The sequence below is a fragment of the Streptomyces gelaticus genome, assembly GCF_014649535.1.
Taxonomy (GTDB): domain Bacteria; phylum Actinomycetota; class Actinomycetes; order Streptomycetales; family Streptomycetaceae; genus Streptomyces; species Streptomyces gelaticus.
Window position 1 is genome coordinate 123,381 of record NZ_BMTF01000017.1, and the last position, 46,408, is coordinate 169,788.

Genomic DNA, 46,408 nt, shown 5'->3' on the forward strand with positions numbered 1-46,408 from the left:
TGGTCGCCGGCCGCCGCTCGGCCGAGGGTGTCCTGGAGCTGAAGGACCGTCGCACCGGTGAGCGCGAGGAGCTCACCGTCGACGAGGCGATCGCCCGCCTCACCGCCTGACACACCGGAAAGCCGCAGGCCCCCGCGCACCGCGCGGGGGCCTGCGGCTTTCCGGTGCTCAGAGCCAGCTCGCGAACTCCAGCGACAGCTCGCCCTCCTGGCGGCGGCCGGCCGTCAGCGCCCGGGTCCCCGATTCCACCGCACGGAACAGCGTCCAGCCGTGCAGCCGCTCCCGGTCCACGTCCAGTGAATCGGCGAGCTTCCTGATCCGCCGCCGGGCCGTCACCGGGCCGCCGGGCGAGGCGATCAGGTCCTCGACGCGGTCGCGCACCAGGCGTGCCAGATCGTAGGCGCGCTCACCGACCAGCGGCTCGGGACCGACCGTCAGCCACGGCACCCGCTCGCCGGCCAGCACCTTGCTCTGGCGGAAGTTGCCGTGCAGCAGCAGGAGTTCGGGGGAACGGGCGACCAGCTCCTCGCGCGCCGCGAGTGCCGCGGAGACCAGTGGCTCCAGGCCCGGGTCGGCCGCCGCGCAGGCGCGCATCGGCTCGATGCGGCGTCCGGTCCGCTCGGTGACCGTCTCGAAACCGTGCCCGGCCGGCGGCTCGACCCACAGCCGACGCACCGTTCCCGCCGCTTCGAGCAGCGCCTTCGCCTCCGGCAGCGAGCGCAGCGACACCTCGGGATGCAGCCGCTCCAGCAGCAGTGCGCCGGGTCCGGCGGCGACGAGCCGCACCGCGCCCCAGCCGTTCCAGTGGGCCAGCGCCGCCCGCTCCAGTTCGGGCGCGGCCCCGGGCGATGCGATCTTCAGCGCGGCCGGGGTGCCGTCGGCACACGTCACCAGCAGGACCAGACTGCTGCGGCCGCCCGGGGCGGCGACCCGCTCCACGGCCGGCCCTCCGGCGGCGGACAGTGCTTCCTCGGTCAGTGCGGGAAGCCGCGCCAGCCAGTCGGCGGCGGCCGCGTCCCCGCACGACTCGCCCAGCGCCCGCACCAGACGCTGCGGCGGTTCGAAACCCATACGTGCTTTGTTCCCTTTCAGAGCTTCTTCAGTGCGTCGCGCCGGACCCGGTGGTCACATCGGCCCGTTCTTCGCACCGGACCCGGCGTTCGCGGCCGCCCCCGCCTTCGTGCCGGTGCCGTCGGCGGCCCGCTCGGCGAGCCCGGGAAAGGGTACGCCGCTGCCCCGCCACCGGACCGCGCGGATCGCGGCCTCCCGCAGTGCGTCGGCCGCCTCCCGCCTGAGCGGCCCCTCGGCGGCCCGGACGAGATCGGAGTACACGCCCGCGACCCGGTCCTCCAGTACGGCCGCCAGCCGCAGCGCCGCGGCCGGGTCCGGCACCGCGAACGGCAGAGCGTACGCGGGCTGCGCCGCCACCGGCTCACCGCCCAGCCCGCGCACCGTCCGCACCAGCGCGTCGCGCCGGGCCCGGTGCGCGTGGTAGGCGGCCGTGGCCTCGGCCCGGCGGCCCGCGGCGACCCGGCCGCCGACCACCCCGTACCCGTACACCGCCGCGTGTTCGGCAGCCAGGGCCGCCTGGGCGGCCTTCTGTGTCCCGGCGCTCATGACGAGTTCTCCTTGGCCAGTTCGGTCAGCAGATAGGCGTGGGCCGCGCCCGCCGCCGCGATCGACGCCAGCAGCCGGGCCAGCTCCGGCGGGGCCTCCAGGAGGGCCGCCAGGTGCGCGTCCGCGGCGCGGCGCTCCGCCGCGGCCAGATCCCGCAGGGCGCCCCCGGCATCGGTCGCCCGCGAACGCCCGAGGGCGAGCGACTGCCCGCCCGCCGGGACCAGCGCCTTGGCATGGGCCCGTACGGCGTCCCGCAGCGGCGAGAGCCCGGCGGCGGTCGCGGGATGGGCCCTGATCACGTGCTCGTAGCCGCCGAGCAGCTCCAGGCTGGTCCGCACTGCGGCCGCCCGGATCCGCTTCTCCGCCCGTGCCACGGAGGCCTGCTCGGCCGCGGTCGCCGCCCCGGACCGGCCGGACTCCTTCCCGCTGCCGGGCCCGTCACCGCAGCCGGCCAGCACCGCCCCCAGGGCGATCGCTCCCGTCGCGGTGAAGACACCTCTGCGCGTCGTCCCCATGCGCCGCACCTGTTCTCCTTCGGGCCTGGACCTGACTTGACTGGATCTGTCCTGAAGTGATCACCGCAGGCGAGCGTACCCGCGGCCGCGGAGCCGGCGGACGGCAACACCCCTCGGGACCGGATACCCTTTGACCTGACACGCGACGATCCCCACAACAGCACACGCGGCCGAGGAGTCACCCGGATGAGCACCACCCAGAGCGAGAGGCTGCGCGGGCTGCTCGAACCGCTCGTCAGCGCCGAACAGCTGGACCTCGAAGAGATCGAGGTGTCCCGGGCCGGCCGCCGTCGCGTGCTGCGCATCGTCGTGGACTCCGAAGAGGGCGTCGAGCTGGACGCCTGCGCCGAGCTGAGCCGCGCGATCTCCGAGAAGCTCGACGAGACCGACGCGATGGGCGAGGGCGAGTACGTCCTCGAAGTCAGTTCCCCCGGTGCCGACCGTCCGCTGACGGAGCACCGCCACTACGTACGTGCCACGGGCCGCCTGGCCAAGCTCCGTCTGCACGAGGGCGGCGAGCTGGTGGCCCGCATCCTCGCGGTGGACGAGGAGGGCCTCGACCTCGAAGTGCCGGGCGTCAAGGGCCGCAAGCCCACGTCCCGCCGGGTCGCCTTCGACGAGATCGCCAAGGCACGCGTGGAGATCGAATTCAGCCGCAAGGACAAGAAGGAAGAGGAGGCGTAGCCGTGGACATCGATGTGAAGCTCTTGAAGGGCTTGGCACAGGACAAGGAGATCCCCTTCGACGTGCTCGTCGAGGCGATCGAGTCGGCCCTCCTCATCGCCTACCACCGTACCGACGGAAGCCACCGCCGCGCGCGAGTGAAGATCGACGAGCGCGGCCATGTGACGGTGTGGGCGAAGGAGGACCCGGCCGACCTGGAGGAGGGCCAGGAGCCCAAGGAGTTCGACGACACCCCGTCCGGTTTCGGGCGGATCGCCGCGACCACCGCCAAGCAGGTCATCCTGCAGCGGCTGCGTGACGCCGAGGACGACAAGACGTTCGGTGAGTACGCGGGCCACGAGGGCGATGTCGTGACCGGCGTCGTCCAGCAGGGCAAGGACCCGAAGAACGTCCTGGTCGACATCGGCAAGCTGGAAGCGATCCTGCCGGTGCAGGAGCAGGTGCCGGGCGAGGAGTACACCCACGGCCTGCGGCTGCGTACGTACGTCGTACGGGTCGCCAAGGGTGTGCGTGGCCCGTCCGTGACGCTGTCGCGGACCCACCCCAACCTCGTGAAGAAGCTCTTCGCGCTGGAGGTGCCGGAGATCGCCGACGGTTCCGTCGAGATCTGCGCGATCGCCCGCGAGGCCGGTCACCGCACCAAGATCGCGGTCCGTTCGACCCGCTCCGGGCTGAACGCCAAGGGAGCCTGCATCGGCCCGATGGGCGGCCGGGTGCGCAATGTCATGGCCGAGCTGCACGGCGAGAAGATCGACATCGTGGACTGGTCGGACGACCCGGCCGAGATGGTCGCCAACGCACTGTCGCCCGCCCGGGTGAGTGAGGTCGAGATCGTCGACCTCGGTGCCCGGTCCGCCCGGGTCACCGTGCCGGACTACCAGCTCTCGCTGGCGATCGGCAAAGAGGGGCAGAATGCCCGCCTCGCCGCCCGTCTCACCGGCTGGCGCATCGACATCCGCCCGGACACCGAGACCGACGCCGAGCGCGACGTGGCCGACCGGGAGCGGGCCGAGCGGGCCCGCGAACGGTCCGAGCGCCGCTGACCGGTCTGCGGGAAATACGCCCGCGGGGAATACATCTGGGCGGCATGCCGCTGAGATCACGACAACATCCGTTCGATTTTTGCCCCAAAGGGGTGAGGTCGGTGCGGGGAGGTAGACTTAACCGTGTCTGGCCGGACGCACGCCCGCGCTTGCCCTGAGCGAACCTGTGTGGGATGCCGGGAGCGGGCGGCCAAGAGCGAGCTGCTGCGCATCGTCGCGGACGGGGACGCCTGTGTCCCCGATCCTCGCGGTACGCTGCCCGGCCGGGGTGCCTATGTACACCCCGCCTCCGTCTGTCTGGACCTGGCGGTTCGCCGCCGGGCCTTCCCCCGGGCCTTCAAGGCCAAGGGGCCGTTCGACCCCGCCGCAGTGCAGCGGTTCGTCGAGCGGGTGACACCGTAAGAAATGAACGGCACGGGACCCCGTGCGGTCAGGTACCTCGCGAGTTGGAAGTAGGTCGAGATTGCGATGAGCACTCGATGAGTACGCGATGAGTACGCCCATGAAGTAGCGACGGTCCGGCGGTAACCCGGACCTAAAAGGAGCGAAGTGGCTAAGGTCCGGGTATACGAACTCGCCAAGGAGTTCGGCGTCGAGAGCAAGGTCGTCATGGCCAAGCTCCAAGAACTCGGTGAATTCGTCCGTTCGGCGTCCTCGACGATCGAGGCGCCGGTTGTACGCAAGTTGACTGACGCACTGCAGGGGCCCGGCGGCAACGCCGGCAAGTCCGCTGCAAAGCCTGGCGCGCCCCGCAAGGCGACGCCCGCAAAGCCCGCAGCGCCCTCCCCGGCCGCTGCGGCACGTCCCGCTGCCCCGAAGCCCGGCGCCCCGGCCCCCAAGCCGGCCCCCGCCGCCCCGGCGAGCAGCACCCCCGCAGCGCCTTCCGCGTCGGCTCCCGGCCCGCGTCCGGGCCCGAAGCCCGCGCCCAAGCCCGCTCCGGTGACCCCGGTGCCCGCCGCCGAGTTCTCGGCTCCGGCCCAGCCCGCTGCCCCGCGTCCCACGGGTGCCACGCCCGGTCCGCGCCCCGCCCGTCCGGCCCCGGCCGGCGGTCAGCGTGACGGTGGCCAGCGCGACGGTGGCCGTGGTGGCGAGCGCGGCGACCGCCCCGCCCGCCCCTCGGGCCAGGGTGCCCCGCGCCCCGGCGCGCGTCCGGCCGGTCCTCGTCCGGGCAACAACCCCTTCACCTCCGGTGGCTCGACGGGCATGGCCCGTCCGCAGGCGCCCCGTCCCGGCGGCGCCCCGCGCCCCGGCGGCGGCCAGGACCGTCCGGGCGCCCCGCGTCCGCAGGGCGGCCCCGGTGGCGCTCCGCGACCCCAGGGCCAGGGCGGCGCCCGTCCGACTCCGGGCGGCATGCCCCGTCCGCAGGCTCCCCGTCCGGGCGGTGCCCCCGGTGGTAACCGTCCGAACCCGGGCATGATGCCGCAGCGTCCCGCTGCCGGCCCGCGTCCCGGTGGTGGCCCCGGCGGTGGCCGTGGTCCCGGTGGCGGCGGTCGTCCCGGCGGCGCAGGCCGTCCCGGTGGCGGTGGCTTCGCAGGCCGTCCGGCCGGTCCCGGTGGCGGTGGCGGCGGTTTCGCCGGCCGTCCCGGTGGCGGCGGTGGCGGTGCGGGTCGTCCCGGCGGTGGCGGCGGCTTCGGCGGTCGTCCCGGCTTCGGTGGACGTCCCGGCGGCCCCGGTGGCCGTGGTGGCACACAGGGTGCGTTCGGCCGTCCCGGCGGTCCCGCGCGCCGTGGCCGCAAGTCGAAGCGGCAGAGGCGCCAGGAGTACGAGGCCATGCAGGCCCCGTCGGTGGGCGGCGTCATGCTGCCTCGCGGCAACGGACAGTCCGTCCGGCTGTCGCGCGGTGCCTCCCTCACCGACTTCGCGGAGAAGATCAACGCCAACCCGGCGTCGCTCGTCGCCGTGATGATGAACCTCGGCGAGATGGTCACGGCGACGCAGTCCGTCTCCGACGACACCCTCAAGCTGCTCGCGGACGAGATGAACTACGTCCTCGAGATCGTCAGCCCCGAGGAGGAGGACCGCGAGCTGCTCGAGTCCTTCGACATCGAGTTCGGCGAGGACGAGGGCGGCGAAGAGGCGCTCATCCCGCGTCCGCCGGTCGTGACCGTCATGGGTCACGTCGACCACGGTAAGACCCGACTGCTGGACGCGATCCGCAAGACGAACGTCGTCGCGGGCGAGGCCGGCGGTATCACGCAGCACATCGGTGCGTACCAGGTCTCCTCCGAGGTCAACGGCGAGGACCGGAAGATCACCTTCATCGACACCCCGGGTCACGAGGCGTTCACCGCCATGCGTGCCCGTGGTGCGAAGTCCACCGACATCGCGATCCTCGTGGTGGCGGCGAACGACGGTGTGATGCCCCAGACGATCGAGGCGCTGAACCACGCCAAGGCGGCCGACGTGCCGATCGTGGTCGCGGTCAACAAGATCGACGTCGAGGGCGCCGACCCGACCAAGGTGCGCGGCCAGCTCACCGAGTTCGGTCTGGTGGCCGAGGAGTACGGCGGCGACACGATGTTCGTCGACATCTCCGCCAAGCAGGGTCTGCACATCGACCAGCTGCTGGAGGCCGTGGTCCTGACCGCGGACGCCTCGCTCGACCTGCGGGCCAACCCGGAGCAGGACGCGCAGGGTATTGCGATCGAGTCCCACCTCGACCGCGGTCGCGGTGCCGTTTCGACCGTCCTGGTCCAGCGCGGCACGCTGCGCATCGGCGACACGATGGTGGTCGGCGACGCGTACGGCCGTGTCCGGGCGATGCTCGACGACAACGGCAACAACGTCGAGGAAGCGGGTCCGTCGACCCCCGTCCTCGTGCTGGGTCTCACCAACGTCCCGGGTGCCGGCGACAACTTCCTGGTGGTCGACGAGGACCGTACGGCCCGTCAGATCGCCGAGAAGCGTGCCGCCCGTGAGCGCAACGCCAACTTCGCCCGCAAGGGTGTCCGGTTCTCCCTGGAGAACCTGGACGAGGCGCTCAAGGCCGGTCTGGTCCAGGAGCTCAACCTCATCATCAAGGGCGACGCGTCCGGTTCGGTGGAGGCTCTCGAGTCCTCGCTGCTCCAGCTCGACGTCGGCGACGAGGTCGACATCCGGGTCCTGCACCGCGGTGTGGGTGCGGTCACCGAGTCGGACATCGACCTGGCGACCGGCTCCGACGCCATCGTCATCGGCTTCAACGTCCGCGCTGCCGGGCGTGCCCAGCAGATGGCGGAGCGCGAGGGCGTCGACGTCCGCTACTACTCGGTGATCTACCAGGCCATCGAGGAGATCGAGGCGGCCCTCAAGGGCATGCTCAAGCCGGAGTACGAAGAGGTCGAGCTCGGTACGGCGGAGATCCGCGAGATCTTCCGCTCGTCCAAGCTGGGCAACATCGCCGGTGTGCTGGTCCGCTCCGGCGAGGTCAAGCGCAACACCAAGGCGCGCCTGCTGCGCGATGGCAAGGTCATCGCGGAGAACCTCAACATCTCCGGTCTGCGCCGCTTCAAGGACGACGTCACCGAGATCCGCGAAGGCTTTGAGGGCGGTATCAACCTCGGAAACTTCAACGACATCAAGATCGACGACGTCATCGCGACGTACGAGATGCGCGAGAAGCCGCGAGGCTGATCCACGGGAATTCCGGGGGGAGACCCCCGGATCTCTCCTCAACAGTCGGGGCCGGTCGACGGGTCGTATTTCCGTCGATCGGCCCCGGCCGTTCCGTGTACGGTTCTGGTGTCCCTGCCAAGCACTGGCGGGGCACGACCCCGAACCGGCGGGACATCCGGACATACATGTATGTGGGGACACTGTCCTTCGATCTGCTTCTCGGCGACGTACGGTCGTTGAAGGAGAAACGCTCCGTCGTCCGCCCGATCGTCGCCGAGCTCCAGCGCAAATACGCGGTGAGCGTGGCGGAGGTGGGCGGTCAGGATCTCCATCGCAGGGCCGAGATCGGCCTTGCCGTGGTCTCCGGGGACACCGGACACCTCACAGATGTTCTGGACCGGTGCGAGCGGCTGGTGGCCGCCCGCCCGGAAGTGGAGCTGCTGTCCGTACGACGGCGGGTACACAGCGACGAAGACGATTGAGCAAGGCGAAGAAGGAGACGGACCAGTGGCCGACAACGCGCGGGCGAAAAAGCTGGCGGACCTCATCCAGGAGGTGGTCGCCGAGAAACTGCAGCGCGGTATCAAGGACCCGCGTCTGGGTACGCACGTGACGATCACGGACACCCGGGTCACCGGTGACCTGCGGGAGGCCACGGTCTTCTACACGGTCTACGGCGACGACGAGGAGCGGGCCAGCGCCGCGGCCGGTCTGGAGAGCGCCAAGGGCATCCTGCGCTCGGCGGTCGGAGCGGCTGCGGGGACGAAGTTCACCCCCACGCTGGCCTTCGTGGCGGACGCCCTCCCGGGCAACGCCAAGGCGATCGAGGACCTCCTCGACCGGGCGCGCGCCTCGGACGCGCGGGTGCGCGAGGCGTCCTCGGGCGCCACGTACGCCGGTGGTGCCGACCCGTACCGCAAGGCGGGCGACGAGAACGACGAGGACGCCGCCTCCGAATGACATCGCAGAAAACGCCGGACGGCCTTGTCATCGTCGACAAGCCGTCCGGCTTCACTTCGCACGACGTGGTCGCCAAGATGCGCGGCATCGCCCGTACCCGCCGGGTCGGCCACGCCGGCACGCTGGACCCGATGGCGACGGGCGTTCTCGTGCTCGGTGTCGAGAAGGCCACCAAGCTGCTGGGCCATCTCGCACTGACCGAGAAGGAGTACCTCGGCACGATCCGGCTGGGCCAGAACACCATCACGGACGACGCCGAGGGCGAGATCACCTCGTCCACCGACGCCTCCGGTGTGACACGTGACGGTATCGACGCCGGGGTCGCGGCCCTGACCGGACCGATCATGCAGGTGCCGTCCAAGGTCAGCGCCATCAAGATCGACGGCAAGCGGTCCTACGCGCGGGTGCGCGGCGGCGAGGAGTTCGAGATCCCGGCCCGGCCGGTGACGATCTCGTCCTTCAACGTCTACGACGTCCGCCCCGAGGTCGCCGAGGACGGCACGCCGGTCGTCGACCTGGTCGTCTCGGTGGTCTGCTCCTCGGGCACGTACATCCGGGCGATCGCCCGGGACCTGGGCGCCGGACTCGGCGTCGGCGGGCATCTGACCGCGCTGCGGCGCACCCGGGTCGGGCCCTACGGCCTGGACGTGGCGCGGACGCTCGACCAGCACCAGCAGGAGCTGACCGTGATGCCGGTGGCCGAGGCCGCCGCCGCGGCCTTCCCCCGCTGGGACGTGGACGAGAAGCGCGCCAAGCTGCTGCTGAACGGCGTACGGCTGGACATGCCGGCCTTTCCGCCGGGACCGGTCGGCGTCTTCGGGCCCGACGGCCGGTTCCTGGTCCTCGTCGAGGAGCAGAAGGGCAAGGCCAAGAGCCTCGCCGTCTTCGCCTGACGGGCTCCGAGCACGAACGGGTCCTTCGGGATTCTCATCGTGGAGCGGGCGGGGCAGATCCCGGCGCCCGCTCCACGGTCCCCCACTTGTTCTGTCCATCGGACGCCGTTAATTCACCCCAATGGGGAGGCGCTCGGAGTGAATCAGGGGTGCATTCGGGGGCGCTTTTACTCCGAGTGGTACACGCGCTGATCACCGGACCTAACGTTCGGATCATGGGAAGCGGGGACCGGGCAGCGCTGGTACGTATCTGCGATCCGGCCGGCCGGCCGAGGGGTACCGGATTCGTCGCGGACGACCGGGGCACGGTGCTGACCAGCCATGAGGCCGTGGCCGGCGCCACCCGGTTCGTCCTGCACGGAACGGGCGGCCGTACCCGCACCGTCGAGGCCGACGACATCACCGCGCTGCCCGAGACGGATCTCGCCCTGCTGCACACCGCGGGGCCGGGCGAGCTGGGTGTGGAGCCGGTCCCGATCGCCCTGCGCGACCGGATCGACGCCGGTACGTATGTGACGATCGCCGCGCACGGCTGGCGCGAGGCCCGGGTGCTCGGCACCGCCCCCGTGACGTACACCGCGCACGGCCGCTCCCACCGGATCGGCGTGGCGCTGGAGCTGGCGCTCGGCACGGACGGCAGGGACGCCCTGCGGCTCGGCGGCGCGGCCGTGGGCGGGCCCGTCCTCGATCCGGAGAGCGGCGCGGTCATCGCCGTGCTGGGCAGTGCGCTGCGCGCCGGGCACGCGGGAGCGGGGTTCGCCGTGCCGCTCCGGGCGGCGGCGGGCAGCGAAGGCCCGCTCGGCGCCCTGCTGCGGCGCAACGCCACGAGTGTTCCCGGCTACGGACGCGATCTGAACCTCGCGGGCGCCCTGCACCTCACCGCGACCTCGCTCGGTTCGGCCCACGGTCCGGCCGCCTGCCCCGATCCGGTCGAACGCCCGGACGTCATCGAGGAGTTCACCTCCTTCGCGAGCCCGGACCGCACCGATTCCGCAGCGGACGGCCCCGCCGTCGTCCTCGCTCTCGTCGGAGCGCCGGGCACCGGCCGTACCACCGAACTGGCCGCGCTCACCGCACGCCGGGCGCGCGGCCCGGTTCCCGCGCCCACCCTCTGGCTGCGCGGCGCCGATCTGCTGGCCGACGACACCTCGGTCGCCGACGCCGTGGCCCGCGCACTGCGCCGGGCAGGAAGGATCGTCACCGCCGCCGGCGCCCGGGGCGACATGACGAGCGCCACCCCCGAGCGGGTGGCCCGGCTGGCCGGGGAGTCCGGAAGTCCCCTGCTCGTCCTGCTGGACGGCCCCGAGGAGATGCCTCCCGGGCTGGCCCACGAGCCAGCCGGGTGGATCACCGCCACCGTCGAATGGCTGCGGGGGAACGGGGCGCGGCTGGTCATCGCCTGTGGCCCCGAGTACTGGGAGACGGCCGGTGCGCTCTGCCCGGCCGGCGCGCTGCACCGCCCCGCAGAACCGGCCGGGCGGCTGCCTCCCGCAGTACCCCTGGGTGACTTCACCGCAGGCCAGGCCGGACAGGCCAAGGAGCGGTACGCCCTCCCGCCCGAGGCGCTCGTCCCCGGGCACGACCGGCACCCGCTCACCCTGGGCCTGCTCGCACAGGTGCGCGCCGCGCTGCCGGGGGACGTTGCCGGGCAGCCCGACACCGAGGAGGTCTTCGGCGCCCACCTGGACCTGATGTGCCTGCGCATCGCGGTCCGTATCGCCGCGGCGTCCGGTCCGGCGCCCGGGGGCGGCGCGGTCCGCAGGCTGGCCGCCCGGGTGGCGGGGCAGGTCCACGAGGCGGCACGGCGCTGTCTGGGCCCCGGGCAGGGCGAGCTGGACCGGGCGGCGTTCGAAGAGATCTTCCCCTGGCGCACGGGCTGGGCGTCGGCCGTCCTCACCGAGGGCCTGCTCGTCCCGGCCGGCGCCGGCTACCGCTTCGCGCACGAGGAGCTGGGGGACCGGGTGCAGGGCGCCCACCTGGACGTGGACGCGGCGCTGTACGCGCTGGTCCACCGCTGGCACGCGCAGGCGGGGCCGGGCCGCGGGCCAGGAGCCGTGGCTGCCCAGGGCCGGGTTCCGCAGCCGAGGAGACCGAGTGCGGCGACCGGGACGCGGACCCTTCCCGTACCGCGCCACCGCATCGGCCCGGTGATCCAGGCACTGCTGCTCCTGGGGCGCAGACAGGGGCCGGCCGCCCTCTCCCACCGGCTGGCCGATCTGATCGAGGCGCTGGACCGGCTGTCGACGCGGGCCGGGGCGAATCCGGGACCGTGCCACGACGCTCGCTGGTGGGCGGTCCGGCTGCTCTCGCAGACCCTGCTCCGGGTGCCCGACGCCCGGCCGTACCTCGGAGTGCTGCGGCTCCTGGCCGGCCGGGTCGTGCGCCGGGCGGCCACGGGCGCGCCGGGGGGCCCGGGGGCGTACGCCGCGTTCGGGCCGTGGTTCTGGCGGCGGCTCAGGCTGTCCGAGGCGGACCGGATCGATCTGTTCCGGCGCCTCGTCCCCGCCGACGGCCCGCCCCCCGGCGAACCGCGTGCCGACGCCGACCACTCCGGGGGCACGTGTCCCGACGGCGGCGAGCGGTTCCTGGACGCGGTGGCACGCCGTCTTGCCGAGCGGCCCCGGACCGTACAGCCACTGCTCTGCGGCTGGTTCACCGACGAGCGCCCGCTCCCCGCCGGGGACGGGGACGCGATGCGGCCGACCGTGGCCGCCGCCGCCCAGGCGCTCCTCTACGCCCGCCGGGACCTGGCCGTCGACGAGCTGACCGACGCGCTCGTCTCGACCCCCCACCCCAGGGCCGAGGAGCTGCTCGCCGCGCTCGCCGAGGACGAGCCCTCCGCGCTGTGCCGGGCCGTCCACCGCTGGGCCCACGACGAGGACCGCCGCGACCTCCGCACCGCCGCCGCCTCGTACGCGCTGATCACCTCGGCACACGCCACCCTCGACGCCGACCGCGAGCTGCTGCGCGGATCCGCCCTGGCTCTGCTGGCCCGCCCGGCGGACACCACCCTGCACGGGGCCGCGCTCGCCTTCCTCGTACAGGATCCGAGGACCCGGGACCGGTACCTCCCGCAGGCGCTGCGGGCCTTCGTGGCGGGGGAGTCCGGGCCGTCCGCGGAAGCGCTCGCCGTCGCGCTGCCCACCCACCCGGAGCCGGTGCTCGCCGCGTTCCGGGAGCGGCTCACCCGGCCGGACGACGGGGCGGGTGAGGTGTTGTGCTCACTGGCCGGGATCGACGCCCCCGCCCTCGCCCTGCACACCGCCGGGCTGGTGCGCGCCTACATCGACAGCCACCCGGACGACGCCGTGCACCCGGCCTCGTACATTGACCGGAGACTGGAGCGCGGCCCCGCCGCCCGCGCTCTGCTGCTGCCGCTGGTGACCGGGCTGCTGCGGGACCGTCCCGTCCCGCCGCCGGTACGCGGAGCGCTCGCCGGAGTGCTCGCGGCGCCCGGGAGCCCCGCCTCCGGGCCGCTGCGGGAGCAGCTGCTGGAGGTCCTGCTGGATTTCGAGCAGGAGGCCCATCGGGATCCTGCTGTGCTCGACGCGCTCCTGCGGGCCGCCGCGGCCGGCTCCGGCGGGCGCGCTCCCGCCCGCACCCGCGCCCTGGTCCACCGCACCGGGACCCTGCTGGTCCGGACCCCCGAGGGCGCGGCCCGCTTCGACCGCCGGCTGGTCGAATGCGCCCGTGACGTGCCCGGATTCGCCGTCCTGATCAGCGGGTGGCTGACCGGAGCCCCGCAGGAATGGGCGGCGCTCGTCGGCCCGAGCGCACGGCGGACGGTGGAGGCGCTGGGCAGTGCGAAGGCGATGCCGATGCAGGCCGCGCGGCGTGAGCATGGCAGTCTTAGACCTGCGTAAGAGGTAAACCCACGTACACAGGTTCGGGTGAGGAGCGGTCAGAGTGCAGCGCTGGCGTGGCTTGGAGGACATCCCCCAGGACTGGGGACGCAGCGTCGTCACCATCGGCTCCTATGACGGGGTGCACCGCGGGCACCAGCTGATCATCGGGCGCGCCGTGGAGCGCGCCCGCGAGCTGGGCGTGCCGTCGGTCGTGGTGACCTTCGACCCGCATCCCAGCGAGGTCGTACGGCCCGGCAGCCACCCGCCGCTGCTCGCCCCGCACCACCGGCGCGCCGAGCTGATGGCGGAGCTGGGGGTGGACGCGGTGCTCATCCTGCCGTTCACCAGCGAGTTCTCGAAGCTGGCGCCGGCCGACTTCATCGTGAAGGTGCTCGTCGACAAGCTGCACGCGCAGCTGGTCATCGAGGGGCCGAACTTCCGCTTCGGCCACAAGGCCGCCGGGAACGTGCAGCTGCTCGCCGAATTCGGTGAGACCTACGACTACCGCGTCGAGGTCATCGATCTGTACGTGAGTGGCGAGGCGGGCGGTGGCGAGCCGTTCTCCTCCACCCTCACCCGGCGGCTGGTGGCCGAGGGCGATGTCGCGGGCGCCGCCGAGATCCTGGGCCGCCCGCACCGGGTCGAGGGCATCGTGGTCCGCGGCGCGCAGCGCGGCCGTGAGCTCGGCTTCCCCACGGCAAACGTGGAGACCCTGCCGCACACCGCGATCCCCGCCGACGGCGTCTACGCGGGCTGGCTGAACGTGAGCGGCGAGGCGATGCCCGCCGCGATCTCGGTCGGCACGAACCCGCAGTTCGACGGCACGGAGCGGACGGTGGAGGCGTACGCGATCGACCGCGTCGGCCTCGATCTGTACGGGCTCCATGTCGCGGTGGACTTCCTGGCGTATGTGCGCGGGATGTTGAGGTTCGACTCGATCGACGACCTGCTCGTGGCGATGGCCGCCGATGTGAAGCGGTGCGGCGAACTGATCTCCGCGTACGAGCGCGACTGAACCGGCACGCGTACGTACCGGGCACGGCTGAACCGTCACGCGCAGGAACGGTCCTGGTCCAACCTGCACGCGTACGTACCGGGCGCGGCTGAACCGTCACATGCGGGAACGGGTGCGGCCGAACCCCGCCTCGGATACACCGGGGCCGGAACCGTTTCGACGGTTCCGGCCCCGTGTCGTCGCACCTGCCGCCTGCTAGGCGCGGGCCTTCGCGGCCGCGACCGCCCAGTGGCACGCCACCTGGGTCTGCCCGCCGCCCGCGAGCACCGGCAGATCCTTCGTACGGCAGTCCTCCGCGACGCCCGCCCGTTCCGCCTCGCCCGAGGCCAGCACCTGGCAGCGGGCGTGGAACCGGCAGCCGGACGGCACCCGGGACGGGTCCGGCGGCTCACCGGTCAGGATCACCGGCTCCGCACCGGACTCCGGAAGCACCGACAACAGCGCCTGGGTGTAAGGATGCTGAGGGGCCGTCAGGATCTCCTCCACCTTGCCCGTCTCCACGATCCGGCCGAGGTACATCACCGCGACCCGGTCCGCGATGTTCCACGCCAGCCCGAGGTCGTGCGTGACCACCAGCGCGGACAGACCCAGCTCCTCCCGCAGCCGCAGCAGCAGGGCCAGGATCTCGCCGCGCACCGAGGCGTCCAGCGAGGCCACCGGCTCGTCGGCCACGATCAGCTCGGGCTCCAGGACCAGCGCGCCCGCGATCACGACCCGCTGACGCTGACCGCCGGACAGCTCGTGCGGATACCGCAGGAAGAACCGCTCCGGGGGCCGCAGCCCGGCCCGGGACAGCGCCCCGGCCACCGCCTCCCGCTCGTCCCCGGCGTACCCGTGGATCCGCAGCCCCTCGGCGACGGCGTCGTACACCGTGTGCCTCGGGTTGAGCGAGCCGCTGGGGTCCTGGAGCACCAGCTGGACCCGCTTGCGATAGGTCTTCAGCGCCCGGCTCGCGTAGTCGAGCGGCTCGCCGCCGAAGGTGACCTGCCCGGACGTCGGCGGGACCAGGCCCAGCAGCGAGCGCGCCAGCGTCGTCTTGCCGCAGCCGGACTCGCCGACCAGCGCGACGATCTCGCCGGGCCGGATGTCCAGGTCGACACTGTCCACGGCACGCGCCGGGGCGGCCCCGCGCCGGCCGGGGAAGGTGACCTTCATCCCCTCGGCGCTGAGCAGGGGAGTGGTGGTGCTCATGGTGTGCTCCTTGCTTCCTCGGCGCCCGGCCCGGCCGGGGCCGCGACCGCCCCCGGCTCCACCAGCACACAGGCGGCCCGCCGCTCCGGCCCCGCGTCCCGCAGCTCCTGGTCCTCGGTGGTGCAGGACTCCAGGGCCACCGGGCAGCGCGGGTGGAAGGTGCAGCCGCCGGGCAGCGCCGACGGGTCCGGCGGATCGCCGGGCAGCCCGCGGGGCGCGAACCGGGAGGCCGGGTCGCCGATGCGCGGGAACGCGCCGGACAGGGCCTTGCCGTACGGGTGGTGCGCGTTCTCGTAGACCTCGGACGCCGGGCCCTCCTCGACGACCCGGCCCGCATACATCACCGCGAGCCGGTCGCAGGTGTCCGAGAGCACCGCGAGGTCATGGCTGATCATGATCAGGCCGAGATCCTGCTCGGACACCAGCTGCTCGATCAGCCGCAGGATCTGGGCCTGGATCATCACATCGAGAGCCGTGGTCGGCTCGTCCGCGATGATCAGTCCCGGGTCGCAGGCGAGCGCCATCGCAATCATCACGCGCTGCCGCTGCCCGCCGGAGAGCTCGTGCGGATAGGCAAAGGCGCGGGCGGCGGGCAGCCCCACCTGCTCCAGCAGCTCGCCGGCCTTCTTCGCCGCACCGGCCTGCGTGGCCTTCCTGTGCAGCAGGATCGGTTCGGCGATCTGGTCCCCGATGCGGTGCACCGCGTTGAGCGAGTGCATCGCGCCCTGGAAGACGATCGACGCGCCCGCCCAGCGCACCGCCCGGACCTGGCCCCACTTCATGGCGAGGACGTCCTCGCCGTTCAGCAGGATCTCGCCGGAGACCTTCGTGCCGGCGGGCAGCAGCCGCAGCAGCGCGAGGGCCAGCGTCGACTTCCCGCAGCCGGACTCACCGGCGATGCCGAGCTTCTGCCCCGCGTCGACCGCGAGGTTCACGCCACGGACGGCCTGTGCTCCGCCGGCGTACGTCACCGTGAGGTCCCGTACGTCGAGAAGCGGCGTCTTCCGGATGCTCGTCGTGCTCAACGGGCCACCCCCAGCTTGGGATTGAGGACGGACTCGATGGCGCGTCCGCACAGCGTGAACGCCAGGGCCACCACGGCGATGGCGATGCCGGGCGGTGCCAGGTACCACCAGTGGCCCGCGCTGACCGCGCCCGCCTCGCGGGCGTCCTGGAGCATGCCGCCCCAGGAGGTGGTGGTCGGGTCGCTGAGACCGAGGAAGGCCAGGGTGGCCTCGGTGAGGATCGCGCTGGAGATCACCAGCGTGGTCTGCGCGAGCACCAGCGGCATCACGTTCGGCAGCACATGGCGGACCATGATGTGTCCATGGCCGCCGCCCAGTGCGCGGGCGCGCTCGATGTACGGGCGGGATTCCACGGCGAGCGTCTGGGCCCGGACCAGCCGGGCCGTGGTCGGCCAGGTCGTGACCCCGATCGCGATGATGACCGTCCACATCGAGCGGTCCATCACCGTGGCGAGCGCGATGGCCAGGACCAGGGTCGGCATCACCAGGAACCAGTCGGTGATCCGCATCAGGACCGTCGAGTACCAGCCGTGGAAGTGGCCCGCGACGATGCCGACGACCGTACCGATGGCGACGCACAGGAACGCCGCGAGCAGGCCGACCGTCAGCGACACCCGGGTGCCCCACACCAGCAGTGCCAGCACGCTGCGGCCGAACTGGTCGGTGCCGAGAGGGAATTCACCGCTCGGCGACTCCAGCGCGCCACCGGGGGCGCCGGTGACGCTCTGCGAGTCGGCGCCGACGAGCTGCGGCGCGAACAGGGCGACCAGCGCGATCAGGGCGAGCGCCGCCAGCCCCCACAGTCCGCTCCGGTGTCCGCGGTACTCCCGCCAGAAGCGGGCGATGGACCGGCGCTTGCGCGCGCGGGCCAGGGCGCGCGGATTCTGCGCGGTCTCCGCCTTCGTGGGCGTGGGCATGGATTCGGTCGTCATCGGCCCACCCGGGGATCGAGCAGCGGATAGAGCACATCGGCAAGGGTGTTCGCCAGGATCACCGCGGTGGCGAAGACGAAGAACAGCCCCTGCACGAGCGGGAGATCGGGCACGCTGAGCGCCTGGTAGAAGAGGCCGCCGAGGCCCGGCCAGGAGAACACCGTCTCGACCAGGATCTGTCCGGCGACCACATGCCCGAGGTTCACGAACATCAGCGTGAAGGTCGGCAGCATCGCGTTCGGCACGGCGTGCTTGCGGCGCACGACGTCGTCCCGCAGCCCCTTCGCGCGGGCCGTCGTCAGATAGTCGCTGCCCATCTCGTCGAGCAGCGAGGAGCGCATCACCAGGAGCGTCTGCGCGTACCCGACCGCGACCAGTGTGATCACCGGCAGGACCAGATGGTGCGCCACGTCGAGGACGTAGGCGAACCCGGTCTCGTTGCCCGACTCCAGACCGCCCGTCGGGAACATCCCGGGGATCGGTCCGATGCCCACCGCGAAGACGATGATCAGGAGCAGGCCCAGCCAGAACGACGGCACCGAGTAGAGCGTGAGCGCGAACGCGGTGTTGAAGCGGTCGCTCATGGAGCCGTTGCGCCAGGCGGTCCGGGTGCCGAGCCAGATGCCGAGCGCGGTGTAGAGGACGTACGACGTGCCGGTGAGCAGCAGGGTCGCCGGAAGCGCCTCGGTGATCTTGTCGATGACCGGCGCGTGGAACTGGAAGGAGGTGCCGAAGTCGCCCGTGAGGGCGTCTCCCACGTACGACGTGAACTGCTGCCACATCGGCTGGTCGAGGCCGAACTGATGCCGAAGCGACTGGAGTTGTTCGGCAGAAACGGGGCGGCCGCCCGTCATCTGCTTCACCGGGTCGCTGGGAATGAGCCGGAAGAGGAAGAAGCTGGTGACCAGCACGGCGAAGAGCGAGACCGCCGCTCCCGCGATCTTGGTCGCCACGTATTGGAGGTATGCCTTGGTGTTGCGCGCCCGTGGACCGTGGGCGGCCGACGGGCCGGACTGAGCCGGGCCGTCGGTGTCCGCGTCCGCGATCTGCACGAGCGCCGGAGTGCTGTCAGCTGTCATGGGGAACTCTCGTTACTCGTGCTGCACGTGGAGGGGCCGGCCGGTGAGTTGCGCGTTCACCGGCCGGTCTCTCTCGACCCGTCCGAGTGGTTATTCGCGGTCGTCCGCCGTGTTGCGGCGGCGCATCGCGATGAACAGCCCGCCACCGGCGAGCACCACGACCACCACGATGATGCCGATGACGACGCCGGTCGAGTTCGACCCGCCGGAGCCGTCCGAACTGCCGCCGGACGCAGGAGCGGCGGACCACCAGCTCCAGTACCCGTCCTGGCCGTAGATGTTGCCGGCCGCCTCGGGCATGGTCGTGATCGACTTGATCTGGTCGGTGCGGTACGCCTCGACCGCGTTCGGGTACGCGATGACGTTCATGTACCCGGAGTCGTAGAGCCACGACTGCATCTGGTTGACGATCTCGGCCCGCTTGGCCGGGTCGTACTCGGCGAGCTGCTTCTTGTAGAGCTCGTCGTACTTCTTGTCGCAGATGAAGTTGTCGGTGGAGGCGCTGTCCTTCGCCTTGGCAGGCAGCGCGGCGCAGGTGTGGATGCCGAGGACGAAGTCGGGGTCCGGGTTGACGGACCAGCCGTCGAAGGCGAGGTCGTACTCACCCGCGTACCAGGGCACCGAGACGTCGTCGAGGCAGTCGACCTTCAGGCCGATGCCGAGCTTGCCCCACCACTCCTTGAGGTACTTGCCGATCGCCTTGTCGTTCGGGTCGGTGGCGTGGCACAGGATGCGCAGGTCGAGCGGCTTGCCGTCCTTGCCGACCCGCTGGTCGCCCTTGAGCTCGTAGCCCGCCTCGTCGAGCAGCTCGGCCGCCTTGGCCGGGTCGTACGCCAGACTCTGCTCGGCGGTCGGCTGCCAGTGGTACGCGGAGAAGCGCGGCGGGATGTAGCCCTGGCCCTCGACGGCGTGACCCTGGAAGACCTTGTCGATGATGGTCTTGCGGTCGATGGAGAGGAAGAGGGCCTGGCGCACCTTCTGGTCGAGAAGGGCCTTGTTGCCGTTGCCGAACTTCTTGCCGTCCTTGGTCTGCGCGCCCGGGTTGGTGGCCAGCGCGAAGAAGCGGCGGCCCGGACCCTCGTTGACCTTGACGTTCTTCTCGCCCTTGAGGGAGGCGGCCTGGGCGGGCGTCAGCGCGGGGGAGCCGGCGACGAAGGAGACCTCGCCCTTGCGCAGCGCGGCGACCGCGGCGTCCTGGTCCTTGTACGTCTTGAAGACCAGCTCGTCGAACTTGGGCTTGCCGCGCCAGAAGTCCTTGTTGGCCTTGAGCTTCACATACTGGTCGACCTTGTAGTCGGTCAGGATGAACGGCCCGTTCCCGACGATCGGAAACGTCTTGTCGTTGTTGAACTTGGAGAAGTCACCGACCTTCTCCCAGACGTGCTTGGGCACTATCGGCACATCGAGTGCCGCCATGGTGGCCTGCGGCTGCTTGAGCTCGATGACCAGCTGCGTGGGGCTGGGAGCCGTCACCTTCTTGAAGTTCGCGACGAAGTTGCCGTTGGCCTGCGCGGCGCCCTCGTCGGTCATCATCTTGTTGAACGTCCAGGCCGCGTCCTCGGCGGTGGCCTGCTGCCCGTCCGACCACTTGGAGTCGGACCGGATGGTGTACGTCCAGGTCAACTTGTCCGCGGACGGCTCCCACTTGGTGGCGAGACCGGGGACCGCGTGGTTGTCCTTGGGGTCGTAGTTGGTGAGGAAGTCGTACATGAGCCGGCTGATGCTTGTGCTCATCAGCTTCTGAGCGAGGAACGGGCTCAGGGAGTCGACGCTCTGTGCGACGGCGACGGTCAGCGTCGACTTGCCGCCGTCGGCGGCCTGCGCCTGCTGCGGCGCGGCGCCGAGCGGCACACCGGGAACGATGGACCCGGCGGCCAGCGCCAGTGCGGCGGCACCGGAGGCCAGGAGGACACGCAGACGTGAGCGTGGCTGGGCGGAGCGTGGTGGAACTCTTTCGACCATGGTCAGGGACCTCGCGTCATGACTCGCACGGAGAAGGCGGGTTGATCTCTGGTTCGCCAGCTGGTGAAGCGAAGGTTTATCAGCGGGGGTCGAGCCACGTCAACGGTCATCGAAACGGCGTGTGGTCTGCGGGAATGCGCGAAGGGTCCGCACCGTGGAGACGGTGCGGACCCTCATTGGTTGAGACCTCTGACGCCTTACTGCTGAGGCGCTGACGGCGGCTGCTGCGGCCATCCCGTGGGCGGGACGGGCCCCTGGTGCTCGGGCGGCACCGGCAGGCCGGGCTGACCAGGCGGGGCGGGCTGCTGCTGGGGCGGCTGCGGGCCGGCCGGGCCTGCGGCGGACGGGGTCTGCGGGGGCAACGGCTGCTGCCAGCCGTTCTGCCCGGTCCCGGGACCGGGCTGCGGGGGCTGCTGGCCGCCATAAGGCTGCTGCTGCGGGTACCCCTGCTGCGGGGCGTACTGCTGCTGGCCGGGCATCGGCGGGGCGTACTGCGGCGGCGGGTTGGAGCCGTTGGAGGTCCAGAGTCCCTGCTGCTGCTGGGCGCGGGCGAAGTCCTCGGCGACCATCGCGGAGAGGTTGAAGTACGCCTCGCGGGTCTTGGGTCGCATCATGTCGAGGTCGACCTCGGCGCCGGCCGCCAGATGCTCGTCGAACGGGACGACCACCACGCCGCGGCAGCGCGTCTCGAAGTGCTGCACGATGTCGTCGACCTTGATCATCTTGCCGGTCTCGCGGACCCCCGAGATGACGGTGATGGAGCGCTGCACGAGCTCCGCGTATCCGTGCGCCGAGAGCCAGTCCAGGGTGGTGGACGCGCTGGACGCGCCGTCGACCGACGGCGTCGAGATGATGATCAGCTGGTCGGCGAGGTCCAGCACCCCGCGCATCGCGCTGTAGAGCAGGCCGGTGCCCGAGTCGGTGAGGATGATCGGGTACTGCTTGCCCAGCACGTCGATCGCGCGCCGGTAGTCTTCGTCGTTGAACGTCGTGGAGACCGCCGGGTCCACGTCGTTGGCGATGATCTCCAGGCCGGAGGGCGCCTGCGAGGTGAACCGGCGGATGTCCATGTACGAGTTGAGGTACGGGATCGCCTGGACCAGGTCACGGATGGTGGCGCCGGTCTCGCGGCGCACCCGGCGGCCGAGCGTGCCCGCGTCCGGGTTGGCGTCGATGGCGAGGATCTTGTCCTGCCGCTCGGTGGCCAGGGTCGCTCCGAGGGCGGTGGTCGTCGTGGTCTTGCCGACGCCGCCCTTGAGGCTGATGACCGCGATCCGGTAGCAGGACAGCACGGGCGTACGGATCAGGTCGAGCTTGCGCTGCCGCTCGGCCTCCTCCTTCTTGCCGCCCAGCTTGAAGCGGGACGCCCCGGAGGGGTTGCGGCTGCTCTTCGCCTTCTGCTTGCCCCGGACCAGGCGGTCGGAGGAGAGCTCCACGGCGGCCGTGTATCCGAGCGGGGCGCCGGGCACGGAACGCTCGCGCTGGTCGTGGGTGACGGGGGTGGGCCAGGCGCCCCCGGTGCGGGGGTCGACGGGCTGACCCGGCTGACCCGGCTGGCCCTGCGGCTGTTGCGGCTGCTGGGGCTGGGCGGGCTGCTGCGGGGTGACCTGGGCGGGCAGGCTGGGCGTGGGCTGGGCGGGCGGCTGGGGCGTCTGCGGTGCCTGGGGCCCGGTGGGGGCCTGCGGCGGCAGCGGGGCGCTCTGCTGCGCGGGCCACTGAGGTGTCTGGGACTGCTGGGGCGGCTGCGGTGCCTGAGGCTGCTGGGGCGCCTGCGGGAAGCCGTAGCCGCCCTGGGCCGGTGTCTGCTGGGCCGGGGGAGCGGGTTGTTGCGGGAAGCCGTAGCCGCCCTGGGCCGGTGTCTGCTGGGCCGCGGGGGCGGGTTGTTGCGGGAAGCCGTAGCCGCCCTGGGCCGGTGTCTGCTGGGCCGGGGGAGCGGGCTGCTGCGGGAAGCCGTAGCCGCTCGGGGGCTGCTGAGGTGCCTGCGGCTGCTGCGGCTGGGCTGCCCCGGCCTGCGGGAATCCGTAACCGCCGGGCGTCTGACCGGTCGGGCCGGGCGCGGGCCACTGCGGAGCCGGCTGCGGCGCGGCGGGCTGGAAGGCGGGCGGCAGCGGCGGCAGGCCACCCTGCGGGGGCGCCGGGGGCCAGGGATTCGACGTGGCGGGCGCCGGAGCGCTCTGCGATGCCTGGCCGGGCGCCGCGTCCTGGGGCGCCGCATCCGGCACGGCGTCGGACGGGGCGGAGTCCTGCGGCCCGTCGGCGGCACCGCCCGGGGCATCCGCCCGGGCCTCGGGGACGGAGTCCGTGACGGCGGCGCCGTCGGACTCACCGGCGGGTGCGTCCGCCGCCTGCGCGGAGCCGGAAGCAGGCGCCCCGCCCCCGCCCGTACCACCGGCAGAGCCCGCCGCGGGACCCGAGCCCGAAGCCGCAACCGGGTCCTCCCCGGCCGCCTCCGCCGAACCCCCCTCGATCTGCGCGATCTGCCGCTTCAGCGCGGCCGGGGAGAACCGCATGGTCGAGCCGCTCTCCACATCGCCGCTCCCGGACGTGTCCGGCGCGCCGCCGGAATCCCCCGCGCCCGCCGTGGGGCGGGACGGGGCGTCACCGGCCGCGGACTGGGCGGGAATGGGGGCCGGGGCGGGGGCCGGCGCCGGGGCGGGCGCGGGCGGTGCCGGAGTCCAGTCGGAGTCGAACCCGCCGCCGGTCGGCGGCGCGGGCGCGGGCACGGACACCGGCGCACCGCTGGGCGGCGGAGGCGGCGCCAGATGCGTTCCGGCACCGCCCGACGAGTCCCCCGGCGCGTTCTGCGTGTACCAGGCGGGCGGGGTGTAGTCGATGGTGAACTCACCCGTCATCTCGGCGGGCTCCGCGTCGGACGACTCGTCGACGGGCTTGTTCCAGCCCCCGCGGATCTCGTCCCGATCGCCGTTCACTTTGCCTCCTGGTGTGGTCGAGCACCCTTGTGCCGTAGTGGGTGGGGGCGACCGTTTCCGTCTGCCTGACCGCCCGGCTCTCCCCCTGGGACACGCATTGCCTGCCCGCAGGTTCTCCTGCCGCGCCCGGACCCACCCTAATCGTCATGGGGCTCGCTCCGGCAGGCCGTACGGCACCGCAAGAGCTGTCCCGTGCATCACGTGTCGCCCCCAAGTCGGCCGAGTACGGCACAGCGTGAAGGGCGAAGCGGTCAAACATGTACATCTGCGTACGGAAAGCCGAACGTTCCGTACGGGCGGCCACGAGCGGGCCGTGCCCGTCAGTCCATCCTGCGCGCGCCGCCCAGGAGTCCGGTCTCGGCATCGGTCGCCCGGGTCATCACGAACTGCCGGTCGCGCCCGGCGCACCAGAGCGTGACCCCGTCGGACAAGGTGGACAGTGTTTGGGTCTCGGCGGCCGGAAGGTGCAGTATGCGGCCGATCTGTGCCGCTTCGTCAGGGGATACCCGCTGAATGCCGACCAGGGCCGATTTCTCGATCAGCCTCGGTGCCACCGGGCTGAGATACGGCAGCAGCGTCAGCACCGACTGCCACGGCCCGGAGACCACCCGCCCGCGCGGTGGCCGCATGCCGCAGTCCCGCACCACGACCACCGGCGAACCGGCCGACGGCCCCTGCGGCGGCACCCGCCCGACATCGTGCAGGGTGATGCACGGCTGACCGCCGCCCGCCGCGTGCGCGAGCGCCGTCCAGGTCTGGGCCCGCCCGGTCTCCACGACGATCCGAGCACCGGTGGCGGCCGCCCGCAGTGCGAGGACCTGCGCCGTCCACACTCCGCCGATCAGCGTGACCTCGTACGGAGTCGGCCGGTTGAACCCCAGCACGGCGGGGCGGCCCTGGGCGTCCACGCCGATCACCACGCCGTCGTCGCCGACCGGCAGGGCCAGCGACTCCAGCTGGTCGAGCGTGACCGACTGCCGGGCCCGTCGCGGACCGATCAGCCCGAAGCCGAGCCGGGCCCCGGTGCTTGTGGATGCGGACATCAGCGGGTACCCCCGAGGGGCAGTGTGGCGAGCACGCCGGGCAGCTGCTCGCGGTCGAGCCGTACCAGCGAGGTCCTGACCCCGCGGGCGGTACGCTCCAACTCATGGCGGCCGCCCAGCAGTTCCTCGTCGCTGCGGCCGGTGATCCGGATGTGCCCGGTGATCGAGACGCCCTGTCGCTCGCCGTGCCCCAGCGTGAGGCTGAAGGTCGTGGCGAGCGCCGGGAGCGAGGTGAGCAGGGCCACGAGCTGCGGCATCGCGGCACCGCCGGCGCCGAACTGCGGCCAGCGGGCCACCCAGTAGGTGGTGTGCCACCGGTCGTCGCAGCGCCAGGTCCGCGCCGTCTCCTCGGTGCGGCGCACCGGCGTCCCGCTCAGGCCGGCCTGGGTCATGGCCGGTGCGCTGGCGCAGACCGAGGTCGCGATCGCGGACGTCAGCTCCTGCTCGGTCAGCACCGTCGCGCGGAAGCCGGCCCCGGTCAGCCGGCTCGACAGCTGATCGGCCGCGCGCACCACGCACTTCTGCGCCCCCGTGATGCCGCCGCCGCGCGCCTGCACGGCCTCCGGGCACAGCTCCGGGTCCAGCTTGAGCGCGATCCAGGTGATCCGGACGGCGGGCGAACCCGTCTGGGCCTGCAGCGGCGCGTAGTTGCGCGCGGCGATGGACTGCTGGGGCAGATGCGGGGCGGGTGCGGGCTGGGTGTGCTGCACGATCTGCGCCGACTCCAGCCGGATCCCGTCGACTTCGAGCACATCCCGTACGAGCGCCAGGGGCAGCGGCTGCGCGGACCGGTCCGGCCTCAGCGCCGAGACGTCCGACTCCACCTGGAGGACGGCCGTGACGAACGTACCGTCACCGATCATGCCGACCGGCCGTCGGTCACGGTCGCTGAACGAGTACGTGCGCAGCGCCGGATCGCACTCGACGACGGGCGCGATCCCCGGCTCCGTGCCCACGGGCAGCTCCAGCGCGGCGGCCCTGCGGGCACGCGCGCGCAGGGCGAGGACGGAGCCCAGCAGCTCCGGCAGCGAGCGGCGGTGCCTGCGTACGACGGCCAGCAGCACCAGCAGTCCGGCGATCACGACGGCCGGTGCCAGCAGCAGGGGTTCGACGACCCACGCCGCGAGCAGCAGCGCTGCCGCGATCTCCAGCAGTACGAGTTGTTGCAATCGGAATGAACCGAGCTTCCCGACCCGTCCGTCCGCGCGGCCCGGGGCAACTGCCGGGGAACGCCGCGCGGGGCCGTGCGGAGCAGGCGCACCACCGGCTCCGGGAGCTGCGGGGCCCATAGTGTTTCCGGCCGGACGTGCCCGTGTCGCGGAAGCCGTCATCCCGGCGTTCCCCCCGTTCATCGGTCCCCAACTCCCCCTGTATTCCGCCTGACCCGCTCGGGCCCCGACGGCCGGATCACCCTACCCGCCCCACCACCGCCCGCGGTCAGCAGGCATAGTAGGGGGCCGGTTGGGCACCGAGGTCCGGCATCGCGGTCCGGCCCGGCGGCCGGCGACGCGAACGCTCCCGGTGCCGCGCGGGGAGACACGGGGAGACGAAGCGACTGATGGCATCACGGCGGGATGAGCTCAACGCATACACCTTCGCGAAGAAACGCACGGTGGCGGCATTCCTCCAACCCTCCCCGAACGGCACGGAGGAGGGCGCTCCGCGCCCGCTGCGCGCGATCCTGCCGAGCATGGTCGTCGGGGCCCTGATCCTCGCGGGCTTCGGCGCCGTCGGCATGTTCAAGCCCACCGCGCCCAAGGGCTGGGACAAGCCCGCCACCAAGGTGATCGTCGGCAAGAAGTCCACCACTCGTTACGTCGTGCTCACCACCGGCAAGGGCGAGAAGAAGAAGACCCTGCTGCATCCCGTGCTCAACCTCGCCTCGGCCCGGCTGCTGCTCAACCCGGCGCAGTACGACGTCGTCCAGGTCGCCGACGACGTCCTGGACGCGGGCAAGCCCCCGCGCGGACCGATCCTCGGCATTCCGTACGCCCCCGACCGGCTGCCCGAGGCCGAGGACGCCGGGACGGCGAAGCGGTGGGCCGTCTGCGTACAGCCCGGCGGCAAGGGCAACACCGTGCAGAAGGCCGCCTTCGTCCTCGGCGCACGCGACAACAAGCTGACCGAGGGCAGATGGAAGCTCGGCGGCGGCCAGGTGCTCTACGTCCAGGGCCAGGACCGGGCCCGCTACCTCGTCGACGCGAAGGGCACCAAGTACCGCATCGCCGAGACCGCCGCCGACGAGGGGCATCTGACCAACGCCCTGGTCGGGAGCGTGCAGCCGCAGTCCGTCACCGACGACTGGCTGGCCACCCTGCACGACGGCAGCCCGATCGCCTTCCCGGTCATCCCCGGCAACATCGGTGCCCCGGCACACGTCGAGGGTCAGCTCTCCGCCGAGGAGAACACGGTCGGCATGGTCCTTCGGACCAAAACCGGCGAGGGCACCAGTTACTACGTGGTGCTCGAAGGAAAGGTCCAGCGCGTCTCCGAGTTCACCGCCTGGCTGCTGATCAGCTCACCGCAGACCGCCGAGCTGAACCTGGCCAGCGAGGCACGCGCCGTCGGCCTGCAGGACTTCGTGCCGGACACCGCCGCCTTCGCGGGCCAGGCCGCGCACTGGCCGGCCCACCGGACCAAGCAGGTCAACTCCGCCGAGGGCGCAGGCACCGGCCGCGACACCGTCTGCAGCGTGCTGCGCAAGGTCGACAGCTCGGGCCGGACCACCCTGAGCACCTGGGCGGGCACCGAGTATCCCGCCTCCATCGCCGCCGGCGGCACCAGCACCTACGTCACCCCCGGCAGCGGCCTGCTGTACACCCAGGTCCGGGGCCGGCAGACCAGGCCCGACGGATCACTCTTCCTGGTGACCGACACCGGACTGCGCTACGCAGTCCAGGCGAACGGCGACAGCGACACCAGGCGCTCCGACATCGGCACCGGCGACCAGCAGAAGCAGTCGGACGGCCGCCCCGAGCCCAGCCAGGCGCAGAGCAGGCTCGGATACGAGAAGGTGATGCCCGCCCTCGTACCGATCGAATGGTCGGACTTCCTGTCCAAGGGCCCCAGGCTGGACACCAACAGCGCCCGCCAGCCGCAGGGTTCATGACGTTGCGGAACGCGGCGGGCGGCGTACGGCCCGGGGGAGGGACACGGATGGGGTACGGGAGGACGGCCCGCGCGGTGGCGGTCACCGCCGCGCTGACCGCACTGGCGGCGCCGGGGGCCGCCAGTGCCGCCGAGGACGCCCGGGGGCCCGGAGACGTGGGCCTGGACGGCGGCGGCGAGTGCACCTTCCCGATGAAGCGGCAGTACGAGGGCCGTCCCTGGCCGCTGCAACGCGTCCTGCTGGACGAACTCTGGCAGGACACCAAGGGCAAGGGCGTACGCGTCGCCGTCATCGACACCGGCGTGGACAACGTCAACCCGCAGCTCAGGACGGCCGTCGACGCGTCGGCGGGCGCCGACTACCTCAAGGGCGGCAAGAGCGACGGCACGGTCGACGAGGTCGGCCACGGCACCAAGGTCGCCGGAATCATCGCCGCCCGCCCCCGCACGGGCACCGGATTCGTCGGACTGGCTCCCGAGGCCACCATCATCCCGATCCGCCAGAACGACGAGAAGAACAGCGGCAAGGACACCACGATGGCCACCGCGATCGACCACGCGATCGCCAAGGGCGCCCAGGTCATCAACATCTCCCAGGACACCACCAAACCCCTGGCGGAGACATCCACGCTGGGCCGGGCGGTGGCCAGGGCGCTCGCCAAGAACATCGTCGTGGTCGCCTCCGCGGGCAACGACGGCATGGACGGCAAGCGCAAACGCACCTACCCCGCGGCCTTCGGCGGAGTCCTCGCCGTTGCCTCGTCCGACCGCAACAACGAACGCGCCCCGTTCTCCCAGGCCGGCGATTTCGTCGGGGTCGCCGCCCCGGGCGTCGACATCGTCTCCACCGTCCCCGGCTACGGCCAGTGCACCGACAACGGCACCAGCTTCTCGGCCCCCTACGTCTCCGGGGTGGCCGCACTGATGCGCGCCAAGTACCCGAAGTGGACGGCGGCCCAGATCGTCGCCCGCATCGAGCAGACCGCCGAACGCTCCGTCACCGGCCATGACGACTTCGTCGGCTGGGGCGTCGTCGACCCGGTCCGCGCCCTGTCCGGGGACGACCTCCCGCAGAACGCCCCGCGTCCGGACCCGGCACCGCCGAAGGCACCGGCCCCCGAGCCGGCGCAGCTCTCCCTGTCGGAGACGCCCCAGGAGCGCAGCGAGCGGTACGCCACCTACGCGGTGGCCGCGGCAGCCGTCCTGGTCGGGGTGATCGCCGGGGCCGCGACGGTGGTCCGCGACGCCCGCCGACGGCGCGCCGCACGATGACGCGGCCGCCCGGCGATGTGGCCGGCCGCCGGTGAAGAGCGGTTGGGGAGAGACCCCGAAGTGACTAGGGTGGTAACAGACTTCACGTGTGTGACGGGGGAACGAGAAGTGGCCTGCGCCGATTTCAAGCCATGGGTGTGCCGAGACGGCGCTTTCCCGGCCCGGACCTTCCCCATTCCTTTGCCGGAGCACATGGGAACGGAAGGATCCTGACCGTGACGGACGGACAGGCCAGGCAACCGAGAGATAGGACTTGCGGATGACCAGCCCCTCAGGCGGTTTCGGACTTGCCGACGATCCGATCGTCCAGGCGAAGAACAAGATCATCGAGACGGGCCGCGCGGTGTCCCGTCAGTCCCGGGAACTGGCCGACATCCTGGAGACGGTCGGCGCCGGATGGACGGGTGTCGGCGCCTCGGGGTTCAAGTCCGCGCAGTTGATGATCAACGAGGACCACGACCAGATCCGTCGGCTCCTCGATGTCCTGCACAACGCGGTGGAAGGCACCAAGAACCTCAGCAACGCCAACGACGAGGAGGTCCGCGCGGCCTTCAACGCGGTCAAGGGCCAGGCGCCGCCCGCCAACACCTCCGGACTGAACAACGTCTGAGCGGCGCCGCGCCACCCCTTCCGCACCCGCCGAGCACCGAGGAGAAGACACATGGGGCACGACCCGAACACCAAGGTCAAGTACGAGACCGTCCAGGAGATGGCCAACCGCATCCGCGCGGTGTCCAGGAACATCGTCAAGGACCTCGAAGAGATGGACGCCGCGCTCAAGGTCGTCACCGACACCTGGGACGGTGTGGCCCACGGTGAGTACGTGAGCCTGCAGGGCAAATACAAGGGCCGGGCGGAGCACATGAAGGACCGCCTGGAGCACGTCGCGAGGATCGTCGAGAACGGCAAGGACAGCTACCGCGCCACGGACCACAGGGCCTCGCGCGGCTTCACCGAGGCGTACTGACCGCCCGCGGGCACAAGGAAGGAGGGGCACGCTCGCCCGAGCGTGCCCCTCCTTGCCGTATGCGCACCGACTACTTCAGGTCGAACTCGCCGTCCCGCGCGCCCAGGACGAAGGCCCGCCACTCGGCCTCGGTGTACCGCAGCACCGTCCCGGGGTCCAGCGAGGACCGCATCGCCACCGCGCCGCCCGGCAGATGAGCGATCTCGACGCGCTCCTCGGCCTCTTCGGTGCCGGGCGCGCTCAGCCACTCCACCCCCGAGATGTCGAGTGCGTACAGCTCGTCCTTCTCCTGCTGAGTACCCATCGGGCACCTTCCTTCTCCTGCGGCGGAACGCTTCTCGGATCCTTCAGCAGACTATCCGCCGCCCACCGTCCCGGTGTACGGGCAGTCGCTCATGTGCTATCGCACCGGATCAGCGCTGCTCCGGCAGTCGGCCGATCTGCACCAGCGGGTTCCCGCGGCGCCGCGAGGCGAAGTACCCGCGCCCCGGCGGCATCGCGTGCCCGCGCACCGTACCGATCAGATCACCCTCGGCCGGGTCACCGGAAAGGACGACCCCCTGCGCCCCCAGCTCCTTGATGCGCTGCATGAACGCCTCGTACATCGACCGCGAGGCCCCGGCGGAGTTCCGTGCGATGACGAAGCGGACCCCGGTGTCCCGGGCGAACGGCAGGTACTCCGCCAGCGGGGCCAGCGGATTGCCCGCGTTCGTCGCCACCAGGTCGTAGTCGTCGACGATGATGAAGATCTGCGGCCCGGTCCACCAACTGCGGTCGCGCAGCTGCTGGGGCGTGACATCGGTCGGCGGCTGCCGGCGCGCGAAGACGCCCGCCAGCGCCTCCATGTGCATCTGCATCGAGCTCGCCATCGGCGCGTACTCCAGCAGATGGCCCTCGGGCAGTGCGCCCAGCAGCCCCCGCCGGTAGTCACCGACGACGAGCTTCGCCTCGTCGGGGGAGTAGCGCTCCGAGATCTGCTGCGCGATCAGCCGCAGCAGATTGGTCTTGCCCGACTCGCTCTCCCCGAAGACCAGGAAGAACGGATCGGTCTCGAAGTCGACGAACACCGGCTCCAGATCGGTCTCGTCGATACCGATCGCGATGCCCCGCTGCGGGAACTCGAAGCCCTTCGGCAGCTGATCGGCCGGCAGCTTGCGCGGCAGCAGCCGCACGGGCGGCGCGGCGGTACCCGCCCAGTTCGCCTTCACCGTACCGACGAACGCGGCCGTGCCGTCGGAGAGATCCGCGGCGCTGCTGGAACCGTCGATACGCGGCAGTGCGCCCATGAAGTGCAGCTTCTGCGCCACCTGACCCCGGCCCGGGACACCGGCCGGCACATTGGCCGCGACCTTGCGGTCGAACTCGGAGTCCATGACGTCGCCGAGCCGCAGTTCGAGCCGGCCCAGGATCTGGTCCTTCAGCGCGGCCCGCACCTCCATGTAGCGGGCGGCCGTGATCACGACATGGATGCCGTAACCCAGCCCGCGCGCGGCGATGTCGGTGACGACCTGCTCCAGCATCTCGTACTCGGACCGGAAGCCGCCCCAGCCGTCCACCACCAGGAAGACATCGCCCCAGGGCTCGCCGGGCAGTTCGCCCAGGGCGCGCCTGCGCCGGTAGGTGGCGATGGAATCGATCGAGTGGGCGCGGAAGAACTCCTCGCGCCGGTTCAGCACGCCCGCGACCTCGGCGACCGTCCGCCGTACCCGTTCCGGGTCCAGCCGAGAGGCCATCCCGCCGACATGCGGCAGATCCGCCAGCGAGACCAGACCGCCACCACCGAAGTCCAGCCCGTAGAACTGCACTTCGTGCGGGGTGTGGGTGAGTGCGAACGACGAGATGAGCGTACGCACCAGCGTCGACTTGCCGGACTGCGGACCGCCGACGACCATCATGTGGCCCGCCGCGCCCGAGAAGTCCCGGTACAGCACCTCGCGCCGCTGCTCGAAGGGCTTGTCGATCAGCCCGAGCGGCACGGTCAGCCCGCCCGGACGGGTGTACTCCGTCGCCGTGAACCCGCGCTCGGCGGTCGGCGCCAGCCCCGGCAGCAACTGGTCCAGCGTCGGCGCCCGGTCCAGCGGCGGCAGCCACACCTGGTGGGCGGGCACCCCCTGCCCCTCCAGGCGGCGCACGATCACATCGAGCACGGTGTCGGCGAGCGCGTCGTCGTCCGCGCCCGCGCGGGCGGCCACCAGATGCGCCGGGTCGGGCGCCGCGTACACCACCGGCACCTCCAGGGCGCTGAACAGCGCGGGCCGCCGCTCGATCGGCAGCGCCCCCACCGGCAGATCCGAGCCGCCCGTGCGGTACGGCCCCGACACATAGGCCGCCTTGAACCGGGTCATCTCGTCCGTGCCGAACTTCAGATAGCCGGAGCCGGGCACCGACGGCAGGTGGTACGCGTCCGGCACACCGAGCGCCGTACGCGACTCGGCGGCGGAGAAGGTCCGCAGCCCGATCCGGTACGAGAGATAGGTGTCGAGACCGCGCAGCTTGCCCTCCTCCAGACGCTGCGAGGCCAGCAGCAGATGCACACCCAGCGAACGCCCGATCCGGCCGATCTGGATGAACATGTCGATGAAGTCGGGCTTGGCGGTGAGGAGTTCGGAGAACTCGTCGATGACCAGGACCAGCGAGGCCAGCGGCTCCAGCGCCGCACCCGCCGCCCGCGCCTTCTCGTAGTCGTGGATGTTGGCGTAGTTCCCGGCCGAGCGCAGCAGCTCCTGCCGGCGCTGGAGCTCACCGCGGATCGCGTCCCCCATGCGGTCGACCAGCGTCAGGTCGTCCGCGAGGTTGGTGATGACGGCCGCGACATGCGGCATGTGTGACATCCCGGCGAAGGTCGCACCGCCCTTGAAGTCCGCGAGCACGAAGTTCAGCGTCTCCGAGGAGTGCGTGACTGCGAGCCCCAGCACCAGCGTCCGCAGCAGCTCGGACTTGCCGGAACCCGTGGCACCGACACACAGCCCGTGCGGACCCATGCCGTCCTGCGCCGCCTCCTTCAGGTCCAGCATCACCGGCTGACCGTCCTCGCCGATCCCGATCGGCACCCGCAGCCGCTCGGAGACCGACCGCGGCCGCCAGGTGCGCGCCACATCGACCGAGGCCGCGTCGCCCAGGTTCAGCAGATCCGTGAAGTCCAGATTCGCCAGCAGCGGCTCGTCGTCGTCGCCACCGCCCATCCTGAGCGGCGCCAGCTGCCGGGCCAGCGCCTCCGCCGCCGCCAGCGACATCCCGTCCGGCACACCCTCGTACGCCATCCCCGCACCCGACTCCAGCCGCAGCAGCCCCGGCCGCACCACCACCGACAGGCCGCCGCGCGGCTCGTCGAGCTCGCCGGGCACCACCTCGACGATCGTCACGCCCTGGATGCCCTCGGCCGCCGCGAACAGCGAGTCGGGCGGCACCATCCCACCGTCCAGCACCACCACGATGTGCGGCTGGTCCAGCAACGGCCGGCTCTCCCGGCCGAACCGCGGCCGCCCCTCCAGCCGGCCCGCCAGCAACTGCTCCAGCTCACCCAGGTCGTCCCCGAACAGCCGCTTCGTACCGGCCCCGTCGACCTGCCCCGGCAGCTGCAGATGCGGCAGCCACTTCGTCCAGTCCCAGCGCTCCACCGCACCCCGCGCCGCCACCACGGCGACGACCAGGTCCTCGGGGGAGTGCAGCGTCACCAGCTGGGCGACCAGCGCCCGCGCGGCCGACTGCGCCGCCTCCGGCTGACCGGAGACCGTCACGTGGTAGAACGCTCGCATCGACACGGCCATCGGCAGCCCGTCCAACGACCCGTGCACGGCGAGGAACCGCTGCATCGCACCCGCGCACATCGGCTCCAGCTCGTCCACCGGGGCGGTGTCGGGAGCGATCAGCGGGGTGGCCAGCTGCTGCGCCCCGAGACCCACCCGGACCTGTCCGAAGTCCTTGTCACCGACCCGCCGTTCCCACACCCGGCTGCCCTCGGCGACCACCGACCACAACTGCTCCGGAGCGGGTTGCAGATACAGCTGCACATCCCGCTGCGTGCGCGCCGTGCGGCGCACCGTACGCCGGGTCTGCGCCAGGTACTTGAGGTAGTCGCGCCGGACATCGGCCATTTGCCCCTGCGTACCGCGGCGGTAGCGGACCAGCTGTGCGACCACCATCCCGACGGTCGAGACCAGCATCAGAACACCCATGATCCGCATGAACGGAGGTGCCTGCGGCGAGAAGAAGAAGACCACCGACGAACCCATGCCGAGCACCGGCAGGATCTGCATCAGCATGCCCTCCTGCTGCCCGCGGGGCAGTTCCGGAGGGGACTCCAACGTCAACTCGTCAACGGGGACTTCCGGCGGCAGGGCCCTCGGAGGTCGCTTCACGACGATCTGGCTCACCGAAACACCAATCCCTCGGTACGGACGGGCACAAGACCGGCCGAATGCGCACCGAAGCCCCCGTGGCTGCCATTGCCCGCGGAAGTCACTCCGCGCGACGGCGATCCTACTTGCAGATGACCTGCCCCCCGCCCGGTAGGGTGGCGCGCGCACCGTGCGCAACCGCGAATCAGGGGGACCAGACACGTGAGTTCGACTGCAGCGACGGGCTTCTGCCGGGTGACCGTGGTGGCACCCGACAGCCGGATCGATGTGGCTCTGCCGGAGGACATCGCCGTCGCGGACGTCTACCCGGAGATCCTTCGCCTCACCGGCCAGACCCAGGCAGCCGGAACTCCCACCGGATACCACCTCGTACGCCGCGACGGCACGGTCCTCGACGGGGCGCGCACCCTTGCCGCGCAGCAGGTGCTCGACGGCGAACTCCTCAGCCTGCGCCCCTTCGCCCAGTCCCTGCCGCCGGCCGTCTTCGACGACGTCTCCGACGCCGTCGCCTCGGCCGTCACCCGCGACCGCCACCTGTGGAGCGACGAACTGCTGCGTGGCGCGGGCCTGGCCGGCGGTGTGCTGCTGCTCGTGCTGATGGGCTTCGTGCTCTGGTTCGCCGACCCGGTCAGGCACGACATGCACAGCCTGCCCGGCGTCGTCGCGGGCTCCGCCGGGCTGCTGCTGACCGCGTTCGCGGGGGTGCGCGCCCGGGTCTACGCCGACCGCCCCACCGCCGTCGCTCTCGGTCTCGGTGCACTGCCCCTCGTGCTGATCGCGGGCTCCGGCATCATCGGCCCGGACGCCGGCCAGGGCCCCGGCAGGCTCCAGTTCCTGCTCGGCTGCGTCGCCGTCCTGATCGCCTCGGTCGCGCTGGTCGCCCTCACCCCGAGCGGCGACGCCCCGTTCGTCGCGGCCACCTTCCTCGCCACCGTCGGCACCCTGGCCACCTTCGTCGCGATCCTCACCGAGGCGTCGGCCACCCGGACGGCCGCCGTCTGCACCCCGGTCGCCCTCGGCCTGGTCGCCTTCCTGCCCGGCCTCTCCGCCCGCTTCGCCCGGCTGCCCATCGGCTACGCCTCGCCGCACACGGCCCCGGGCGGCTACGACGACAGCCCCGCCGACCCGTACGCCGAGCCCTCCGCCCGGACCGGCCCCGTCGACGCCGAGCGCATCGCGGCCCAGGCCCGCCGGGGCCACGAGATGCTGCTCGGCCTGGTCGGGGGCTGCGCGGCGGTCGTCGTCGGGTGCGGGGCCGTGCTCGGCTTCTCGGACAATGTCTGGGGCCAGCTCCTGGCCCTGGCCGCCGGACTCGCGATGCTGCTGCGCGCCCGCCTGTTCCGCTACACCTCGCAGGTCGCCTGCGTACTGGTGGCGGGCCTCGGCACCATCGCCCTGCTGGTCCTCGGCCTCTGTCTGAACCCGCCGGCCGACCTGCTCTTCGACCTGGTCAGGTACGGGGACCGCAGCTCCCTGGACATCCGTACGATCTGGCTCTCCGCCGCCGTCGCCGCCGGAGCGGCTCTGCTCACCGCGATCGGCCTGATCATTCCGCGCAAGGGCCTCTCCCCGTTCTGGGGCCGGCTGCTCGACCTGACCGAGAGTGCCGTCCTGCTCTCGCTGGTCCCGCTCTGCCTGGCGGTACTGGACGTCTTCACCAGGGCAAGGGCCCTGACGAGCTGAGCCGCGGGGGCTGGTACGCTGTGTGACGGCCGTTTGTGTACGCCCTCCCGGATCATCCTGGGAGCTGCGCTCATCGGACCCTCGCCCCCGAGTAACGGAAGCCCCCCTGAGAACGGACCAGGGGCACTCGCGGACGCATCGAACATCAAAGAGGAGTACCGCGTGTCGCTCGACGCCGCTACGAAGAAGCAGATCATGGCCGAGTTCGCCACCAAGGAGGGTGACACCGGATCCCCCGAGGTCCAGGTCGCGATGCTCTCCCGCCGGATCTCGGACCTGACGGAGCACCTCAAGACGCACAAGCACGACCACCACTCCCGTCGTGGTCTGCTGATCCTGGTCGGCCAGCGTCGCCGCCTCCTTCAGTACCTGGCCAAGAAGGACATCCAGCGCTTCCGTGCGCTGGTCGACCGCCTCGGCATCCGTCGCGGTGCGGCCGGCGGCGCCAAGTAGTTCGCGGTGAAGGGAGCGGTTCCCACGACTGAGGGGGCCGCTCCCTTTGCTGTACGTACGATTGTGTGTACGCACGCACACCCGGGAAGTGACGGGCCCGCTCGCACCACCGGAATGCCAAGCTGAGCCGAATCTCAGTAACCTGGTCGAAGGACGACCAACAGACGAGCGAGAAGCAGACCTCCCCGCCGCCGGTCCTCGGTAGTGGCCCCCGGACTCATCGACCCGGGTGCTTCGATCGAAGACCGGCCCGCCGATGGAGGGCTTCTCCGCTACCGCTCCCCGCCACACGGGCGTGGGGGCGCGAAGACGCTATGTATCGGAGAAAACGCTAGTGGAGAACGAGACCCACTACGCCGAGGCCGTTATCGACAACGGAACCTTCGGCACCCGCACCATCCGCTTCGAGACGGGCCGCCTGGCCAAGCAGGCCGCCGGTTCCGCCGTGGCGTACCTGGACGACGACACCATGGTGCTGTCGGCCACCACCGCTTCCAAGAAGCCCAAGGACCAGCTCGACTTCTTCCCCCTCACGGTGGACGTCGAGGAGCGGCAGTACGCGGCCGGCAAGATCCCCGGCTCCTTCTTCCGCCGTGAGGGCCGGCCCTCCGAGGACGCGGTCCTCACCTGCCGCCTGATCGACCGCCCGCTGCGCCCCTCCTTCAAGAAGGGCCTGCGCAACGAGATCCAGATCGTCGAGACGGTCATGGCGCTCAACCCCGACCACCTGTACGACGTGGTCGCGATCAACGCCGCCTCCTGCTCCACGCAGCTGGCCGGCCTGCCCTTCTCCGGCCCGGTCGGCGGCACCCGTGTCGCCCTGATCAAGGGCCAGTGGGTCGCCTTCCCGACGCACACCGAGCTCGAGGACGCCGTCTTCGACATGGTCGTCGCCGGTCGCGTCCTGGAGGACGGCGACGTCGCGATCATGATGGTCGAGGCCGAGGCCACCGAGAAGACCATCCAGCTCGTCAAGGACGGCGCCGAGGCTCCCACCGAGGAGGTCGTCGCCGCCGGTCTGGAAGCCGCGAAGCCCTTCATCAAGGTCCTCTGCAAGGCCCAGTCGGACCTCGCGGCCAAGGCCGCCAAGCCCACCGGCGACTTCCCGGTCTTCCTGGACTACCAGAACGACGTCCTCGAGGCGCTCGCCGCCGCCGTGACGTCCGAGCTGGCCCAGGCGCTCACCATCGCCGGCAAGCAGGACCGCGAGGCCGAGCTGGACCGCGTCAAGGAGATCGCCGCCGAGAAGCTCCTCCCGGCCTTCGAGGGCCGCGAGAAGGAGATCTCCGCCGCGTACCGCGCGCTGACCAAGAAGCTGGTCCGCGAGCGCGTCATCAAGGACAAGGTCCGCATCGACGGCCGCGGTGTCACGGACATCCGTACGCTCGCCGCCGAGGTCGAGGCCATCCCGCGGGTGCACGGCTCGGCGCTGTTCGAGCGTGGCGAGACCCAGATCCTGGGCGTCACCACCCTCAACATGCTCCGCATGGAGCAGCAGCTGGACACCCTCTCCCCGGTGACCCGCAAGCGCTACATGCACAACTACAACTTCCCGCCGTACTCCGTCGGTGAGACCGGCCGCGTGGGCTCGCCCAAGCGCCGCGAGATCGGCCACGGAGCGCTCGCCGAGCGCGCCATCGTGCCGGTGCTGCCGACGCGCGAGGAGTTCCCCTACGCGATCCGCCAGGTCTCCGAGGCGCTGGGCTCCAACGGCTCGACGTCCATGGGTTCGGTCTGCGCCTCCACCATGTCGCTGCTGAACGCCGGTGTGCCGCTCAAGGCCGCCGTCGCCGGTATCGCCATGGGCCTGATCTCCCAGGAGATCGACGGCAAGACCCACTACGTCGCCCTCACCGACATCCTCGGTGCGGAGGACGCCTTCGGCGACATGGACTTCAAGGTCGCCGGTACGAAGCAGTTCGTCACCGCGCTCCAGCTCGACACCAAGCTCGACGGCATCCCCGCCTCGGTCCTGGCCGCCGCGCTGAAGCAGGCCCGCGACGCCCGCCTCCACATCCTCGACGTGATGAACGAGGCCATCGACGTCCCGGACGAGATGTCCCCGAACGCCCCGCGGATCATCACCGTCAAGATCCCGGTGGACAAGATCGGTGAGGTCATCGGCCCCAAGGGCAAGATGATCAACCAGATCCAGGAGGACACCGGCGCCGACATCACGATCGAGGACGACGGCACCATCTACATCGGTGCCGCCGACGGACCGGCCGCCGAGGCGGCCCGCGCCACGATCAACTCGATCGCCAACCCGACCATGCCGGAGGTCGGCGAGCGCTACCTGGGTACGGTCGTCAAGACCACCACCTTCGGTGCGTTCGTGTCCCTGATGCCGGGCAAGGACGGCCTGCTGCACATCTCGCAGATCCGCAAGCTCGCCGGTGGCAAGCGCGTGGAGAACGTCGAGGACGTGCTCGGTGTCGGCACCAAGGTCCAGGTCGAGATCGCCGAGATCGACTCCCGCGGCAAGCTCTCCCTGATCCCGGTCATCGAGGGCGAAGAGGACGAGAAGAAGGACGACGCCGCCAAGTGACGTCCCGTAGTTCCGTGACGACGGCCCGCGCCTCCTTCGAGGCGCGGGCCGTCGCCCGTACCCAAACGCTTCTCAAGGGCACCAACGGCATCGGTACGGTCCGCCGCACCGTCCTGCCCGGCGGCCTCCGGGTCGTCACCGAGACCCTGCCCTCCGTACGCTCCGCCACCTTCGGCATCTGGGCCAACGTCGGATCACGCGACGAGACCCCCACGCTGAACGGCGCGACGCACTACCTCGAACACCTCCTCTTCAAGGGCACAGCCAAGCGCAGCGCCCTCGACATCTCCGCCGCGATCGACGCGGTCGGCGGCGAGATGAACGCCTTCACGGCGAAGGAGTACACCTGCTACTACGCGCGGGTCCTCGACACCGACCTCCCGCTGGCCATCGATGTCGTCTGCGACATGCTGACCGGCTCGCTGATCACCGCCGAGGACGTCGACGCCGAGCGCGGCGTCATCCTCGAAGAGATCGCGATGACCGAGGACGACCCGGGCGACTGCGTGCACGACCTGTTCGCGCACACCATGCTCGGCGACACCCCGCTCGGCCGCCCGGTCCTCGGCACCGTCGACACCATCAACGCGCTCGACCGCGGCCGGATCGCCCGCTTCTACAAGAAGCACTACGACCCCACGCACCTGGTCGTCGCCGCCGCCGGCAACATCGACCACGCCACGGTCGTACGCCAGGTCCGCAAGGCGTTCGAGCGGGCGGGCGCCCTGTCCCGCACCGACGCCGTCCCGGTCGCCCCGCGCCACGGCGCCCGCAAGCTCCGCACCGCGGGCCGGGTCGAGCTCCTGAACCGCAAGACCGAGCAGGCCCATGTCGTTCTCGGCGTGCCCGGCCTGGCCCGCACCGACGAGCGCCGCTGGGCGCTGGGCGTCCTCAACGCCGCTCTCGGCGGCGGTATGAGCTCACGCCTCTTCCAGGAGGTGCGGGAGAAGCGCGGCCTCGCCTACAGCGTGTATTCGTACACCTCGGGCTTCGCCGACTGCGGACTCTTCGGGGTGTACGCGGGCTGCCGGCCCAGCCAGGTCCACGACGTCCTCAAGATCTGCCGGGACGAGCTCGACCGGGTGGCGTCCGAGGGACTGAGCGACGAGGAGATCGGCCGTGCCATCGGGCAGCTCTCCGGTTCCACGGTCCTCGGCCTGGAGGACACCGGCGCGCTGATGAACCGCATCGGCAAGAGCGAGCTGTGCTGGGGCGACCAGATGTCGGTCGACGACATGCTGGCCCGGATGGCACAGGTCACCCCCGACGACGTCCGGGCGGTCGCGGACGAGGTCCTCGGACACCGTCCCTCCCTGTCCGTCATCGGCCCGCTCAAGGACAAGCAGGCCGACCGCCTCGAAGAAGCGGTCTCCTAACTCCACCGTTAAGGAAGCAGAGCAATGAGCAAGCTGCGCGTGGCCGTTCTCGGCGCCAGGGGCCGGATCGGATCCGAGGCGGTACGAGCCGTCGAGGCCGCCGACGACATGGAGCTGGTGGCCGCGCTGGGCCGCGGCGACGAGCTGGAGACCCTCACGGAATCCGGCGCCCAGGTCGTCGTCGAGCTCACCACCCCGGCGTCCGTGATGGACAACCTCGACTTCTGTGTCCGGCACGGCATCCACGCCGTCGTCGGCACGACGGGCTGGACCGACGAACGGCTCGCGCAGCTGAACACCTGGCTCGCCGACTCCCCGGAGACCGGTGTGCTCATCGCGCCGAACTTCTCCATCGGCGCCGTCCTCACGATGAGGTTCGCGGAGCAGGCGGCCCGCTACTTCGAGTCCGTCGAGGTCGTCGAACTGCACCACCCGAACAAGGCGGACGCCCCCTCGGGCACCGCCACCCGCACCGCCCAGCTGATCGCCGAGGCCCGCAGGAAGGCCGGCTGCGCCCCGCAGCCGGACGCCACCACCACGGCCCTGGCCGGCGCCCGCGGCGCGGACGTGGACGGGGTCCCGGTCCACGCGATCCGGCTCCGCGGCCTTCTCGCCCACCAGGAAGTGCTGCTCGGCGGTGAGGGCGAGACCCTCACCATCCGCCACGACTCCCTGCACCACAGCAGCTTCATGCCGGGCATCCTGCTCGGCGCACGCCGTGTGGCGACCACTCCCGGCCTCACGTTCGGCCTGGAACATTTCCTCGACCTGAACTGACTGAGCCCTGCCATGCGCGCAAAGATCACATACTTCGTCACCGCCGCCGTCCTGGTCTTCTACTTCGTCCTGGTCGGCAGCCGCGGCGTACTGCTCATCCGGCACGGCACACTGCTGACGGTCACCTTCGGGGTCGCGGTGCTGATCCTGCCGGTGATCGGCGTCTGGTTCCTCTGGAAGAACACCCAGTTCGTGTCGCGGGCGAACGCACTGGCCGCGGAACTCCACGCGGAGGGCGGCCTGCCGGTCGACGAGCTGGTCCGCACCCCGTCCGGCCGTATCGACCGCGACTCGGCGGACGCGGTGTTCGCCCGCCGCCGCGAGGAGACCGAGGACTCCCCGGACGACTGGCGCTGCTGGTTCCGCCTCGCGGTCGCCTACCAGGACGCCAGGGACACCCCTAGGGCGCGGAAGGCCATGCAGCGGGCCATCGCCCTGCACACGAAGGACGCCCGGCCCGGCACGTCCTGAACGGGCGTGCCGGACCGGGCGGCCCGGTCGTTCCAGGGCTCAGACCCGCCGGTACTCGTCCCCCCACGCCTCGACCGTGTCGGCCGCGCGGTCGAAGGCCTCGGCCCGCGTCAGGAAGTCGGCGTTGTTGTCGGTGAGCAGCGGCGGAATCGCCTCGCCGCCCTGGCGTACGACGATCAGGGCCTGCCCCTGCACGGTGCGGGGGAACCCGAGCCACTTCACCGGCTGCTGCACCGTGCGGATGGCGGTGACCCGGTCCCACGGCACGGTCGTCGTCGTCAAGAAGCCCACCCGGCGTACGCCGTGCTGGCTGACCCAGGCACCGACCCGCAGCAGCCGCAGAGCGCAGACGATGACCACGGCGGCGAGCCCCAGGCATACGGCCGCACCCGGCAGCGCCCCGGCGAACGCGATGACCATGCCCGCGAGCAGGACGAAGGACGCGAGCAGCAGCAGGGAGGCCGCGGCCCCGACCCGCCAGGGGCCGGGGCGGTAGGGACGCCGCCAGCTGTCGTGGTCGTCGAACGGCAGCGCGATGTCCTCGGCGCTGGCGTCAAACGCGCGGTCGGCCGTCAGAAAGGGCAGGGGCACGACTGATCCTCACTCACAAACACGCTCGATTGCTGTGCCCGGTGAGGCTATCGAGGAGGTCAACGACCCGACCACCCCAGGGGGGCCGTACGAGTCAGTGCCCGTGGGCGGCCTCGGTCTGCTCGACGTGCGAGGCGCTCTGGGCGGGGCTGAGCGCCGGCAGGCCGAGGACCAGCGACCCGACGAGGCCGGCGACGATCGTCAGCCCGACGAGGGAGCGGCCGGCCAGTTGGGAGACGCTGGCGCGCTCCCGCGGGGGCGGAGTGACGTTGCTGCGGAATCGGTCGCTCTCGGCCACGAACGAGAACGGGACGGCTTCGCGCCGGCGGAACATGAGGAAGGTCTCCTTGAACTCTGTTACGGATGCTGCTATTGAGTCAGACGCGTGGCAGGCCCGATCGGTGCCCCGAATCGCCGAATTCGTCGAAGAAATCCTGGAAGGCCCTTCCGGACCCGGTTGTCAGTGGTGGCCCGTAGAGTGGGCGCCGCCCGAGCGACGCAACTGGAAGGACCCCGCCGGTGACCGAGACCCCCGAGCCCGCAAAGCCCAGCTTCCGCAGTGATGTCACCGTTGAGCTGGTGAAACACGCCGCGGGCGACTCCGATGTCCTGTTCGCGGCCCGTGTCTCCACGGCCGGTGAGCAGTCCCTGGAGGAGGTCACCAAGGACCCCGAGCGCTCCAAGGGACTCATCAATTTCCTGATGCGCGACCGCCACGGCAGCCCCTTCGAGCACAACTCGATGACCTTCTTCATCAGTGCCCCGATCTTCGTGTTCCGCGAGTTCATGCGGCACCGCGTCGGCTGGTCGTACAACGAGGAATCGGGCCGCTACCGGGAGCTGGAGCCGGTCTTCTACGTCCCCGACGAGTCCCGCAAGCTCGTCCAGCAGGGCCGCCCCGGCAAGTACGAGTTCGTCGAGGGCACCCAGGCCCAGCAGGAGCTCACCGGCCGCGTCATGGAGGACTCCTACCGCCAGGCGTACGAGGCGTACCAGGAGATGCTCGCCGCGGGAGTGGCCCGCGAGGTGGCCCGCGCCGTGCTTCCCGTCGGCCTCTTCTCCTCGATGTACGCCACGTGCAACGCCCGCTCACTGATGCACTTCCTCGGCCTGCGCACCCAGCACGAGATGGCGAAGGTGCCCTCCTTCCCGCAGCGCGAGATCGAGATGGTCGGCCAGCAGATGGAGGAGCACTGGGCCCGGCTCATGCCGCTCACCCATGCAGCCTTCAACAAAAACGGACGCGTAGCCCCGTAAGCGGTGTCCGTATTGCGGCGTTTCGTGAAGTTCATCTAGGCTGATCAAACGGACCCGGCACTGCTTGAACCCCCGAGCAGGCAGTGCCGGGCTCCTATAGCTTGTCCCCCCGAGGGGACATTGGGCGCTGAGCAGCGAGTAGCGTGTTACCCATGGCTCCGATCTCCACTCCGCAGACCCCCTTCGGGCGGGTCCTCACCGCAATGGTCACGCCGTTCACGGCGGACGGCGCACTCGACCTCGACGGTGCTCAGCGGCTCGCCGCCCATCTGGTGGACGCAGGCAATGACGGCCTGGTCGTCAACGGCACCACCGGCGAGTCCCCGACCACCAGCGACGCGGAGAAGGACCAGCTCGTGAGGGCGGTACTGGAGGCTGTGGGAGACCGGGCCCACGTCGTCGCCGGCATCGGCACCAATGACACCCGCCACAGCATCGAGCTCGCCCGTACAGCCGAACGCTCCGGCGCCCATGGCCTCCTCGCGGTGACGCCGTACTACAACAAGCCGCCGCAGGAAGGTCTCTTCCGTCACTTCACGGCCATCGCCGACGCCACCGGCCTGCCGGTGATGCTCTACGACATTCCCGGCCGCAGCGGTGTGCCGATCGACACGGAGACACTGGTCAGGCTCGCCGAGCACCCGCGCATCGTCGCCAACAAGGACGCCAAGGGCGACCTCGGCCGCGCGAGCTGGGCCATCGCCCGCTCCGGCCTCGCCTGGTACTCCGGCGACGACATGCTGAACCTTCCGCTGCTCTCGGTCGGCGCCATCGGATTCGTCTCCGTCGTCGGCCATGTCGTCACCCCCGACCTGCGTGCCCTGATCGAGGCATACGCCGACGGCGACGTCCAGAAGGCCACGGAGATCCACCAGAAGCTCCTGCCGGTCTTCACCGGTATGTTCCGCACCCAGGGCGTGATCACCACCAAGGCCGCACTGGCCCTCCAGGGCCTCCCCGCGGGCCCGCTGCGCCTCCCCCTGGTGGAACTCACCGCACAGGAGACGGCACAGCTCAAGATCGATCTCGCGGCCGGCGGGGTAGAGCTGTAACCACAGACTTCATAACTGAATAAGCGAAGAACACTCGCAAGAGCGACATCACAGACAACAGCAAGTGCACGAATGACATGCGCGCCACGTGCCCAAGCGGTACGTGGCGTGCGTGGTAAGGAGAGTCTTTTGAGTCATCCGCATCCCGAACTCGGCACCCCGCCGAAGCTCCCGAAGGGCGGCCTCCGCGTCACCCCGCTCGGCGGCCTCGGCGAAATCGGCCGCAACATGACGGTCTTCGAGTACGGCGGCCGCCTGCTCATCGTCGACTGCGGAGTCCTCTTCCCCGAAGAGGAGCAGCCCGGAATCGACCTGATCCTGCCGGACTTCACCACTATCCGGGACCGTCTCGACGACATCGAGGGCATTGTCCTCACGCACGGCCACGAGGACCACATCGGCGGTGTCCCGTACCTGCTGCGCCTGAAGCCGGACATCCCCCTCATCGGCTCCAAGCTGACCCTCGCGCTGATCGAGGCGAAGCTCCAGGAGCACCGCATCCGTCCGTACACCCTCGAAGTGGAGGAGGGCCAGCGCGAGCGCATCGGCGTGTTCGACTGCGAGTTCGTCGCGGTCAACCACTCCATCCCGGACGCCCTCGCGGTGGCCATCCGCACGCCCGCGGGCCTGGCCGTCGCCACCGGCGACTTCAAGATGGACCAGCTCCCGCTGGACGGCAGGCTCACCGACCTGCACGCCTTCGCCCGGCTGAGCGAGGAAGGCATCGACCTTCTCCTCTCCGACTCGACGAACGCCGAGGTCCCCGGCTTCGTACCGCCCGAGCGGGACATCTCCAATGTCCTGCGTACAGTCTTCGCCAACGCCCAGAAGCGCATCATCGTGGCGAGCTTCGCCAGCCACGTCCACCGCATCCAGCAGATCCTCGATGCGGCACACGAGTACGGCCGCAGGGTCGCCTTCGTCGGCCGCTCGATGGTCCGCAACATGGGCATCGCCCGTGACCTCGGCTATCTGAAGATCCCCGCGGGCCTGGTCGTGGACGTGAAGACCCTCGACGACCTGCCGGACGACGAGGTCGTGCTGGTCTGCACGGGATCCCAGGGCGAGCCGATGGCCGCGCTGTCCCGGATGGCCAACCGCGACCACCAGATCAGGATCGTCCAGGGCGACACGGTGATCCTCGCGTCGTCCCTGATCCCGGGCAACGAGAACGCGGTCTACCGCGTGATCAACGGCCTGACCCGCTGGGGCGCCAACGTCGTCCACAAGGGCAACGCAAAGGTCCACGTCTCGGGCCACGCCTCGGCCGGCGAGCTGCTGTACTTCTACAACATCTGCAAGCCGAAGAACCTGATGCCGGTCCACGGCGAGTGGCGCCACCTGCGGGCCAACGCCGAACTGGGCGCGCTCACCGGCGTACCCAAGGACCACATCGTCATCGCCGAGGACGGCGTCGTCGTCGACCTCGTCGACGGCAAGGCGAAGATCGTCGGCAAGGTCCAGGCGGGCTATGTGTACGTCGACGGCCTTTCGGTCGGTGATGTCACCGAGACCTCGCTCAAGGACCGCCGCATCCTCGGTGACGAGGGCATCATCTCGGTCTTCATCGTGGTCGACAGCTCCACCGGCAAGATCGTGGGCGGCCCGGACATCCACGCCCGCGGCTCCGGCATCGACGATTCGGCATTCGGCGCCGTCGTGCCGAAGATCGAGGACGCGATCAACAAGTCTGCCCAGGACGGCGTGATGGAGCCCCACCAGCTCCAGCAGCTGGTCCGCCGCACGGTGGGCAAGTGGGTCTCCGACACCTACCGCCGGCGCCCGATGATCCTTCCGGTCGTCGTCGAGGTCTGACGCCGACGGACACGAACTGAGGAGCGGGGCCCCCGATTTGCATCGGGGCGCCCCGCTCCAGTACGTTTACGGCTCCGCCTGACCGGGAAACGCCGCGCACACCTGTGTGCAGCGAGCTCCCCGAAGGGGCGGGAATTCCGACTCAGAACTTCTGATAAAGTCGGTCCAGCCGAAAGGCAAGGCCAATCCAAAGGCCACCGGAATTCAAATTCGAACCGGAAACGGAACGAAAAAGACTCTGGTAAGGTTGGAGCCGCCGGAAAGGGAATCGCGATAGCGAGGACCTGGAAAGCGAAGCAGGGCCCGCTTCGACCGGGAATCGGACACGAAAGAGTCTGATAGAGTCGGGAAC

Annotated in this window: 38 protein-coding genes (1 of these 38 running past the window's edge); 23 read left to right on the top strand and 15 right to left on the bottom strand. The window is 71.1% G+C overall.

The window, feature by feature from the left end; all coding sequences use genetic code 11:
- Positions 1 to 110, top strand: the 3' portion of a protein-coding gene (locus IE107_RS23465) for a proline--tRNA ligase (protein ID WP_189545965.1). 1,585 nt of this gene lie to the left of the window's left edge; only the last 110 of its 1,695 coding nucleotides appear in the window; its start codon lies beyond the left edge, outside the window; it ends in the stop codon at positions 108 to 110.
- 58 nt (positions 111 to 168) lie between these two features.
- Here the strand turns inward: IE107_RS23465 and IE107_RS23470 are convergent, their stop codons facing one another.
- From IE107_RS23470 to IE107_RS23480, 3 genes are read right to left on the bottom strand one after another with little or no spacing between them, the layout of a single operon-like run.
- Positions 169 to 1,071 carry an aminoglycoside phosphotransferase family protein gene (locus IE107_RS23470; RefSeq protein WP_189545966.1) on the bottom strand — a complete coding sequence of 301 codons (903 nt, stop codon included), beginning with the start codon at positions 1,069 to 1,071 and terminating at the stop codon, positions 169 to 171.
- Between the two features lie 54 nt (positions 1,072 to 1,125).
- On the bottom strand, positions 1,126 to 1,617 hold the full coding sequence (locus IE107_RS23475) for a ferritin-like domain-containing protein (RefSeq protein WP_189545968.1): 492 nt from the start codon (positions 1,615 to 1,617) through the stop codon (positions 1,126 to 1,128).
- Positions 1,614 to 2,141, bottom strand: a complete 528-nt coding sequence (locus IE107_RS23480; RefSeq protein WP_189545970.1) for a hypothetical protein — start codon at positions 2,139 to 2,141, stop codon at positions 1,614 to 1,616. Before IE107_RS23480 ends, IE107_RS23475 begins: the two co-directional genes overlap by 4 nt.
- 177 nt (positions 2,142 to 2,318) lie before the next feature.
- Here IE107_RS23480 and rimP point away from each other — a divergent pair, with 177 nt between their 5' ends.
- The 9 genes from rimP (at position 2,319) to IE107_RS23525 (ending at position 14,166) form a co-directional block, all read left to right on the top strand.
- Positions 2,319 to 2,816, top strand: a complete 498-nt coding sequence (gene rimP / locus IE107_RS23485) for a ribosome maturation factor RimP (RefSeq protein WP_189545972.1) — start codon at positions 2,319 to 2,321, stop codon at positions 2,814 to 2,816.
- 2 nt (positions 2,817 to 2,818) lie between these two features.
- On the top strand, positions 2,819 to 3,859 hold the full coding sequence (gene nusA, locus IE107_RS23490) for a transcription termination factor NusA (protein WP_189545974.1): 1,041 nt from the start codon (positions 2,819 to 2,821) through the stop codon (positions 3,857 to 3,859).
- 123 nt (positions 3,860 to 3,982) lie between these two features.
- Positions 3,983 to 4,261 carry a YlxR family protein gene (locus IE107_RS23495; RefSeq protein ID WP_072489326.1) on the top strand — a complete coding sequence of 93 codons (279 nt, stop codon included), beginning with the start codon at positions 3,983 to 3,985 and terminating at the stop codon, positions 4,259 to 4,261.
- A 147-nt stretch (positions 4,262 to 4,408) separates the two neighbouring features.
- The gene (gene infB / locus IE107_RS23500) at positions 4,409 to 7,471 is read left to right on the top strand and encodes a translation initiation factor IF-2 (protein WP_189545976.1); all 3,063 of its coding nucleotides are present in this window, start codon (positions 4,409 to 4,411) and stop codon (positions 7,469 to 7,471) included.
- A 167-nt stretch (positions 7,472 to 7,638) separates the two neighbouring features.
- Complete coding sequence (locus tag IE107_RS23505) at positions 7,639 to 7,935, top strand: DUF503 domain-containing protein (RefSeq protein WP_189545978.1); 297 nt, start codon at positions 7,639 to 7,641, stop codon at positions 7,933 to 7,935.
- 25 nt (positions 7,936 to 7,960) lie between these two features.
- Positions 7,961 to 8,413: a 30S ribosome-binding factor RbfA gene (rbfA, locus tag IE107_RS23510; protein ID WP_189545980.1), complete on the top strand. Its 453-nt coding sequence runs from the start codon at positions 7,961 to 7,963 to the stop codon at positions 8,411 to 8,413.
- Complete coding sequence (gene truB, locus IE107_RS23515) at positions 8,410 to 9,306, top strand: tRNA pseudouridine(55) synthase TruB (protein WP_189545982.1); 897 nt, start codon at positions 8,410 to 8,412, stop codon at positions 9,304 to 9,306. Before rbfA ends, truB begins: the two co-directional genes overlap by 4 nt.
- A gap of 215 nt (positions 9,307 to 9,521) precedes the next feature.
- Positions 9,522 to 13,169, top strand: a complete 3,648-nt coding sequence (locus IE107_RS23520) for a S1 family peptidase (RefSeq protein WP_189545984.1) — start codon at positions 9,522 to 9,524, stop codon at positions 13,167 to 13,169.
- A 43-nt stretch (positions 13,170 to 13,212) separates the two neighbouring features.
- A complete protein-coding gene (locus IE107_RS23525; RefSeq protein WP_189545986.1) occupies positions 13,213 to 14,166 on the top strand; it encodes a bifunctional riboflavin kinase/FAD synthetase in 954 nt (317 codons plus the stop codon).
- Positions 14,167 to 14,361: 195 nt separating this feature from the next.
- Here IE107_RS23525 and IE107_RS23530 read toward each other — a convergent pair whose 3' ends face one another.
- The 8 genes from IE107_RS23530 to eccE form a co-directional block, all read right to left on the bottom strand.
- Positions 14,362 to 15,357: an oligopeptide/dipeptide ABC transporter ATP-binding protein gene (locus IE107_RS23530; protein ID WP_189545988.1), complete on the bottom strand. Its 996-nt coding sequence runs from the start codon at positions 15,355 to 15,357 to the stop codon at positions 14,362 to 14,364.
- Positions 15,354 to 16,382, bottom strand: coding sequence for an ABC transporter ATP-binding protein (locus IE107_RS23535; protein WP_189545990.1), 1,029 nt, complete (start codon positions 16,380 to 16,382; stop codon positions 15,354 to 15,356). Before IE107_RS23535 ends, IE107_RS23530 begins: the two co-directional genes overlap by 4 nt.
- A complete protein-coding gene (locus IE107_RS23540; protein ID WP_189545992.1) occupies positions 16,379 to 17,314 on the bottom strand; it encodes an ABC transporter permease in 936 nt (311 codons plus the stop codon). Before IE107_RS23540 ends, IE107_RS23535 begins: the two co-directional genes overlap by 4 nt.
- Positions 17,311 to 18,393 carry an ABC transporter permease gene (locus IE107_RS23545; RefSeq protein ID WP_189545994.1) on the bottom strand — a complete coding sequence of 361 codons (1,083 nt, stop codon included), beginning with the start codon at positions 18,391 to 18,393 and terminating at the stop codon, positions 17,311 to 17,313. The genes IE107_RS23540 and IE107_RS23545 overlap by 4 nt, the downstream gene beginning before the upstream one ends.
- A gap of 90 nt (positions 18,394 to 18,483) precedes the next feature.
- Positions 18,484 to 20,355: an ABC transporter substrate-binding protein gene (locus IE107_RS23550; protein WP_189545996.1), complete on the bottom strand. Its 1,872-nt coding sequence runs from the start codon at positions 20,353 to 20,355 to the stop codon at positions 18,484 to 18,486.
- Positions 20,356 to 20,552: 197 nt separating this feature from the next.
- Positions 20,553 to 23,285: an SCO5717 family growth-regulating ATPase gene (locus IE107_RS23555; RefSeq protein WP_189545998.1), complete on the bottom strand. Its 2,733-nt coding sequence runs from the start codon at positions 23,283 to 23,285 to the stop codon at positions 20,553 to 20,555.
- 320 nt (positions 23,286 to 23,605) lie between these two features.
- On the bottom strand, positions 23,606 to 24,328 hold the full coding sequence (locus tag IE107_RS23560; RefSeq protein WP_189546000.1) for a hypothetical protein: 723 nt from the start codon (positions 24,326 to 24,328) through the stop codon (positions 23,606 to 23,608).
- A complete protein-coding gene (eccE, locus tag IE107_RS23565; protein WP_189546002.1) occupies positions 24,328 to 25,659 on the bottom strand; it encodes a type VII secretion protein EccE in 1,332 nt (443 codons plus the stop codon). The genes IE107_RS23560 and eccE overlap by 1 nt, the downstream gene beginning before the upstream one ends.
- Positions 25,660 to 25,886: 227 nt before the next feature.
- On the opposite strand from eccE, the gene eccB reads away from it, so the two are divergent.
- From eccB to IE107_RS23585, 4 genes are all read left to right on the top strand, one after another.
- On the top strand, positions 25,887 to 27,437 hold the full coding sequence (gene eccB, locus IE107_RS23570; RefSeq protein WP_189546005.1) for a type VII secretion protein EccB: 1,551 nt from the start codon (positions 25,887 to 25,889) through the stop codon (positions 27,435 to 27,437).
- 47 nt (positions 27,438 to 27,484) lie between these two features.
- Entirely contained in the window at positions 27,485 to 28,708 is a 1,224-nt protein-coding gene (gene mycP, locus IE107_RS23575) for a type VII secretion-associated serine protease mycosin (protein ID WP_189546007.1), read from the top strand.
- Between the two features lie 259 nt (positions 28,709 to 28,967).
- Complete coding sequence (locus IE107_RS23580; protein ID WP_189546010.1) at positions 28,968 to 29,318, top strand: hypothetical protein; 351 nt, start codon at positions 28,968 to 28,970, stop codon at positions 29,316 to 29,318.
- 51 nt (positions 29,319 to 29,369) lie between these two features.
- Positions 29,370 to 29,675, top strand: a complete 306-nt coding sequence (locus IE107_RS23585; RefSeq protein WP_189546012.1) for a WXG100 family type VII secretion target — start codon at positions 29,370 to 29,372, stop codon at positions 29,673 to 29,675.
- A 70-nt stretch (positions 29,676 to 29,745) separates the two neighbouring features.
- Here IE107_RS23585 and IE107_RS23590 read toward each other — a convergent pair whose 3' ends face one another.
- Both IE107_RS23590 and eccCa read right to left on the bottom strand, forming a co-directional pair.
- Positions 29,746 to 29,979: a DUF397 domain-containing protein gene (locus IE107_RS23590; protein ID WP_072489308.1), complete on the bottom strand. Its 234-nt coding sequence runs from the start codon at positions 29,977 to 29,979 to the stop codon at positions 29,746 to 29,748.
- A gap of 109 nt (positions 29,980 to 30,088) precedes the next feature.
- Positions 30,089 to 34,048: a type VII secretion protein EccCa gene (gene eccCa, locus IE107_RS23595; RefSeq protein ID WP_189546015.1), complete on the bottom strand. Its 3,960-nt coding sequence runs from the start codon at positions 34,046 to 34,048 to the stop codon at positions 30,089 to 30,091.
- Between the two features lie 186 nt (positions 34,049 to 34,234).
- On the opposite strand from eccCa, the gene eccD reads away from it, so the two are divergent.
- The 6 genes from eccD to IE107_RS23625 all read left to right on the top strand — a co-directional run bounded on the left by eccD (position 34,235) and on the right by IE107_RS23625 (position 41,341).
- Positions 34,235 to 35,716 carry a type VII secretion integral membrane protein EccD gene (gene eccD / locus IE107_RS23600; RefSeq protein WP_189546016.1) on the top strand — a complete coding sequence of 494 codons (1,482 nt, stop codon included), beginning with the start codon at positions 34,235 to 34,237 and terminating at the stop codon, positions 35,714 to 35,716.
- Positions 35,717 to 35,878: 162 nt separating this feature from the next.
- A complete protein-coding gene (gene rpsO / locus IE107_RS23605) occupies positions 35,879 to 36,169 on the top strand; it encodes a 30S ribosomal protein S15 (RefSeq protein ID WP_189546018.1) in 291 nt (96 codons plus the stop codon).
- Positions 36,170 to 36,503: 334 nt separating this feature from the next.
- Positions 36,504 to 38,717, top strand: a complete 2,214-nt coding sequence (locus IE107_RS23610; protein ID WP_189546020.1) for a polyribonucleotide nucleotidyltransferase — start codon at positions 36,504 to 36,506, stop codon at positions 38,715 to 38,717.
- A complete protein-coding gene (locus IE107_RS23615) occupies positions 38,714 to 40,093 on the top strand; it encodes a M16 family metallopeptidase (protein WP_189546022.1) in 1,380 nt (459 codons plus the stop codon). Before IE107_RS23610 ends, IE107_RS23615 begins: the two co-directional genes overlap by 4 nt.
- A gap of 24 nt (positions 40,094 to 40,117) precedes the next feature.
- Positions 40,118 to 40,870: a 4-hydroxy-tetrahydrodipicolinate reductase gene (gene dapB, locus IE107_RS23620; RefSeq protein WP_189546024.1), complete on the top strand. Its 753-nt coding sequence runs from the start codon at positions 40,118 to 40,120 to the stop codon at positions 40,868 to 40,870.
- Between the two features lie 12 nt (positions 40,871 to 40,882).
- Complete coding sequence (locus IE107_RS23625; RefSeq protein ID WP_189546026.1) at positions 40,883 to 41,341, top strand: tetratricopeptide repeat protein; 459 nt, start codon at positions 40,883 to 40,885, stop codon at positions 41,339 to 41,341.
- Positions 41,342 to 41,380: 39 nt separating this feature from the next.
- Here the strand turns inward: IE107_RS23625 and IE107_RS23630 are convergent, their stop codons facing one another.
- Together IE107_RS23630 and IE107_RS23635 are read right to left on the bottom strand one after the other, a co-directional pair.
- Positions 41,381 to 41,932, bottom strand: a complete 552-nt coding sequence (locus tag IE107_RS23630; protein ID WP_189546028.1) for an SCO5741 family PH domain-containing membrane protein — start codon at positions 41,930 to 41,932, stop codon at positions 41,381 to 41,383.
- Between the two features lie 94 nt (positions 41,933 to 42,026).
- Positions 42,027 to 42,266 carry a hypothetical protein gene (locus IE107_RS23635; RefSeq protein WP_189546030.1) on the bottom strand — a complete coding sequence of 80 codons (240 nt, stop codon included), beginning with the start codon at positions 42,264 to 42,266 and terminating at the stop codon, positions 42,027 to 42,029.
- A 185-nt stretch (positions 42,267 to 42,451) separates the two neighbouring features.
- On the opposite strand from IE107_RS23635, the gene thyX reads away from it, so the two are divergent.
- The 3 genes from thyX (at position 42,452) to IE107_RS23650 (ending at position 46,056) form a co-directional block, all read left to right on the top strand.
- Positions 42,452 to 43,189, top strand: a complete 738-nt coding sequence (thyX, locus tag IE107_RS23640) for an FAD-dependent thymidylate synthase (protein ID WP_189546032.1) — start codon at positions 42,452 to 42,454, stop codon at positions 43,187 to 43,189.
- 152 nt (positions 43,190 to 43,341) lie between these two features.
- Complete coding sequence (dapA, locus tag IE107_RS23645; RefSeq protein WP_189546034.1) at positions 43,342 to 44,241, top strand: 4-hydroxy-tetrahydrodipicolinate synthase; 900 nt, start codon at positions 43,342 to 43,344, stop codon at positions 44,239 to 44,241.
- 129 nt (positions 44,242 to 44,370) lie between these two features.
- Complete coding sequence (locus IE107_RS23650) at positions 44,371 to 46,056, top strand: ribonuclease J (RefSeq protein WP_189546036.1); 1,686 nt, start codon at positions 44,371 to 44,373, stop codon at positions 46,054 to 46,056.
- Positions 46,057 to 46,408: the final 352 nt, after the last annotated feature.

Excerpts from the sequence above, each read along its gene's own strand:
- IE107_RS23470 (WP_189545966.1), bottom strand. The coding sequence starts at position 1,071 with ATGGGTTTCGAACCGCCGCAGCGTCTGGTGCGGGCGCTGGGCGAGTCG.
- IE107_RS23625 (WP_189546026.1), top strand. The coding sequence starts at position 40,883 with ATGCGCGCAAAGATCACATACTTCGTCACCGCCGCCGTCCTGGTCTTC.
- IE107_RS23580 (WP_189546010.1), top strand. The coding sequence starts at position 28,968 with ATGACCAGCCCCTCAGGCGGTTTCGGACTTGCCGACGATCCGATCGTC.
- IE107_RS23550 (WP_189545996.1), bottom strand. The coding sequence starts at position 20,355 with ATGGTCGAAAGAGTTCCACCACGCTCCGCCCAGCCACGCTCACGTCTG.
- IE107_RS23505 (WP_189545978.1), top strand. The coding sequence starts at position 7,639 with ATGTATGTGGGGACACTGTCCTTCGATCTGCTTCTCGGCGACGTACGG.
- eccB (WP_189546005.1), top strand. The coding sequence starts at position 25,887 with ATGGCATCACGGCGGGATGAGCTCAACGCATACACCTTCGCGAAGAAA.
- IE107_RS23475 (WP_189545968.1), bottom strand. The coding sequence starts at position 1,617 with ATGAGCGCCGGGACACAGAAGGCCGCCCAGGCGGCCCTGGCTGCCGAA.
- IE107_RS23635 (WP_189546030.1), bottom strand. The coding sequence starts at position 42,266 with ATGTTCCGCCGGCGCGAAGCCGTCCCGTTCTCGTTCGTGGCCGAGAGC.
- IE107_RS23590 (WP_072489308.1), bottom strand. The coding sequence starts at position 29,979 with ATGGGTACTCAGCAGGAGAAGGACGAGCTGTACGCACTCGACATCTCG.
- rimP (WP_189545972.1), top strand. The coding sequence starts at position 2,319 with ATGAGCACCACCCAGAGCGAGAGGCTGCGCGGGCTGCTCGAACCGCTC.
- mycP (WP_189546007.1), top strand. The coding sequence starts at position 27,485 with ATGGGGTACGGGAGGACGGCCCGCGCGGTGGCGGTCACCGCCGCGCTG.
- IE107_RS23540 (WP_189545992.1), bottom strand. The coding sequence starts at position 17,314 with ATGACGACCGAATCCATGCCCACGCCCACGAAGGCGGAGACCGCGCAG.
- IE107_RS23560 (WP_189546000.1), bottom strand. The coding sequence starts at position 24,328 with ATGTCCGCATCCACAAGCACCGGGGCCCGGCTCGGCTTCGGGCTGATC.
- truB (WP_189545982.1), top strand. The coding sequence starts at position 8,410 with ATGACATCGCAGAAAACGCCGGACGGCCTTGTCATCGTCGACAAGCCG.
- dapB (WP_189546024.1), top strand. The coding sequence starts at position 40,118 with ATGAGCAAGCTGCGCGTGGCCGTTCTCGGCGCCAGGGGCCGGATCGGA.
- IE107_RS23520 (WP_189545984.1), top strand. The coding sequence starts at position 9,522 with ATGGGAAGCGGGGACCGGGCAGCGCTGGTACGTATCTGCGATCCGGCC.
- dapA (WP_189546034.1), top strand. The coding sequence starts at position 43,342 with ATGGCTCCGATCTCCACTCCGCAGACCCCCTTCGGGCGGGTCCTCACC.
- IE107_RS23545 (WP_189545994.1), bottom strand. The coding sequence starts at position 18,393 with ATGACAGCTGACAGCACTCCGGCGCTCGTGCAGATCGCGGACGCGGAC.
- IE107_RS23530 (WP_189545988.1), bottom strand. The coding sequence starts at position 15,357 with ATGAGCACCACCACTCCCCTGCTCAGCGCCGAGGGGATGAAGGTCACC.
- eccE (WP_189546002.1), bottom strand. The coding sequence starts at position 25,659 with ATGACGGCTTCCGCGACACGGGCACGTCCGGCCGGAAACACTATGGGC.
- IE107_RS23585 (WP_189546012.1), top strand. The coding sequence starts at position 29,370 with ATGGGGCACGACCCGAACACCAAGGTCAAGTACGAGACCGTCCAGGAG.